The sequence below is a fragment of the Amycolatopsis sp. PS_44_ISF1 genome (genome assembly GCF_032335455.1).
Classification (GTDB): domain Bacteria; phylum Actinomycetota; class Actinomycetes; order Mycobacteriales; family Pseudonocardiaceae; genus Amycolatopsis.
Genome location: NZ_JANUXO010000004.1, coordinates 580,654 through 637,523, shown reverse-complemented (window position 1 = coordinate 637,523; position 56,870 = coordinate 580,654). Strand labels below are relative to the sequence as shown.

Genomic DNA, 56,870 nt, shown 5'->3' with positions numbered 1-56,870 from the left:
GCTGGTGCGCCAGTTCGATGAACCGGCGGGCGGTGGCGGAGGCGGAGTGGCCGCGCGCGGTGAGCATCGAGACGGTGAACACCGGGTGCGGTGCCACGGTGATCAGTGCCGAACGCACCGGCTGAGGGGCGGAGGTCGGGGCGATCAGCGCCATTCCGAGACCGGCGCGCACGAGCTCGACGACCGTGGCGACGTCGCCGACTTCGACGGCGACATCGCGGTGCAGACCGTGGGCGGCGAAATGCCGATCCACGCTCATCCGGCTGCCCCAAGCGGCCGGGACGTCGATGAAGCGCTCGCCGGCGAGCTCGGCCAGGCGCACCCGGGCCCGGCCGGCCAGGGGGTGGCCGGGCGGGCAGGCCAGCCGGATCGGCTCGCTGGTCAGGTCGAGCACGTCGAGACCGGGGTGCTCGCCGCTGCGGGCGGCCCCGCCGATCGCGGCGAAGGCGAGGTCGAGGTGGTGGTCGGCGACGGACCGGGCCAGACCGGTCGAGCCGTCCGGGTGGGTGACCGGGGCGAGGCGCACGTTCGGGCGTTCGCGGTGGAACGCGGTGATCAGTCCGGCGAGGTCGAAGCCGGGCAGGGAGTGCATGATCCCGAATCGCAGGGTGCCGGCCGTGCCGTCGGCCAGTCCGGAGGCGGTGTGGCGCACGGTGTCCGCGGCCCGCAGCGCGGCCTGGGCCGGGATCAGCAGTTCGCGGCCGGCGGCGGTGAGTTCGACCCGCCGGGTGGTGCGCTCGAACAGCGTGACCCCCAGTTCGTGCTCCAGAGCGCGCACGGCCACGGACAGCGTGGACTGCACCAGGTGCAGCCGCGCGGCCGCGCCGGTGAAGCTCCCGGTCTCGGCCACGGCGGTGAAGTACTCCAGTGCCCGCAGGTCCACCCGCTGCTCCACTCATGAAATTTAAGCATCAATTCTATTCATTTTCATCGTTCGACAGCATGAGTGTACGGCGGCAGGATGGTCTCCGGGACGAAAGGAGACCTGATGATCAACGTGGCCGCCCGAGCCGGGGTGAACCTGATTCGCACGGGTCCGCGCGGGGGCCCACCGGTGGTGCTGCTGCACTCGGGCGGGCTGGATCTGACCTACTGGGAGCACCAGATCGGTGCGCTGCGCGACGACCGCGACGTCATCGCGTTCGACCTGCCCGGGCACGGCGCCACCCCGGGAGTTGCCGGGGACTGGACCGAGGAAGCGGCCACCGACGTCGTGCTCGGCGTGCTGCGCGGTCTGGGCCGGCCGGTGCACCTGGTCGGGCTGTCGCTGGGCGGGATGCTCGCCCAGACCGCCGCGGTTGCCGCACCCGAATCGGTCAGCTCACTGACCCTGATCGACACCGCCGCGCAGTTCTCCGAAGCAGGCCGGGCCTCGATGCGAGCCCGCGCCGCGGTCGCCCGCTCCGAAGGGATGCCCGGGGTGCTCGACGGCCTGCTGGAGCACTGGTTCACCGCCGAGACCCGCAGGCGACGACCCGACCTGGTCGACCGGGCGGTGAAGACCCTGCTGGCCGACGACCCGCTCGTGCACGCGGCGATGTGGGAGATGATCGCCGGGTTCGACCGCGCGGCCGACCTGCCCTCGATCACCTGCCCGGCCCTGGTGGTGGTCGGTGAGCACGACTCCAGTTCGCCCCTCGCCGCCGCCCGGCAACTCCGCGACGGCATCCCCGGCGCCCGGCTGCGGGTGGTACCCAGCGCCGCGCACCTTTCACCGCTGGAAAAGCCGGCCGTCGTCCACGGTCACCTCACCGGCTTCCTCGCCACGCTGGCGGACGCGTGATGGCCCGTATCCCGCTGCCGGAGGCCGAGGATTTGCGGGGCTGGCAACGCGACCAGTACGGCCGATTCCCGTCCCACCTCACCCGGACGCTGGTGCTGCTGGACGAACGCCTCGCCCGTGCCCTGCCCGACACCGCCAACGCCCTGCGCGCCGCACCGCTGGACGCCCGCCAGCGAGAAGGGATCATCCTGCGCGTCGCCGCTCTCACCGGCAGTGCCTACGAGCGCGCCCAGCACCTCGATCAGGCTCGTGCCCTCGGTTGGACCACTGACCAGATCCGCATCATCGAAACCACCGGCACCGGCGTCGGCACCGGCGTCGGCCGGGCGGTGGCGCGAGAGCCCGACACCCCCATGCGGGTGGCCTCGGCGACGCCACCGGCCAGCCTGCCCGACGGTTTCGCCGACGTCTTGGAGTTCGTCGACGCCTGCGTCGCCGGGCACGCCGTGACCGACGACCTGTTCGTGCGCGTGCGCGACGTTCTCTCCGACCGGGACCTGATCACCGTCATCGTCCTGGTCGGCCACTACCTCACCGTCGCCCGCCTCAGCAGCCTTCTGAACCTGCAACCCGACCCGGTCCCCGGCCCCTGGGACCACGAGCACTGACCACGAACGCGGAATCCCGGCCGCCGGTGCGGGCGTCGTCCGGGAATCAGCGAGCCGGGGCGCGCGGGCGCGTGCCGGGGCAAGCAACCGACTGCGCGGCACGAGATCGACATGTCACGGGCCGGGAGAACCTACAGCGGGCGCGCGGTGGCGGCCGGGTTGCCGTTGATCGGCGAAGGCGCTTAGTCGGGTTGCCGTTGACCGGTGAGGGGCGTTTTAGTTGGGCTACCGTTGACCGGTGAGGGGCGTTTAGTCGGGTCGTCGTTGATCGGCGAGGGGTATTTAGCCAGGGTCGCCGTTGGTAGGCGAAGGGTGTCCAGTCGGGTCGCCGTTGATCGGTAATAGCGACGCGTTCCGTAGTCGGTGGGCGACGGCAGTCGCTTCCGATCTCCGTCGCCACCGATCGGCGACGGACCGTGAGCAGGCTTTCCACCAGGTGTTTTCCGTGATGGACTGCCGTTCGCCGGCAGTCGCCGCCCATTGGCGACGTCTGGTCGTGTTCCGGACGGTGGGGGCGCAGTCAGACGTTCAGCGCGGCGATCAGCTCCGGCAACCGGCCCGAGGCCGCGGCCAGGGCCAGGTGGTCGCTGTAGTCGCGGGACTCGACGATCCGGCCGTCGCGCACTCGCAGCACGAGGATGTCGTTGACGCGGAACGGCCGGCTCTCGAATTCACCTTCATAGGCGAACTCGCCGATGATCACCTCCGGATCGGCCGACTGGTAGGTCACGAGATCGGTCGCCTGTAGCCGGAGGCCCAGCTCGCCGACCCGCGCGAAGTGGGTTCGGAGCTCGTCGCGGGTGTTCAGGGTCGGCGCGTTCGGCAGGAACGGGTGGCTGACGTCGGTCCGCTCGGCGTAGAGGTCGGGGAGTTCGCTCCAGCGGTCGTCCGAGACGCCGAAGCAGAGCCGCTGGAACACGCCCAGCGGGCTCTTGCGGTCGGCCAGCGCTTCGGGGCGCGGCGTGACCGGGCCGGGCACGTGCGCCGGGGCCTGTTCGTAAGCGTCCGCGAGCAGTTCGGCGCCGCCGCGGACGGCGGCCAGCTTCAGGTAGTCGTGGTAATCGCGGGTGTGGACGAGCAATCCGTCACGGGCGCGGATCACCAGGATGTTGGCGGCCTCGGTACTCCGCCCGGTATCGGGTGACTCCACCGTGCTCTGGTATTCGGCGACGATCACCTCGGGATCCGTCGTCTCGTGGACAACTGCGTCGTGCGCTTTGAGGCGAATCGCCGCTCCGAGGCCACCGGTGAACCGGTCGTGGACAGCCTGGCGCCCCGCCAACCGCCCGGGCCGCGGCACTGCCGTCGGATGTTCGACCAGGGTGTCCTCGGCGTACAGGGACGAAAGCTCCTCGTACCGCCCTTCGGACAAGCCCTCGGAGAGGTGAGCGAACACGTCGGTGGGATCGGTCATGGCAGGGCCCTCCAGTGAACAAGCGGAGTAAATAGTCCGCATGATTGGAAGAATATACGGACTGTCTACTCCGCTTGTCTACCGAACTGCCGCTGATCAGGGTGTGGCCGCCGGACGGCTACGGCTCGGGAACGTGCTCCGGGCTGGTGAGGCGCTGCAGCAAGGCCCGGGCTTCCGGCTCGCCGCACGCCTCGGCCCAGCCCTCGGGGGTGCTGTTCCACCGGCCGTCACGGGCGGTGAGGTCGGCACCGGCCTCGACCAGGGTGGTGATGACGTCCAGATCGCCGCGTTGCGCGGCGAGGTGCAGCGCCGTGATGCCCATACCGTGCTCCGGACCGCCGAACGTGCCGACCCGGTTCACCTCGGCGCCCAGTGCGAGCAGGGTCCGCACGGCGGCGAGCCGGCCCCGGGCAACGGCCCAGGTCAGGGCGGTGCCGCGGTAGACGTCGGCATCCAGGTCCGTGCCGCGGGTGGCGAGGACCCGGAGGGCGTCCACGCGGTTGTTGCGCGCGGCCCAGCTCAGGGCTTCGTCGCGGATCTCGGCCGGGTCGTCCGTGGGACGCCAGAACGGGAATCCGCTGTGCGGGCGGTAGAACTCGCGGTGTCCGCCGGCGGCCGGCGCGAGTGTCCCGTTCGGACGGATGAGTTCGTCCAGCAGCGCCGGGTCGCCGAGGCCGGCGGCGACCCGGAGGTTGCGCGGGGACCGCTCGCGCGCCGCCAGTTTCTCGGCCACCACCCGGTTTCCCCAGAACAGCGCGATGATCAACGGGGTCCCCCCGTCGCCGCGAGCGGAAACGTCCAGCGGGGCCCCGGCGTCCAGCAGCATGTCGACGAGCTGCGGCTTCTTGCTGTAGGCGGCTTGGTGCAGCGCCGTCCAGCCGTGCGCGTTGGCCCGCGACGGGTCGGCGCCGCGGTCGAGCAGCAGACGCGTCAGCCGCTCGTCGCCGGTGGCGCCGGCCATGCCCAGCAGGTCGTTGCCGTTGGTGCCACGGGCGTCGACCAGCGTGGGGAACGCATCGATCACAGCCGAGAGCCCGTCCAGGTCACGAGCCTCGACCAGCCGATACGCGCGGGCGAAGGGTTCGCCGTTTTCCGGCAGCGCCGCGACGTGCTCGCGCAACGTCCGCCACGAGCCGAAACCATGCTCCCGAGCGACGACCGCCCGGGCGCCGTCACGCGTGAGGTCTTGCCCGTGACGTTCGAACGCCGCCCGCGCGCTGGGCGTGCCGTCCTCGGCGGATGAGAGCAGCCCGAACGCACGATCGGCGTAGTAGCCGACGTCGGTGTGATAGGCGTGCTGGAGATTCGGCCCGTTTTCGGCGACGCGGCGGACGTACGCCTGCAACTTGGGCCAACTGGGGAACCCGTGCTCGCGTGCGACGCGAAACTGCGCTTCGGACAGCTTCACGGCTTCGTTGCGTGCGCGTTCCTTCGCGCGTTTGCGCAACTGCTCCAGACTGGGATTTGCGGGCAACGTGCCCATGGTGCCTCCTTCCCTCGTCGCCCGTGGTCCGCCGGCACCGGGCAGGAAAGAAGGTGCGGAACTGGTGGTGCGGTGCTGCGGGGGTGGGCTCGGCCCTTTCCGCGGACGGGACGCGGCCCTCACCGCGTGCCTGCACCTTACCTCCCGGCAGACGTCCGTCGCCCGGGTCGGCGAGCACGACCCAGACGAGGGTTTCGTCTCTTGAGGACAGGCGGGGCCGAAACCGTGGGGGCGAGGGCCAGGGGCAGTAGGACATCGGCCGCCGACGCCTTCGATGACGACTTCACCCGCACCCTGTCGCACGATGCGAGAGGCTGGTTCCCAGCAGGTGGAACTTACAAATCGATGACCGGACTCGCGCCGACGTCACGGCGGAGGAGGGGTTGCGTTGGCGCGCGCGGTATCCGGGGCGGGCACGGGCAGCCCGGCGGCCGGGGGTCGACATCGCCTGTCGGCCCTGGTTTTCGCGGGATTGCGGGCGAGTTAACACCGTGAGAAGCCAGTGGACGGCCCAGCGGGTTAAACTCCGCCCTGACCGGGGCACAACGACGTGCTGAGACCGTTTGTCGACCCAGAGCATCCGGGAAGTTGACCAGATAGTGGGAGCTGCAACGTGACCAAGCCCAGCAAGCCCGTCGTCCTCATCGCGGAGAAGCTCGCGCCTTCCGTGGTGAGCGTGTTCGGTGACGAGGTAGAGGTCCGGCATGTGGACGGCACGGACCGCCCCGCGCTGTTCGAGGCGGTGAAGACCGCCGACGCGCTCCTGGTCCGTTCCGCCACGAAGGTCGACGCCGAGGTGCTCGGCCACACCACGCAGCTGAAGGTCGTCGCCCGCGCGGGCGTGGGCCTGGACAACGTCGAAGTCCCCGCCGCCACCGAGCGCGGGGTGCTCGTGGTCAACGCGCCGACGTCGAACATCGTCTCCGCCGCCGAGCACGCGGTCGCGCTGCTGCTCTCGGTCGCCCGGCGCGTGCCGGCCGCCGACCAGAGCCTGCGCGCGGGCGAGTGGAAGCGCAGCTCGTTCTCCGGGGTGGAGCTGCAGGGCAAGACCGTCGGCGTGGTCGGCCTCGGCAAGATCGGCCAGCTCTTCGCGCAGCGCCTGGCCGCCTTCGACACGAAGCTGATCGCGTACGACCCGTACGTCTCGGCCGCGCGCGCCGCGCAGCTGGGCATCGAGCTCGTTCCCCTCGACGAGCTGCTGGAGCGCGCCGACGCCATCTCCATCCACCTGCCGAAGACGCCGGAGACCAAGGGGCTGATCGACGCCGAGGCGCTCAAGAAGACCAAGCCCGGCGTGATCATCGTGAACGCCGCGCGCGGTGGCCTGATCGTAGAGGAGGCGCTGGCCGACGCGATCCGCAGCGGCCACGTCGGCGGGGCGGGCATCGACGTGTTCGTCACCGAGCCGACCACGTCCAGCCCGCTGTTCGAGCTGCCGAACGTCGTGGTCACGCCGCACCTGGGCGCGTCCACCGCCGAGGCCCAGGACCGCGCGGGCACCGACGTCGCCCGCTCCGTGCTGCTGGCGCTGCGCGGTGACTTCGTGCCGGACGCGGTGAACGTCTCCGGTGGCGGCACCGTCGGCGAGCACGTGCGCCCGTACCTTTCGCTGACGCAGAAGCTGGGCACCGTGCTCACCGCGCTCAGCCCGAAGGCGCCGACGTCGGTGACCGTGGTGGTCAAGGGCGAGCTGGGCAGCGAGGACACCTCCGTGCTCCAGCTCGCCGCGCTGCGCGGTGTGTTCGGCGGCGTGGTCGAGGACCAGGTCACCTTCGTCAACGCACCGCGGCTGGCCGAGGAGCTGGGCGTGCAGGTCGACCTCGTCACCGAGACCGAGAGCGCCAAGTTCCGCAGCCTGGTCACCGTCCGCGCGGTGCACGCCGACGGCGCGACCCTGACCGTGTCCGGTTCGGTCACCGGCAAGGACGAGACCGAGAAGATCGTCGAGGTCAACGGCCGCCACTTCGACCTGCGCGCCGAGGGCCACGTGCTGCTGCTGGAGTACCCGGACGGTCCCGGCATCATGGGCCGCGTCGGCACGCTGCTCGGCGAGGCCGGCATCAACATCGAGGCCGCGCAGATCAGCCAGACCACCGACGGCTCCGACGCCGTGATGCTGCTGCGCGTCGACCGGCACGTGGACGACAACGTGCTCCAGCCGATCGGCGCCGCCGTGGGCGCGCACACGATCCGCTCGGTCGACTTCTCCTAGCCGGCCACCGGCCGAAGGCCCCTTTCCCGCTGGTCGCGGGGGAGGGGCCTTCGTCGTGCCCGGGTCCGGGCAGACCGGCAACATTCGCGTAACGGAGCACATTCCGCACGAAAGTAGGTGTTTCGGGCGGATAGGTTCTGTGCCGCGAGGCCGAACCACGCGCCGTGAGAGCACGGCGCGGCGCCTGGCGCTCACCTGTCGGGGGTGATCGGGAGCGACGGGCAGGTTCGTGATCCAGGGCCTCGGGTTAAGGGGTTGGGTGTTCATGAGTAGATCCCGCTTACCTGGCTGGACCGCCCGGTCCACGGCCGTGGTGTCCGCCTTGGTGCTCGCGGCTGCCGTTGCCGGGGTGCCGGTCGCGTCGGCGCAGGGGGCGCCGCTCGCGGAGCCGGTCGCGCCCGCGAAGGTCGACGCCGCCGGGTTGCAGGGCAAGCTCTCGCCGCGGTTGGGCGCCGCGCAGGGCAAGGTCACCGCGTTCGTGGAGCTGGCCAAGAAGCCGGCCGTCGACGCGTTCACCACCGAGCAGAAGAAGGGCGCCAGCAAGGAAAAGGCGAAGCAGGCCGCGCGCGCCGCGAAGGCCGACACCGCAGCGGCGGTCACCTCCGTGGTCGGAGAGCTCAAAGCTTCCGACACGGCAGCGAAGCTCGTCACGCAGACGTCGAACGCCGTCGCGGGTGCTGTCGTCACGGCGGACGCGGCGAAGATTCGTGATCTCGCGAAGCGCGCGGACGTCGTCTCGGTGCGCACCGTCGTGCCGAAGTCGCGTACGAACGCCAGCGCGGAGCAGTTGACGAACACGCTCGCGTCGTGGCAGCAGACCGGGAAGTACGGCGACAACATCCGCGTCGGCGTGATCGACGACGGCATCGACTACACCCACACCGACTTCGGCGGACCGGGTACGCCCGAGGCGTACAAGGCGGTGGACCCGGTGAAGGCGTCGCCGCTGTTCCCGAGCGCCAAGGTGGTCGGTGGCACCGACCTCGTCGGCGACGGCTACGACTCCGAGGGCAAGACCGGCTCCCCGACTCCGAAGCCGGACCCCAACCCGCTGGCCTGCGGTGAGCACGGCACGCACGTGGCCGGCACCGTCGCCGGCTTCGGCGTGAACGCCGACGGCAGCACCTTCACCGGTGACTACAAGAAGCTGAACAAGAAGAAGCTCGATGCGCTGAAGATCGGCCCGGGCACCGCGCCCAAGGCTCTGCTGTACGCGATCAAGGTGTTCGGCTGCAAGGGTTCCACGAACGTCACCTCGCAGGCCCTCGACTGGGCCCTCGACCCGGACGGCGACGGCGACTTCACCGACCACCTCGACATCGTGAACCTCTCGCTGGGCAGCGACTTCGGCGCGCCGGACGACCCGGACTCGCTGTTCGTCCGCAAGCTCGCGCAGAACAACGTGCTCCCGGTGTTCTCGGCGGGCAACGGCGGCGACATCAACGACATCGCGGGCTCGCCGGGCTCGACCCCGGAGGCGCTCACCGTGGCCAGCAGCCGCGACGCGGGCGAACTGCGTGACGCCGTCGAGGTCACTGCCCCGGTCAAGGGGCAGCAGCCGGGCCAGTACAGCCAGGACTACGCGGGTTACGACACGCTCGACCTGACCGCCCCGGTCGTCGCGCTCTCCTCGGCGAACAACGCGGGCTGCCAGCCTTACTCGGCCGAGGACAAGGCCAAGGCCGCGGGCAAGATCGTCTGGCTCGAATGGGACGACAACGATTCCAGCCGCGCCTGCGGTTCCGCCGCGCGCGCCAACAACGCGCAGGCGGCCGGGGCGAAGGCGGCTCTGCTGTCGTCGACGCTGGAGCACTTCGCCGCCGGGATCGCCGGCAACGCGGCCGTGCCGATGTTCCAGCTCACCGGCAAGGCCACCGCGGCGCAGCGGCCCGCCCTGGCGGCGGGCACGCTCACCGTGCGCTTCTTCGGCGACGGCCGGACGACGCTGCAGACCTACGACCAGTCCATCGTGGACAGTCCGAGCTCGTTCACCTCGCGCGGTGGCCGCGGCCCGGCGCTCAAGCCGGACCTCTCGGCCCCCGGTGACACGATCACCTCGGCGTTCCGCGGCAGTGGCAACGGCCGGGCCGTCCTCTCCGGGACGTCCATGGCCGCTCCGCACACCTCGGGCATCACGGCGCTGATCCGCCAGGCGCACCCGGACTGGTCGGTCGAGGAGGTCAAGGCCGCGGTGGTCGACACCGCCGGGCACGACCTGCGCGACGGGGCCGGTCACACCTACGCGCCGCAGCGCGTCGGCGTGGGCCGGATCGACACGCTGGCCGCGCTGGACAACCAGGTGCTCGCCTACGTCCAGGACGACCCGGGCGCGGTGAGCGTCAACTTCGGCACCGTCGAGGCGCCGGGCCCGGTCACCCTGACCAAGACGGTCAAGGTGGTCAACAAGGGTGTCACGCCGGCCGAGTATTCGGTGGCGTACCAGGCGATCAACAGCTTGCCGGGCGTCGAGTACACGGTGGACAAGAGCTCGGTGAAGCTGAGCCCGCGCGGCGTCGCGACGGTGAAGGTGACGTTCAAGGTCACCGATCCCAAGCTGCTGCGCAAGGTGATCGACCCGACCATGCAGACCGTGCAGGCCGGGCTCGCCCGCCAGTTCGTCGCCGACGCCTCGGGCCGCGTCGCCTTCACCCCGAAGAACGGGGCGACGGTGCCGTTGCGCTTGGCCGTCTACGCCGCGCCGAAGCCGGTCTCGGCCATCACGACGCCGGCTGGTGTGCGGTTCGGCGCCGGGCAGAACCAGTCCGTGCTGAACCTCGGCGGCAAGGGCGTGGACCAGGGCAGCGGCGCGCAGCGGTACCGCTCGCTGATCAGCGTCCTGGAGTTGCAGGCCGAGTCCCCGCAGCTACCGGAGTGCGGGGCGGGCGTGACCGCCGACTGCACGCTCAACCGCACGGCCAAGGGCGGCGACCTGCGTTACGTCGGCGCGACCTCAACCGCCCCGCTGGCCAAGCTGCAGGGTGAGCCGGAGAAGGCCGTGCTCGCGTTCGGCCTGACCACCTGGAGCGACTGGGCGAACCTGGGCAGCAACACGGTGCCGTTCGTCGACATCGACACCACCGGCGACGGCAAGCCGGACTTCGAGACCTTCGTCACCAAGGCGACGGCCACCGACGTCCTGCTGGTGAACACCGTCTCGCTGACCAAGCCCGGATTCCCGAGCGTCGACATGCAGGCGATCAACGGCCAGCTCGGCGACGTCGACACGAACGTCTTCGATTCGAACGTGATGGTGCTGCCGGTGAGCATCGCCGCGCTGGGCATCGACCCGAACGAGGCCTCGCACCGGATCAGCTACACCGTGGGCACCAGCGGGTACTACGTCGCGCCGGGCACCACCAACGGGCTGATCGACTACGTCGGCACGCCGATCTCGTTCGACGCGCTCGCCCCGGCGTACTCGGTCCAGGGCGGCGGCGACGCGGCGCTGGGCTACGTCGCCAAGCCGGGAACCGCGCTCGTGGTGAACCGCAACGCGGCGGCCATCGCCGGGGACAAGGCGAAGGGCCTGCTGGCGATCGAGCACCACAACGCGGTGGGCTCGCGCGCCTCCGTGGTGCGGATCGAGACCGGGGGGCCGCGGGCGTAACCCCTTCGGCGTCACCCGGCCAGAACCACCTCGACCATCACCCGATCGGGTAGTAATCGAGGGAACGGTCACCGGTGGCCTTCGGCGGGAAAAGGGGGCTTTCCGGGTCTGAGCGGCCCGGGAGGCCCCCTTGGCCGTTCCCCCGTTCAGGTGTCTCACCCTGCGGGAGGATGCGGCAATAGGGTGGTGCGGCTACGGCCTGATGTCTACGGCCGGTAACCTTCCGCTGCTGGCGTTTTCTTGCGGATGGGCCATCGGAGCGTTCGGGTGGCCTGGTCTACGGAGGTGTGTGGATGCGGCTCGCGGTGATCCCAGGTGACGGGATCGGGCCCGAGGTGGTCTCCGAGGCGCTCAAGGTGCTCGGTGAAGTGGCACCGGCGGCGGAGATCACGAACTACGACCTCGGCGCCGCCCGGTGGCACTCGACCGGGGAGCTGCTCCCGGAGTCGGTGCTGGGCGAGTTGCGCCAGCACGACGCGATCCTGCTCGGCGCGGTCGGCGACCCGTCGGTGCCGAGCGGAATCCTCGAGCGCGGGCTGCTGCTGCGGCTGCGCTTCGAGCTCGACCACCACGTGAACCTGCGCCCGGCGCGGCTCTACCCCGGCGTCCGCGGCCCGCTGGCCGACGCCGGCGAGGTGGACATGATCATGGTGCGCGAAGGGACCGAAGGCCCGTACGCGGGCACCGGCGGTCTGCTCCGCAAGGACACCGAGCACGAGATCGCCACCGAGGTCAGCATCAACACGGCCTACGGGGTGCGGCGCGTGGTGGCCGACGCGTTCAACCGCGCCGAAGACCGGCCGCGCAAGCACCTCACCCTGGTGCACAAGACCAACGTGCTGGAGCACGCCGGCTCGCTGTGGTCGCGGATCGTCGAAGAGGTTTCGCTGGAGCACCCGGACGTGACGGTGGCCTACTCCCACGTGGACGCGGCGACCATCCACATGGTCACCGACCCGTCCCGGTTCGACGTGATCGTCACCGACAACCTGTTCGGCGACATCCTCACGGACCTGGCGGCCGCGGTGACCGGCGGCATCGGCCTCGCGGCCAGCGGCAACCTGGACATCACCCGCCGCAACCCGAGCATGTTCGAGCCGGTGCACGGCAGCGCCCCGGACATCGCGGGCCAGGGCCTGGCCGACCCGACGGCCGCGGTGCTGTCGGTCTCCCTGCTGCTGGACCACCTCGGCCAGAAGGAGGCGGCACGGCGCATCGAAGCTTCGGTCGCCTTCGACCTGGCCACCCGCGACCAGGCCTCACCCGGCGCCACCCAGGCGATCGGCGACCGTCTGGCCGCGCTGGTCTCGTCGAACGTGCGCACGGGCTGAAGTTCCGGCCAGGGCTTGCGGCGCCCGTTGGCGTCCGGCCGGCTCGGCGGTGCTGAGCGGTTGCTGAGCTGAGCGGTTGCTGTCTGGTGCCTGGTGCCTGGTGCGCTGGTGCGTTGCCGGGCGGCGGCCTCCGGCTCTGCTTCGTTACGCACCACGCGCTGCCGGGCCACGTGTGCCGGCCGGCTCGAGCAGGCGCAGTCAGTCGCTCCACCAGGAACCCCGCCGCGGAAGACCGGTCGAAATCCGGCGCTGACCCGCAACGGTAGGTCTGAGGTCCCCACCGGACCGCGGACGAGCCCGACACCGGCGGTGGTTCGCCCCACCCGTCCCCTCCCGTCGCGGTCTGCGGGAGACGGCACCCTTCCCCGCCGCCGGCCGGTCACCACCCCCTGCTGCGTGGACGGCTGTTGTCTTCGTCGCGCGGACCCGGAACCGATTGGGTCCCGCCGATGCCTTCCCGCGCCCACGATTCACCCGACAGCGCCCCACCCGACGACTGCCCGCGGAACGACGGTCCACGTGGCGACGGTTCGCCGGGCCGCGCCTCGCTCGGGCGCGCCTTGTCGGGCAGTTCCTCACCGGACGACGTCACCGATGGCCGCGCGTCGCCGGACAGTGCTTCGCCAGACGGCGCTTTACCGGACAGTGGTTCGCCGGTCAGCGACTTGCCGGACAGTGCTTCGCCCGACGGTGACTTACCCGACGTCGACCTGTCTGGCATCGACATGTCCGACGGCACCTTGTCTGGCAGCAGCACTCTGTCTGGCAGTGCTCAGTCTGGCCGCGACTTGTCCGGCCGCGCTTCGCCTGATGGTGACTCGCCCGGCACCGCATCGTCTGGCAGCGACTTGCCTGGCAGCGGCTTGCCTGGCAGCGCATCGCCCGGCCGCACATCGCCTGACAGCGGCCTGCCTGACTGCACCTCACCGGACCGGCTTTCGCCGACTGGCGGCATCCCAGCCACCACCGTTGCACCCGGCTCCAGCGGGACGGGCACCGGTACTCCTCCCGGCCCGTCAGCCACCGATCTCGCCGGTCGCCGGTTTGCCACCCCGCAACCCACCAGCGCCGAGTGCCTCGACCCCCCATCCACCCGACGACCCATCGCTCCGCAATCCGAAAACTCTCAGCGCCCCCACTCTCGGCGCGCCACCTTTCGGCGACCCGACTCTCAGCACCCCAGCTCTCGACGCCCCAGCTTTCACCGCTCCAACTCTCAGATCCCTAACTCTCAGGGCACCAGCTTTCGGCGCGCCAACTCCCAGGCCACCGGCCCCCGACCCACCCGCCGCCTGCTGCCGATCCTCCTGGGTCTCCTCGGGGTCCTCCTGGTGTCCGTCGTGGTGGCCGTCGGGATCGGGACCGTTGCCGTGCCTGTCACTCACACGTGGGCATTCCTCCGGGCCGGCCTCGTCGGTGGCACCATAGGCGCGGGCGACGTCGGCTCGTACCGGATCATCTGGGACATCCGGTTGCCGCGGGTGCTGCTGGCGGTGGTCGTCGGCGCGGGGCTGGCGACGGTGGGCGTCGCGATCCAGGCCATGGTGCGCAACGCGCTGGCGGAACCGTTCGTGCTCGGCATCTCGTCCGGGGCGTCGGTGGGTGCGACGGCGGTGGCGCTTTTCGGCGTTTTCGCGGCGATGGGCATTTACGCCCTGTCCGTCGGCGCTTTCCTGGCGGCGCTCGGCGCGACCGTGATCGTCTACCTCGTCGCGAAGACCCGCGAAGGCCTTACGCCGCTGCGTCTGGTGTTGACCGGCACCGCGATGTCGTACGGGTTCTTCGCCGTCACCACGGTCCTCGTCTTCCAGGCGCCAAACGGCGAAGCTGCACGTTCAGCCCTTTTCTGGCTACTGGGCAGCCTCGCCGGGGCGAACTGGGGGTCACTGCCGGTGGCAGCGGTGGTCGTGGCGGCCGGGTCGCTGGTGCTGTTCGTGCTGTCCGGTCGGCTGAACGCGTTGGCTATGGGCGACGAAGCGGCCACGACGCTCGGCGTGAACGTGCCCCGACTGCGCGTGCTGCTGTTCGTCGTCTGCTCGGCCATGACCGGCGTGCTGGTGGCGGTCAGCGGTGCGATCGGGTTCGTCGGCTTGATCCTGCCGCACCTGGTGCGGCTGGTGGTCGGCGCCGACCACCAGCGGGTGCTGGCCGTCGCGCCCCTGGCGGGGGCGGTGTTCCTCGTGTGGGTGGACGTGGCCGCGCGGGTGCTCGCCGCGCCCGAGGAGTTGCCGATCGGGGTGCTGACGGCGGCCGTCGGCGTGCCCGCGTTCCTGGTGTTGATGCGGCGCCGGGCCTACGTGTTCGGGGGTGCGTGAATGGACCTCTCGCTCCACGGCGTGACGGTCACCGCCGCCGGCCGCGCGCTGGTCGAGGACGTGACGCTCGACGCGCGAGCCGGCCGCTTCGTCGGTCTGCTCGGGCCGAACGGCAGTGGAAAGTCCACCACGCTGCGCGCCGTTTACCACGTGCTGAAGCCCTCGGCGGGCGCCGTGCTGCTCGACGGCCGCCCGCTCGACGGGCTCGCGCCGCGGCAACGGGCGCGCGCGATCGCCGCCGTCGCGCAGGAGTCGCACACGGAGTTCGACTTCACCGTCGCTGAAGTCGTGGCGATGGGACGGCTCCCGCACCACGGGCTGCTCGACCGGGCGACCGCCGCCGACCGGGAGATCTGCGCGGCGGCCCTGCGCCAGGTCGGGCTGGCGGACCTGGCCGGGCGCGGGGTGCTGACCCTGTCGGGCGGTGAACGGCAACGGGTGCTCATCGCGCGGGCGCTGGCCCAGCAGCCGGAGATCCTCGTGCTGGACGAGCCCACGAACCACCTCGACATCCGGCACCAGCTCGAGGTCCTCGCCTTGGTGCGGCGAAGCGGGCCGACGGTGCTCGCCGCCCTGCACGACCTCAATCTCGCCGCCTCGATGTGCGACACCGTCCACGTGCTCGACGGTGGACGGCTCGTCGCGAGCGGGACCCCCGCGGACGTCCTCACGCCCCCGCTGCTGGCCGAGGTTTTCGGCGTGCGTGCGCACGTGGTGGCGCACCCGGCGTCCGGGCGGCCGCAGTTGTTGTTCGACCGGCTCGAGTCCCAGGAGGACGATCATGCGTAGGACGGTCGCGATGGTCCTGGTGGCCACGCTGGCGGTGACGGGCTGTGGAGCCCAGGTGTCCGAAGGGGACCGCGGCGCCGTGCCCCCGGGGTATCCGGTCACGGTGACGAACTGCGGCTTTCCGCTGACGGTCCAGCGCCCGCCGGCGCGGGTGGTCACCAACGACATCGGCATCACGGAGCTGATGTTCGCCCTCGGCTTGGACGACCGGATGGCTGGTTACGTGGTCGACCGTGGGCAATCCGGCGGCGTCGCCTCGTCGCCGTGGAAAGGCGACTTCGCCAAAGTGTCCAAGCTGGCGGAGAAGATCAACCGCGAGGTGGTGCAGGGGGCGGGCGCGGACCTGGTGTTCGCCGGCTGGAACTACGGCTTCTCCGAGAGCACCGGATTCACCCCGGACACGCTCCGCCAGCTCGGCATCGCCAGCTACCAGCTGACGGAAGCGTGCCGAAACGGCGTCGGCAAGCAGCGCGGGGTCATGCCGCCGCTCGACGCCCTGTACACCGACCTGCGCAACCTCGGGAAGATCTTCGGCGTGAGCGAACGGGCCGAACAACTGGTCCAGCAGTACAGCGCGCAGGTCGCGGCGGTCGAGGGAGCCGTCGCCACCGGGCGGCAACGGCCGAAGATCTTCCTCTACGACGACGGCCGGGACCAGCCCTTCACCGCCGCGCGTTATGCGGGCCCGGACGAAATCATCACCAAGGCCGGCGGGAGCAACATCTTCGCCGACGTCGACGACACCTGGACGACGGTGAGCTGGGAGGCCGTGGTCCAGCGCGCGCCCGACGTCATCCTGATCAACGACTACGGCGGCGAGGTCGGCACCGTCGCCGACAAGGAGAACTTCCTCCGCTCGCGGCCGGATCTGCGCGATGTCCCGGCGGTCAAACAGGGCCGGTTCTTCGCGCTCCCGTACGCGGCGTTGGTGGAGGGCCCGCGCAACGCGTCGGCCGTCCAGTCGTTCGGCGCCTATCTCGCCGGGCTCCCGCGCTGACGTACTCCCACAGAATGGGAAGCTCCGCCCGGTGATTGGAAGCCGGGCGGAGTCTGTGGCACGATGCAACCGTGACCGCGATCTCGATCATTATCGCCGAGCGCGCCGGATAGACGCTCCACAAGAGCCCCCGGCGCGCAGCCTCCCGCACCCATGCGGGAGGTTTTTTTGTTGCCAGAAACAGGTCCTGCCCCGCCACAAGGAGATACCGTGACCCGCACGGAGCCCGCCGGAACCCCGCTCGGCGACGCTTTCCACCTCTACGACACCACCTTGCGCGACGGTGCCCAGCGTGAGGGGATCACTTACTCCGTCACGGACAAGCTGGCCGTCGCGCGGCTACTGGACGATCTGGGGGTCGGCTTCATCGAGGGCGGCTGGCCCGGCGCGCTGCCGAAGGACACGGAGTTCTTCGCCCGCGCCGCCCAGGGTGAGCTGGACCTGAAGCACGCAGCGCTGGTCGCGTTCGGCTCCACTCGCAAGGCCGGCACCACCGCGGACCGGGACCCGCAGGTCAGAGCGTTGCTTGATGCCGCGACACCGGTCATCACGCTCGTCGCCAAGGCGGACCTGCGGCACATCGAGCGCGCCCTGCGTGTCGACGTCGACGAAGCCTGCGCGATGGTCAGCGACACCGTCAGGTTCCTGACCGGCGAAGGGCGCCGTGTCTTCCTCGACGCCGAACACTTCTTCGACGGTTACGCCCACTCCCCGGAAACTTCGCTGCGCGTGCTCGACGCCGCGGCGACCGCGGGCGCCGACGTCCTCGTGCTCTGCGACACCAATGGCGGGCAACTGCCGCTGGGCCTCGCCGAGATCGTCCGCGAGGTGAAGGAGAAAACCGGATTCCGACTCGGGATCCATTGCCAGGACGACACTTCCTGCGCCGTGGCGAATTCCCTCGCCGCGGTGCAGGCGGGCGCGACGCACGTGCAGTGCACCGCGAACGGTTACGGGGAGCGGGCCGGCAACGCCGACCTGTTCGCCGTGACGGGGAACCTCGTGACCAAGCTCGGAATGGAGGTCCTCCCGACCGGAGGCGCCGCCGAGCTCACCCGCGTCTCCCATGCGCTGGCCGAAATCGCGAACATCGCCCCCGACACCCACCAGGCCTATGTCGGGTCGTCGGCCTTCGCTCACAAGGCGGGGCTGCACGCGAGCGCGATCAAGGTGGATCCGTTGCTGTACAACCACATCGATCCCTCTTCGGTCGGAAACGGCATGCGGGTGCTGGTCACGGAGATGGCCGGCCGGGCCAGCCTCGAGCTCAAGGGACGTGAGCTCGGGGTCGACCTCGCCGGCCGGCCCGAAGCCCTGACGAACGCGGTGCGGAAGGTCAAGCGGCTCGAATCCGAAGGCTGGTCGTTCGAGGCGGCCGATGCCTCACTCGAACTCCTGCTGCGACGCGAAGTCGCGGTCACGGATGAGGAAGAGCCGGCTGCGCCGCCGTTCGAGCTGGAGTCCTACCGCGTGGTGCTCGACCACCGCCCGGACGGTGAGGTGGTGTCCGAAGCCACCGTCAAGGTGCACGTGTCCGGGCACCGCGTGATCGCCACCGCGGAGGGCAACGGCCCGGTGCACGCGCTCGACGCCGCGCTGCGCCAGGCGCTCAGCCCGCACCTGTCCTGGCTGGACACGGTCGAGCTTGCCGATTACAAGGTCCGGATCCTTCCCTCCCATCCCGGCACCGACGCCGTGACGCGGGTGCTGCTGGAAACGACCGATGGCTTGCACGAATGGACCACGGTGGGCGTCCACGGGAACATCGTGGAAGCCAGTTGGCTGGCTATGTGTGATGCGCTGATGCACAAGAGCCTGGCTCTCCGGGGGTGATCCGCGCAAGCTTTTCCGGTCGCGACCGGCCCGTTCACGACCTTCGCGGTGCGAACGGGCCACTCGCGCCAGGGTGTGGAGTCGGCTCGATTCTCGGAAACAGCGATATCGCCCACAGCGGGGACTCGACGACGTGGACCTGAGGCTGCTCGGCCTCGATTCGCGCGCTTCTTAGTCGTGAAGCGATTCGGTGGTCGATTCGGGCTCCGCCGAATCTGCCGGATGCGTCGGAGCCGACGCGGTTCGACTGGGTCAGCTCGCGCAGGTGCTCTCACGAGGACCGAGGTGGTGCAGGTCACGAAAGGACCGTTCGTGCCGCGTGGGAACGAGCGGTCCCTTCACCCACCGGAACGGGGTGTTTTCCGAGGTTGGCGATGGCGCGAACGGCCCGTTCGCACCGGGGGCGCCGCGAATGGGCCGTTCGCGACGCGCGGGGTGCGCGCCCGGAGGCGGTCGTACGTAGACTGGCTGGGTGCGTCTAGCTCGTATTGCTCATCCCAGTGGTGTCGCGTTCGCTTCGATCGAGGGCGACGGTGACGATGCCCAGGTGCTGGAGATCGCCGAGCACCCGTTCGGCCAGCCGAACTTCACCGGCAAGCGGTGGCCGCTCGCCGACGTCCGGCTGCTCGCGCCGATCCTGCCGTCCAAGGTGATCGCCGTCGGCCGGAACTACGCCAAGCACGCGGCCGAGTTCGGCCACGAGGTGCCGTCCACGCCGATGCTGTTCATCAAGCCGTCCACCACGGTCGTCGGTCCCCATGCGCCGATCCGCCGCCCGGCGAACGTCGGCCGTGTCGACTTCGAGGGCGAGCTGGCTGTGGTCATCGGCCAGCCGGTCAAGAATGTTTCCGCCGCGCGCGCGGCGAGTGCGATCCTCGGCTACACGGTGGCCAACGACGTCAGCGCGCGTGACCTCCAGAAGGCCGACGGCCAGTGGGGCCGCGCGAAGGGCTTCGACACGTTCTGCCCGCTCGGCCCGTGGATCGAGACTTCGCTCGACCCGTCCGACCTCGCGTTGCGCAGCGAGGTGGACGGCGAACTCAAGCAGGACGGCCGTACGTCGGACCTGGTGCACAAGGTGCCCGAGCTGGTGGAGTTCGTGTCGAGCGTGATGACGCTCCTGCCCGGCGACATCATCCTCACCGGCACCCCGGAGGGGGTCGGCCCGATCGACGACGGCCAGCAGGTCTCGATCACGATCGAGGGCATCGGCACGCTGACCAACCCGGTCCAGAACCTCTGACCGTGCGTGGTCGAGGCGGCCCGGGGTGCTCGACGGTCTCCGGCTGGCGCCGTGGACGGTCTCGGCCAGCCGCGGGATAGCCAGTCCTCGGGCTGCTCGGCTCATTGTGGGTGGGTCGGCGGGGCGGCTTCGGGGCCTGTGCGGCTCGGTCGTGGTTGGCGAGTCGCCGGTGAACGGCTATGGCTGCGGGGCTGGTCGTCGCCGTTCGGTGACCAAAGTTTCGGGTTGACGATCATTGCCGTCTTCGGGTGATCGGCCTGATGGATGGGGTGGTCGAAGGTTTCGCCGCCCGGTGGCGACGGTCCCGTTTCGGGTGGGGAACCACTATCGCCGCCGATCGGCCGGCTTCGCGGACTAGGTGATCGAGGGCTTCGCCGCTGTGTGGCGAGGACTGGTGAGACGCCGGAGCGGCGGCCTTGCCAGTGCCGGGTGGCCCGGCTCGGTGGCTCGGTGGGTCAGTGGCCGGCCGGCTCCTGGGCTCGGCGGGCGAACGCGGGCGCGTGCTCGGGTCGGAAGCCGAGGCCCAGCAGGAGCGCTGGGAAGTACGAGAGCTTGGGGAAGCGCGCGAAGAGCTTCACCAGGGGCTGCGGCGGCCCGTCGCGGCGGCCGGCCATGACCGGGCGCATCACGAAGCGGTGAAGCAGCCGTTGGAGCGTTTGGACGGCGATCGTCGGTAAGAGGCGACGGGTGCGGACGGCCTTCAGTTCCGCATCGGTCGGACGGCCGCGGCGCAGGGGGTCCGCCAGCAGGCCCGCCGCGGCGACGGCGTCCTGCACCGCGAGGTTGATCCCCACGCCACCCACGGGCGACATGGCGTGGGCCGCGTCGCCGATGCAGAGGAGGCCGTCGGTGTGCCAGCGGGCCAGACGGTTGAGTCGGACGTCGAGGAACTTCACGTCGTCCATCGACTCGAGCTGGTCGACGCGGTCGGCGAATTCCGGGCAGACCTGGGTGACGTTGTGCCGGAAGCTCTCGATGCCCGACGCGCGCAGGTCGTCGCCCTTCGGTGCGAGATAGGCGATCTGGTAGTAGCCGTCGCGGGGGAGCGGGATCGCGAGGCGGCGGTGGCGCATCCTCGGCATCAGCGTCGTGCTGGTCTCGTGGTCGTGCCGTGGCAGGCGGAACCACCAGGCATCGAACGGAGTGTCGTACTCCTTCGGCTCCAAACCGGCGCAGCGGCGGGCGAGAGACCATCGCCCGTCGGCGGCGATGACCAGGTCAGCGCGCAATTCACCCTCGACGCCGTCAGCGGTCCGGTACCGCACGCCGTCGACGCGGGGGTCTGAGCGGAGCAGCCCGGTCATCTCCGTTTCGAGCCGCAGGGTGAAGGTCGGCTCCTTGCGCGCGGCGTCCGAAAGGAGGTTCAGGAAATCCCACTGCGGGACCATCGCGATGTAGGGGCGCGGCACCTTCAGCAGGGTCAGGTCGGCCAGCTTCATGGTGCCGCCGTCTTCGGTCGGGAAGCCGGCCGAGGTCATCTCGCTCTGCGGCACCGCGTCGAACTTTTCGCCGAGGCCGAGCTCGTCCAGCAGGGTCAGCGTGGACGGGTGCACCGTGTCGCCGCGGAAGTCGCGCAGGAAGTCCGGGTGCTTTTCCAGCACCGTGACTTCGACACCGGCCCTCGCCAGGATCAGGCCGGCGACCATCCCGGCCGGGCCGCCGCCGACGACCAGGCACCCCGTGCGCTCACCCATCGTTCTCAGCTCCTCTTATTCATCATTTGTTGAATAACAGGAGCATGCACCCGATAGCGGTGGTGCGTCAAGGCTGGCGCTCGCGGTCGATCCGATCGGACTACCGCGCTGGCCACTGTCCTCATGGGACTGATAGCCGAAGCCTTCGCCCGAGGTGGCTCGTCCCGGCCCGTTCAATTTTCCTGTGGCGGGATGCGTTTCACTGTCTGCGACGAAAGCGGGAAATCGGAGCCACTGGCTGTGATCATCGAGCGAGAGGTCGGAACGCGGGTCGCGGGTATCGCCGGGGACCAGGATTTCCGCGCTGGTAAGGGTTATCCGGTGATCCGGATGGCTTCGAGCGGCGGGGTGGCGGGGCATCGGCTTTCCCCCGGTCGGCCGTGCGACGGTGTGACCGGACAAACGCGTGGCCACTTTCCGTCCACCGGGAGTAGAGTCGTTGCGCCGGAACAGTCCAGCCGCTGTCACCTTTTTGGCCGCGTTGCGAACGCGGCGAGTGCCCTAGCCTCACTGGGTGGATTTCGCCGTGGCATCAGGGACCGCTTCTCGTATCGCCCCGCCGGCGCCCGCCGGCCCCGAACCGTGGGCGTCCCCCGAGCTGCGGCTCGTCTGCCTCGACATCGATGACACCCTGATCGACTGCACGGCCGCGATCCGCCGCACCCTGCACGCTCTCACCGGCCGCGGGGACCTCTGGCCGCTGTGGGACCTGATCACCGAGGAGCACGTGGCGATGGTCGTCGCCGGACAGCTCGGCTACGGCGTGATGCACCACCGCCGCACCGAGTGCTTCCTGGCCGAGTTGGGCATTCTCGCGGACAGCGCGCAGGTGGCCTCGTTCGAGCAGCGGCGCCGGGACATCCTTTCGCGGTCTTGGCAGCTGTTCGACGATGTCCTGCCGTGCCTTGAATGGCTACGCGCGGCCGGTCTGCTGCTCGCCGCTGTGACGAATGCCTCCGGGGTGCACCAGCGGCGGAAAATCGCGGACCTGGGGCTCTCGCCGTTTTTCGACCACATCGCCATCGCGGGGGAGCTGGGCGTGGCGAAGCCGGACCCCTTGATGTTCCACTCGGCCTGCCTCGGACTCGGCTGCGACCCGGCTCAGACGGTTCACGTCGGCGACAAACTCGACACCGACGCCATCGGTGCGCGGAGTGCGGGGCTCGGCGCCGTTTGGCTCGATCGCGACGGCACCCGCCGCACCGGTGAGCGGGCGCCCGCGGGTGTACACACGGTGACCAGTCTCGACGAGCTGCCTGAGCTGCTGGTTTCCGAGTACGCGACGGTGGGCGTCCCGGCCCAGCGTGTGGCGGGGACCCCCGCTGCGCGGCTGCGTGACAGCGTGCTCTAGTATTTCTCCTCGTGCGGTGCTGAACCGGCTCGAACCGGGAAAGCGCTACACTGGGGTATGGTGTAATTGGCAGCACGACTGGTTCTGGTCCAGTTAGTCTAGGTTCGAGTCCTGGTACCCCAGCTGCGGAGGGGGACCCCCTTGCTGAGCGGGAAAGCGGCTCTGGTAAGTTCTCTCTCGCAAGAAAACAGAAAAAAGCCCCGGAAACGGGGAAAGTTCCTAAGCCCCCGTCGTCTAGCGGCCTAGGACGCCGGCCTCTCACGCCGGTAGCGTGGGTTCGAATCCCATCGGGGGTACAGCGCAAACCCTGGCTCAGCTTGATTGCTGAGCCAGGGTTTTTTGCGTTTGGCCTGGCGATTGTCGGGGTTGGCGGGGTGTCGGCAGCCGACGCCGAAGGTGGGGGCCGGGGCCGGAATCCAAGGCGGGGTTGGAGTCCGAGCGGGGTTGGAGTTTGGACTGGAGTCGGTGTCCGGACTGCGGTTGGAGTTCGAGCTGGGCAGTGCGGCCGGTCGTGGTCGATCGTGATGGCCGGGTGGGGGCGCTGGTTGTCGCGATCGGGGTTGGGGAATGGGCCGGTCGTGGGGCGCCGGATGGAGGCGCTGGCCGGCTTGCGCGGGCGGATCTTCGGGCGTTCGGCCTCTTCGCGTGTGCTGGCCCAGGTGGTCTTTCGGCGGACGGTCGTCCTGGGTGGTTCGGGTTCTCCGCTGCGACTGTGGTCGGTGGTGGCGTGGACTGATGGTCCTGTGGGTGACGGTCTTCGGCGGCGGGGCTGGGGCGTCACCTGACGTGCTGCGGTGGCCGGAGCGGGTGGGGCCGGTAGCCGGAAGATTGGCCTGATGGGAGGCCGGGCTGTGGACGTGGGGCTGGTAGTTCACGGGCGAGCAGTGGTGCGCGTGGAGTGGCGCTGGTGAGGATGTTGGGGGCGGGAAGGATTTGTGGTCCGCCGGGGTCGGGTCTCGGGACTTCGCGTGGGTGGATTCGTTGGAGGTGGCGAATTCGAGGTGAGGAGCGGTGGGGGATCGTGTTTGGCTGAGGGCGCTGATCTGGTGGGGCGATCGTTCGGGGTACGGCTCGGGTTTGATTGCCGCCGGTGGGCGAATGAGGAATCTGCTGGGCGAAGAGAAGTGGGCATCGCGTCCGCGGATGGTCGAGTAGCGGTCGGGTGTGGGCGTGACTGGGTGCCGGGTATCAGAAGCCGAAGGGAATTAGTGGGCTTTGCCCTACCGGTCAACCGGTAGGCGCGGAGCGGGGATGAGTGGAGAACCGGGTGGCGGACCGGCGAAGAGGACAGTGGCCGGTTCTGCCTGGGGCGCCGGGTAATGGTCGGGGGCTGGGCCGGTGGTGGCGCATCTGATCCGCCTGGGACGGGGTTAGCTAGCGAGCGGGCGACGACCGTGCTGGGCCTGTGGAGGTTGTTCTAGCCGAAACCCGCCGGATTGGGTTTGTTGCGGTTGGCCTAGTTGGAGACCGCCGGGCTGGGCCTGTAGCAGTTGGTCTAGCCGGGGACCGCCGGGCTGGGGTTGGGGAGGGCTGGGCGAGCGGGCCGCAGCCCGTTCGAGTTCCGAAGCCGTGTCCTGGCAAGAGACGGTCTGACTGGTGACAGCGTGAGGACGAAGCAGGCAGGGCCCCGGCCGCTGGTGCGGATGGGGCCCTGTCTGGTGAAGATCCTCGCCGGTGGAAGAGTTACTTCTTTTTGGCGGGGGAGGTGCGTTTGGCTGGGGTTTTGGTGGTGGTGGCTTTTTTGGTGGTGGTGGCTTTGGCCGGGGTGGCCTTGGCGGTGGTGGTTTTGGTGGTGGTGGCCTTGGTGGTGGCCGGTTTCGCGGTGGTGGCGCGGGTCCGCGTGGTGGTGGCTTTGGCCGCGGTGGTCTTGGCGGCGGTGGCCTTGGCGGTGGTGGCGCGGGCGGGTTTGGCCGCGGTCTTGGTGGCGGTGGCCTTGGTGGCGGGCTTGGCCGTGGTGGCGCGGGTGCGGGTGGTGGCGGCGGTGCGGGTCGCCGTCGCCCGGGCCGGGGTGGTGCGGGTGGAGCCGCCCGCGGTCCGCGGCGCGGTCGCCCGCGCGGCGGTGGTGCCGGTGACCCGCTTGACCGCGGTGGCCTTGGGCAGCTTCTTCGTGCCCGAGATGACGTCCTTGAACGTGGTGCCGGCCCGGAAGGCGGGCACGTTGGTCTTCTTGACCTTCACCGTCTCACCGGTACGCGGGTTACGCGCGGTCCGGGCGGCGCGGGCACGCTTCTCGAACACACCGAACCCGGTGATGTTCACCTTCTCGCCCTTGTTGACCGTCCGGATGATGATGTCGACGAGACCGTCGACGGCCTCCGAAGCAACCTTTTTGTCGCCCAGACGCTCCGACAGCGCCTCGATCAGCTGGGCCTTGTTGGCCATTCCAGTCCTCCAAGAAGAACTCTTCGTCCACGGCCACGTCGGCCGAACCTCAATACAGTATTACCCACGCCGTTGCCAAGTCCAAACCGGACCCTTCCGGTTTCCTTGTACCCAAGGCAATGCGGGGGCTCGGAAGAGCCTTTCCAGCGCCCCGGGAAATTCGATCGCTTGTTCGATCGGCGATGGCGGAAGGGCTTCTAGCAGCGGTTTCGCCGGAACCCTTGTGGCCGTTGTGAAACCCCCGTGGTCCACAAAAGACTGCTCGGGCGGGGACCAGGTAGCCGGGTGAAGGACGGGATCGACCAGCGCCGAGACGCCCGGTGGGGGCTTCGGGCGGGTCGTCCACTGAGGACGATCGGCGCGTTCCGGTGGGGCGGGAGGACGCGTCGGGTGGTCCGTCCTCCGGTGGCCGGTCCCGGTGGGTGCGGGGCGTTCGGGATCGTCGCGTTCACCCGCTCGGCGCAGCGACCGGGTTGCCGGTGCCCCGCCGCGCTGGTGGGATGCGCGCATGACCGAGAAGCTGACCGACCCCGCTGTGCTCGCCTTCGTGACCGCGCTGAACGCCGGGGACCGAGCGGCGTTCCGCGCCGCGCTCACCGAAGACGCGGTGATGTCCGACGACGGCACCGAACGGGACCTCGGTGACTGGACCGAGCGGGAGATCTTCAGCTCCCAGGGCCACCTCGACCCGGACTCGCTCGAGTCGGTGGCCGACGGTGGGCGTTCGTTCGTGGCGACCTACTCCAACGCCACCTGGGGCGGCATGCGCACCCGCTGGCACTTCGTGGTGCGGGACGGGAAGATCGCGGGCTTCGAGACCGGGCAGGCCTGAGCGGCGGGCCCCTCCGCGAAAAGGCCGCCTCCCCGAATCTCGGGGAGGCGGCCGGCTGAGGTCGTGGTGGGAGGCGGCGGGTTCAGAGGCGTTCCTGCAGGGCGTCGGCGGCCGCGAGGAGGTCGGCGGCCCAGCGGGCACCCGGTTTGCGGCCGATCCGTTCGACCGGGCCGGAAACCGACACCGCGGCCACCACGGTCCCGGAGGAATCGCGGACCGGGGCCGAAACGCTGGCCACGCCCGGTTCCCGTTCGGCGACGCTCTGCGCCCAGCCGCGGCGGCGGACCTCCAGCAGCGTGCGCTCGCCGTAGACCGCGTCGGCCAGGATCGTGCGCTGGGTGTGCGGATCCGACCACGCGGCAAGGACCTTCGCGCCCGAGCCGGCCGTCATCGGCAGCCGAGAGCCGATCGGGACGGTGTCGCGCAGGCCGCTCGGCGGCTCGGCGGTCGAGACGCACACCCGCTGGACGCCGTCGCGCCGGTACAGCTGCACGCTTTCGCCGGTGATGTCCCGCAGCTTGGGCAGCACCGAGCCCGCCGCGTCGAGCAGGGGGTCGGTCGAGCCGCCCGCCAGCTCCGAGAGCGCGGTGCCCGGCCGCCAGCGTCCGTCCGGCCCCCTTCGCAGCAGGCGATGCACCTCGAGCCCCACCGCGAGGCGGTGTGCCGTGGCTCTCGGCAACCCGGTCCGGGTGCAGAGTTCCGCGAGCCCACAGGGGTCTTCGGCCACGGCCTGCAACACCGCCACGGCTTTGTCCAGTACTCCGATACCGCTATGCTGTCCCACGACTCGATACTAACTTCCCGCACTTTGGGAAGTCCAGAATCTGGGAAAAACGAACTCGAGCTGCGCGCGTGACGCGGCTCGCCACGTCTTCGCCGCGTCGCCCGAGTTCCTTGCTCCCGCCGACCCATTGGAAGGAGCCGGAGATGACCAGCCCGACCGGCAAGCCCCGCACGCTGGCGGAGAAGGTGTGGGAAAGCCACCTCGTGCGCCGAGGTGAAGGCGCTGAGCCGGACCTGCTCTACATCGACCTCCACCTGGTGCACGAAGTGACCAGCCCGCAGGCCTTCGACGGCCTGCGCCTGGCCGGGCGCCCGGTGCGCCGCCCCGACCTGACCATCGCGACCGAGGACCACAACGTCCCGACCGTCGACATCGAGCTCCCGATCGCCGATCCGGTCTCGCGGACCCAGGTCGACACCCTTCGCCGCAACTGCAAGGAGTTCGGTGTCCGGTTGCATCCGATGGGTGACGCCGAGCAGGGCATCGTGCACGTCATCGGCCCGCAGCTGGGCCTGACCCAGCCCGGCACCACGGTGGTCTGCGGCGACAGCCACACCTCCACCCACGGCGCGTTCGGCGCGATGGCCTTCGGCATCGGCACCTCGGAGGTAGAGCACGTGCTGGCCACCCAGACGCTGCCGCTCCGTCCATTCAAGACGATGTCGATCACCGTCGACGGCGCGCTGCGGCCCGGCGTGACGGCCAAGGACGTGATCCTCGCCGTGATCGCCAAGATCGGCACCGGCGGCGGCCAGGGCTACGTGCTCGAGTACCGCGGCAAGGCCATCGAGGCGCTCTCCATGGAGGCCCGGATGACCGTCTGCAACATGTCGATCGAGGCGGGCGCGCGGGCCGGCATGATCGCCCCGGACGAGACCACGTTCGCCTACCTCGAGGGCCGCGCGCACGCCCCGCGGGGCGCGGACTGGGACGCGGCCGTGGCCAACTGGCGCGAGCTGCGCACCGACGACGGCGCCGAGTTCGACGCCGAGGTGCACCTCGACGCCGACGAGCTGACCCCGTTCGTGACCTGGGGCACCAACCCCGGCCAGGGCCTGCCGCTGGGCGCGAACGTGCCCGACCCGGCCGCCATCGCCGACGAGAACGAGCGCTTCGCCGCTGAGCAGGCCCTGTCCTATATGGACCTGCAGCCCGGGATGCCGCTGCGGGAGGTGACCGTCGACACGGTCTTCCTCGGCTCGTGCACCAACGGCCGGATCGAGGACCTGCGGGCCGCCGCGGAGGTGCTGCGCGGGCGCAAGGTGGCCGGCTCGGTCCGGATGCTCGTGGTGCCCGGCTCGATGCGCGTGCGCCGGGCCGCCGAGGAGGAGGGCCTGGACGAGGTCTTCACCGCGGCCGGCGCCGAGTGGCGGCAGGCGGGCTGCTCGATGTGCCTGGGCATGAACCCCGACCAGCTGGCCCCCGGCGAGCGCAGCGCCTCGACCTCCAACCGCAACTTCGAGGGCCGGCAGGGCAAGGGCGGGCGCACGCACCTGGTCTCGCCGCTCGTGGCCGCGGCCACGGCCGTCCGGGGGACGCTCTCCTCCCCGGAGGACCTGGTCCCCGCCACCGTCTGAGGCCCCCGACGCCCGAGACTCCGACATCCGAGACAGGGAGCTCCCACCATGGAACCGTTCACCCAGCACACCGGCATCGGGGTCCCGCTGCGCCGGTCCAACGTGGACACTGACCAGATCATCCCGGCCGTGTACCTCAAGCGCGTGACCCGCACCGGCTTCGAAGACGGGCTGTTCGCCGCCTGGCGCGGCCAGGAGGACTTCATCCTCAACCAGGAGCCGTTCGACCGGGGCAGCGTCCTGGTCGCCGGGCCCGACTTCGGCACCGGCTCCTCGCGTGAGCACGCGGTGTGGGCGCTGATGGACTACGGCTTCCGGGTCGTGATCTCCGCGCGCTTCGCCGACATCTTCCGGGGCAACTCCGGCAAGGGCGGCCTGGTGGCCGCGCAGTGCGGGCAGTCGGACGTCGAGCTGCTCTGGAAGCTGCTCGAGAACGAGCCCGGCACGGAGGTCACGGTGGACCTGACGGCCAAGACCGTGCGGGCCAAGGACTTCACCGCGCCCTTCGAGATCGACGACTACGTCCGCTGGCGGCTGCTCGAAGGGCTGGATGACATCGCTCTCACCCTCCGCCACGCCGAAGAGATCGACGAGTTCGAGTCCGCCCGCCCATCCTGGAAGCCCGTGACCACCCCGATCGCGGCCTCCTAGCCCTGGTCAGGGGCCCGGATTCCGTTGCCGAGCTCGGAATCCGGGCCCCCGCACCAGGTCCGCCGAAACCTTCGAAACCACGCCGAACGGCACCTCCCACGGGCCCCGAACGGGTCCTGTGAGAGGCGGAACCACTCCCGAGTCAAGGGAAATTTCCGCGCGCCGTTTGGAATTTGTGCTGCGTTGGTAATACCGTGTGCGCTAGTCGGCCGACGTGGCCGTGGACGAAGAGTTCTTCTTGGAGGACTGGAATGGCCAACAAGGCCCAGCTGATCGAGGCGCTGTCGGAGCGTCTGGGCGACAAAAAGGTTGCTTCGGAGGCCGTCGACGGTCTCGTCGACATCATCATCCGGACGGTCAACAAGGGCGAGAAGGTGAACATCACCGGGTTCGGTGTGTTCGAGAAGCGTGCCCGCGCCGCCCGGACCGCGCGTAACCCGCGTACCGGTGAGACGGTGAAGGTCAAGAAGACCAACGTGCCCGCCTTCCGGGCCGGCACCACGTTCAAGGACGTCATCTCGGGCACGAAGAAGCTGCCCAAGGCCACCGCGGTCAAGCGGGTCACCGGCACCACCGCCGCGCGGGCGACCGCGCCGCGGACCGCGGGCGGCTCCACCCGCACCACCCCGGCCCGGGCGACGGCGACCCGCACCGCCGCCACCACCCGCACCCGCGCCACCACGGCCAAGCCCGCCACCAAGGCCACCGCCACCAAGACCGCGGCCAAACCCGCCCGCGCCACCACCGCCAAGGCCACCGCCGCCAAGACCACCGCGGCCAAAGCCACCACCACGCGGACCCGCGCCACCACCGCGAAACCGGCCACCACCAAGGCCACCACCACCAAAACCACCACCGCCAAGGCCACCCCGGCCAAAGCCACCACCACCAAAAAAGCCACCACCACCAAAACCCCAGCCAAACGCACCTCCCCCGCCAAGAAGAAGTAGACAGCTTGTAGCCACCTTTCGAGGCGAGCAACGGCAGGGCCCCACCCGATCCACGGGTGGGGCCCTGCCGCATGTCCAGGGGCGCTCCGGTGAACCCGCTGTGCGGTAAGGCATCCGGCCGAGCCGGGTGGCCGACGCGGTGGAATGTGGCGTGGAGCTGGGGTTTTCGGGAACGGCGGGGCGGGGCGGTGGAACGACCGGCGGTCGGTCGGTCGGACGGACGGACGGGGGCTCGGCTTCGGTGCGCGGCCGGAGTCGCGATGCGGGGGGCCGCCGTTCCCCACGGGTCGTCCGGGAGGGGCCGGGTTTCGCCGAACGGCCGGAACGTGGTGCGGGCCGGGGGCCGGCTTCGCGAAGGGCAAGGCAAAACGGGTCTTCTCGACGGGTCAGGCGGAGGCGTTCGCGCTGGGCGCCGAGGTGCCCGGTGGCGGCGAGCCCGGTGACCGGGCGGCCCAGTGGTACCGGTCCGGAGTCGCACTCGCTGTGGCCTGAGCGGGAAAATCCCCTCCGGCGGTGAGGTCGTCGCCACCCGGTCGGACGAGCGGGGTCACCGTCCGGTGTCCGTGCGCGGGCTTTTCGGGCCGGTCGTGGGGGATGCCTCCTATCCGAGAGGGGGCGTTGTGCAGGCTGAAAGCCTCCAGGCCGCGGCAGTCGCCAGGGGGCGGAAAGGAAGGGGCGAGCCGGGTGGTCGCGGTGCTCAGCGACCGTTGGGGGCGGGACCTCGACCGGGTGAGGCCCCGACCCCGAGTGGTGCGACGATCGCCAGATGGTGCTCAGGACGCGCACCGGCAAAGCCCGCTCTCCGCAGAATTCGCGGGAGGAATTCGCCCGCCGCTCCCAGTGGTCCGCCTGACCTTTATCGCCGATCTTCGCCGGGACCCGAGCGCAGGGCTTCCACAATGGAGGAACGTACGTTTCCGGTCACTGCGAATGCGACGGCGCCGGGGTCGGCAGGGGGCTCGGGTAGTAGTCGGCGCTCATCAGTTCCGGGCCGGTGCGCCCGGACGGCGGGCGGAACGTCAGCACCCACAGCGAACCCTTCTTGCTGGGCACCACGCCGCCGCGGGAGGCCGTCAGCTCGATGCCGTCGCGGTCGGCCAGCGTGCTCACCAGGTCCGGGATCACCCCGCCCTGGCTGCTCACCACCGGGGTGCCGCCGTCGCCCGCGATCGCCAGCAGGCGGGCGAGGCCGAGGACCGGGTCGGCCCAGTAGCCCTCCTCCGACAGCAGGCTCTCGTGCCGCACGTCGGCGCCGAGGTCTTCGGCGACGCCGCCCACCGTCTGCACGCACCGCAGGCGCGGCGCGGACAGCACGCGGTCGGCGCCGAACAACGGGAGCAGCGCGCGCAGGGCGTCCGCCTGCCGCTGACCGGCGTCCGACAGCGGGCGCAGATCGTCGTCACCGGTCCAGTCCTCGCGCTTGCCCGCCTTCGCGTGGCGAACCAGTAGCAGGGTGGTGGCCGATGGCGGCAGCGCGCAGAACTCCCGAAGCACGCGTACGTCGGTCTCGCGCGTCAGCATCTGCTCGGCCGCCACGGGGCTGAGCCAGCGCAGCTCGTCGACCTCGTCGTTGGCCTCGAAAGCGCCGGACACGGCTTCGCCGCTGAAGTAGTCGACCGTCTTGTTCATGGTGCCCGCGTCGCCGTGGCGGGCGGCCACGTCGTAACTGGTCTGTGCGACGTAGCGGCCGAGCACCGCGTGAAAGCCGGTCTCTTCACGGACCTCGCGGACCGCGGTGGCGGCGATCGTCTCGCCGGAGTCGACCTTGCCCTTGGGCAGCGACCAGTCGTCGTAGCGCGGGCGGTGGACCAGCGCCACCTCGAACGCGTCACCGGCGGTGCGCCACAGCACCGCGCCGGCCGCGCGGACGTCCGGGCTCATCCGGCCGCTCCGTGCAGCTTCGCCAGCTCGGTCTGGTGGTCGCGCACCTGCGAGCCCGCGGCGGGGAACGGCTGCCATTCGCCGGTGGCCGACAGCACCCAGCACCGCGTGGCCGGGTCGAGCGCCGAGTCGAGCACCGCGTCCAGCTGCTGCGTCAGCTTCGGGTCCTTGACCCGCACCAGTGCTTCGATGCGGCGGTCGAGGTTGCGGTGCATCATGTCCGCGCTGCCGATCCAGTGCGTGCCGCCGGCCCGGAAGTGGAACACCCGCGAGTGCTCCAGGAACCGGCCGAGGATGGACCGGACGCGGATGTTCTCGCTCAGCCCCTCCACGCCCGGCTTGAGCGAGCAGATCCCGCGCACCACCACGTCGACCGGCACCCCGGCCTGCGAAGCGTGGTACAGCGCGTCGATCACCTGCTCGTCGACCAGCGAGTTGCACTTGATCCGGATCCCGGCCCGCTGCCCGGCCCGGGCCAGCTCGATCTCCTCGCCGATCGCCCGCACGATGCCGCGGCGGATGCCGTGCGGCGAGGTGAGCAGCGTCCGGTAGGTGTCCTGGCGCGAGTAGCCGGTGAGGACGTTGAACAGGTCGGTGATGTCCGCGCCCACGCTCGGGTCGGCCGTGAGCAGGCCGAGGTCTTCGTACAGGCGCGCGGTCTTCGGGTTGTAGTTGCCGGTGCCGATGTGGCAGTAGCGGCGGATGGTGGCGCCTTCCTGCCGCACCACCATCGAGACCTTGCAGTGCGTCTTCAGGCCCACCAGCCCGTACACCACGTGCACGCCCGCGCGCTCCAGCGTGCGCGCCCAGGCGATGTTGGCCTGCTCGTCGAAGCGCGCCTTGATCTCGACCAGCGCCACGACCTGCTTGCCGGCCTCGGCCGCATCGATCAGCGCGTCGACGATCGGGGAGTCGCCCGAGGTGCGGTAGAGCGTCTGCTTGATCGCCAGCACCTTCGAGTCGGCTGCCGCCTGCTCGATGAAGCGCTGCACGCTCGTGGAGAACGAGTCGTACGGGTGGTGCACCAGCACGTCGCCCTCGCGCAGCGTCGCGAACACGCTCTTGGGCGTCTCGCGCTCGCCGAACGCCGGGTGCGTGGCCGGCACGAACGGCCGGTCCTTGAGCTCCTTGCGGTCCACCCCGGAAAGCTGGAACAGGCAGGTCAGATCGAGCAGTCCGGGCACCTCGACCACGTCGGCCGGGTCCACCTCCAGCTCGCGCAGCAGCAGTTCGAGCATGTGCTCGCTCATGTCCTGCGCGACCTCGAGCCGCACCGGCGGGCCGAACCGGCGCTGGGCCAGCTCCCGCTCCAGCGCCTGCAGGAGGTCCTCGTCGCGGTCCTCCTCGACCTCGAAGTCGGCGTTGCGGGTGACCCGGAAGATGTGGTGCTCGATCACCTCCATGCCGGAGAACAGCTCGCCCAGGTGCGCGGCGATGAGCTCTTCCAGCGGCAGGAAGGTCGCCGTGCGGCTGGTCCGCTCCTGCTCCACCCGCATCAGCCGGGGCACGTTGCTGGGCACCTTCACCCGGGCGAAGCGCTCGGTGCCGCCCTGCGGGTCGCGCACCGTCACCGCGAGGTTCAGCGACAGACCGGAGATGTAGGGGAACGGGTGCGCCGGGTCGACCGCCAGCGGGGTGAGCACCGGGAAGATCTGCTCGGAGAAGTAGCTGGACAGCCGCAGCTGGTCGGCCCCGGCGAGGTCGGCCCAGCCGACGATCCGGATGTCCTGCTCCGCCAGCTGCGGGCGCAGGTGCTCCTCGAACGCGGCCGTGTGCCGCTCGACCAGGTCCTGGTTGCGCTTGGCGATGTAGTCGAGCTGTTCGCGCGGGGTGAGCCCGTCCGCGCTGCGCACCGGCAGGCCCGTCTCGTCGCGGCGCTTGAGACCGGCCACCCGGACCATGTAGAACTCGTCCAAATTGGACGCGAAGATGGCCAGGAACTTCGCCCGTTCGAGCAATGCCTGCGACTCGTCCTCGGCCAGCGCGAGCACCCGAGCGTTGAAGTCCTGCCAGGAGAGCTCCCGGTTGAAGTACCGGTCGTCGGGCAGGGTCTCCACCGCGGTCGGCGCGGTCGAGGTGACGGCCGGCGGCGCGGACGGCACGGCGCGGAACTCTTCGCCGGCGGCCTCCTTCGCGGACGCGGCGGCGCTGGCCCGGGCGGTGATCTTCGCCAGGGCGGTCTTGCCCGAGGCGCTCTTCGCGTTCTTGGACTCGCGGCTCTTCGGCGTCGCGGGCTTGGAGGCCGAGGACCGCAGTGCGGCGGACTTCGACTGCGCCGGCTGGGGCGACCTCGATGGGGCGTTCTTCGACGGCTCGCTCTTGGCCGCTGGGCTGACCGCTTTGCGGGCCGTGGGGGCGCCGGACCGGGCGGTGGTGGCGCGCCGGGCCGCCGCCCGGGCCGAAGCCGAGGACTTCGGGACCGCTTCGCCGGTGCCGGTCTTCCGGGCGGCCGAGGTCCGGCGGGGCGCGGTGTCCTTGGCGGCCGGCTTCGCCGCGTTGTTCCCGCGCCGCCCGCCGCGGGCCGGAGTGCTGCCGTCGTCTGTGCTCACGGAGCCCATTGTTCACTACAAAGCCGCCGATTGCGCAGACCACGGTGAAGGTCGAATGAACAGCTCAACCCAGTGGCACGCAGGCGGTCCCGAGCACCGCCGCGGTGTGTTCCCCGACACCGAGCGAACGGGCGTGCGCCAGGTCCCCGGGGGTGTCCACATCGCTGCGCAGGGAGATCAGCCCACCGGCCAGCGGCGCGGCGCCGGACTGGGTGTGCCGGCCCGCGGAGCCGGCGCCGAACCGGGGGTCGAGCGCGGCGCCGGGCGCCGACAGCAGCAGCGTGGTGCCCGTGCCCTGGCGGTCGGCGACGAACGCGCGCCGCCCCGCCGCCTCGGCCAGCGCCGTCGACAGGTCGTCCGGGCGCAGGGCGGGCAGGTCGGCTTGCAGCGCGCCGACGACGCCGCCGGGCGAGCCCGCCCTCAGCAGCGCCTCGCCGTGGCGGAGCGCGTCGTTCAGCCCGCGCGCCTGCGGCTCCGGCACGATCTCCGCGCCGAGCCGGGCCAGCTCGGACACCGCCGCCGGGTCCGCCGCGACCACCAGCACCCGCCGGACGTGCGCGGCCGAGGCCACCGCCGCCAGCGTGTCGTAGGCCAGCGCCAGCACCAGGTCGGGGTGCCGTGCTTCGGCGAGGGCGCCGCGCAGCCGCGACTTGCCGTCTCGGGGGTGCTTCAACGGCACGATCAGGTCCACGTCCACCCGTCCATCTTTACCCGAAACCGCCGCCGCCCGGGGTGAGCGCACCCTCCCTGGACTGCGTGAACCGGCGCGCGGCAGGATCAACGGCAGTGCGAGCTCGAGGAGGAGACATTGACCGGGCGTGAGAAGGGCGGCTTCTGGGTGGGGCTGGCCGCCGCTGTGTTCTACCCGCTGACGGCGATCGGCAAGCGGGTCCAGACCGGTACGGAGAAGGTGCCGAGACAGGGGCCGGCGGTGCTGGTGATGAACCACATCTCGCACCTCGACCCGGTGGTCGACGCGGTATTCGTGCACCGGCAGAAGCGGGTCCCGCGGTTCTTCCTCAAGGAGAGCCTGCGCCACGTCCCGGTGTTCGGGAAGATCGTGGACGGCTCGGGGCAGATCCCGGTCTCGCGCGGTTCGAGCGCGGCCGGTGACAGCCTCAAGGCCGCCCACCAGGCGCTGGCCCAGGGCAAGGTCATCGTCATCTACCCCGAGGGCACCATCACCAAAGACCCCGAGGGCTGGCCGAAGGACGCGTTCACCGGCGCCGCGCGGCTGGCGCTGCAGAACGACGTCCCGGTGATCCCGATCGCGCGCTGGGGCACGAACCACATCTTCGACGGCTACACGAAGAAGTTCACTCCGCTGCCGCGCAAGACCGTGACCCACCTGGTCGGCGACCCGATCGACCTGTCGGCCTACCAGGGCGCGAACCCGCGCAGCGCCTCGACGCTGCGCGAGGTCACCACGCTGATGATGGACGAGGTCACGCGGCTGCTGGCGGAGATCCGCCAGGAAGAGCCGCCGTCGAAGAAGCCGGACGCCTGATGGCCGCCTTCGCCACCGAGGTCCAGCGGGTCACCGTGCTGGGCGCCGGCTCGTGGGGCACCGCGTTCGCGAAGGTGCTCGGCGACGCCGGCCGGGACGTGACGATGTGGGCGCGCCGGGAGGCGGTGGCCGAGGAGATCCGCTCGGCGCACACGAACTCCTCGTACCTGCCCGGCGTCCGGCTGCCCGGGCGCATCACGGCGACGGCGGACGCCGCGGCGGCGCTGGACGGCGCGCAGGCCGTGGTGCTGGGCGTGCCGAGCCAGAGCCTGCGCGCGAACCTGACGGCCTGGCAGCCGCTGCTGCCGCGCGAGGCGATCCTGGTCAGCCTGGCCAAGGGCGTCGAACTGGGCACCCTCAAGCGGATGAGCGAGGTGATCGCCGAGCTGGCGCGGGTGCCCGCCGGGGAGATCGTGGTGGTGTCCGGGCCGAACCTGGCGCGCGAGATCGGCGCGGCCCAGCCGGCCGCGGCGGTGCTCGCGTGCGCCGACCACGAGCGCGCGGTGGCGGTGCAGCGGGCCAGCTCCAACCAGTACTTCCGGCCCTACACCAACACCGACGTGGTCGGCTGCGAACTGGGCGGCGCGTGCAAGAACGTGATCGCGCTGAGCTGCGGCATGGCCGCGGGCATGGGCCTGGGCGCGAACACCATGGCGACGCTGATCACCCGCGGACTGGCGGAGATGGCGCGCCTCGGCGCGAAACTCGGCGCGGACCCGCTGACCTTCGCGGGTCTGGCCGGTCTGGGCGACCTGGTGGCGACCTGCTCGTCACCGCTGTCGCGCAACCGCACCTTCGGTGAGCGGCTGGGCCACGGCGAGACGCTGGAGCAGGCCCAGGCCGCGGCCGGGGGTCAGGTGGCCGAGGGGGTGGCTTCCTGCTCGTCGATCCGGGCGCTGGCGCAGGGGGTGGGCGTGGACATGCCGATCACCGACGCCATGCACCGGGTCTGTCACGAGGGCGTGGACCCCCGGCAGGCGGGGGCGGAGCTGCTGGGGCGGTCCCAGAAGCCCGAGTGGAGCTGAGCCGGGGGTTTCCGGGGGACGCGCGGAGTGGGCCGCCCGATCGGGGGATTCCGGGTCCACGGGATGGGACGAATTGACCGGGGACGGCGGTGCTGGTTCGCTGTGCGGCATGCCGACGTGCCGGATGACCGAGTGGCCGGGGTCCTGTGACCTCCGCCCCGTCATGTGCGCGTCGTGTCGCTCCTGTCGGTGAACCCCGCCCCGGCCCTGCACTTCTCGCTCTTCTTCCTGTTTGTGAGGACAGTTCCATGTTCGCCGTTCCGGACAACACCCTGCTGCGTCCCGAGAACCCCGCCCTGCGCCACCCGGTCCGCGTCGCCATCGAGGTGGCCGCCGACCGGGACCGCTGGGGCAGCCTGCTGCGTTACGACCCCGACGAGCGGTTCTCGGCCCTCGTCTCCCGCGAGGACGGCCAGGAGGTCTGGCTGCTGGGCTGGCTTCCCGGCCAGCACACGGACCTGCACGACCACGTGTTCGCCACCGGCGCGTTCACCGTGGTCTCGGGCCGCCTGAGCGAGACGGTCGCCCGCCGCGCCCCCGGCGGCCGCGCGGTGACCGAGGTGCACGCCCTGATGGCGGGCCAGTCCCGCGTCTTCGGCCCCGGCTACGTCCACGAGGTCCGCAACGACGGACCCGACCCGGCGATCAGCATCCACGTCTACCGCGACGGCCCCCGCGACATGCGCCCGTACCACCTGGACCCCCTCGGCGGCCCGATCCGGGACTGAGCCGGCGGCCGGCGGCTGGTGCGGTGTCGGCAGCGAAAGCGGCGGGGCGCAAAGTCCCTGTCGCACCCCGGTACTCGAACCCGTTCAGCGGTCCAGGTCACCGCGGAGCCGGAACTCCGCCTCGATCCGGGCGCGGGACGCGCCGCCGGCCAGCAGGAGGTGCAGGAGGACCCGGGACTTGCGCGGGTCGAGCCAGCCCGCCATCGTCGCGCCCAGGCGGATCAGGCTGGATTCCGAGCCGTGGAAGCCGTAGGTGGCGCGGAAAGTCGGGCCGGCTCCGGTGCGGGTCGCGATCACGATGGGGACGTCCGCGGTGGCGATCACGTCCGCGGTGCCCGTGGAGACGTGGCCGACCCCGCCGGCCGCGATGACCACGCCGCGCGCCCCGCCCGCCAGCACCAGCGAAAGCAGCTCACCCGAGTCTTCGAGGCCCGCCTCCAGCAGCGGCACCAGTCCGGAAACCGCCGCCGGCGGCAGCGCCGGTGGACGCGGGGCGGGCGGGTGGAAGTAGTGCACCGAACCTTCCGCGACCAGGCCCAGCGGCCCCGCCGGCGTCGACGAGAACGCTTCCAGGTGGCTCGAGTGGGACTTTCGCACCCAGCGCGCCGCGTGGACGTCGTCGTCGAACACCACCAGGGCGCCGCGGCTGCGCGGGTCGGCCGCGGTGGTGAGGGACGCCAGCAGGTTCGCCGGGCCGTCCGCGCTCGGCAGGCTCGGGTTGCGCATCGCGCCGGTGATCACGACCGGTACGTCGTCGTGGGGCCAGGCCAGCTCGAAGAAGTACGCCGTCTCCTCGAGGGTGTCCGTGCCCTGCACCACGACGAGCCCGGTCGCGCCGTCCGCCACCTGCTCGGACCCCCAGGCCAGGCACCGCGCGAGGGTGGCGTAGTCCATCGAGGCGCTGGAGACGCCCGCGAGCGTGGCCGCGCGCACGTCCGTCGGCAGGTCGGTGCTCAGCTCGCCGAGCAGGTCGGCGGCGGTCAACCGCGGCACGACCCCGTCTTCGATCCGCCCGCCGGGGGTCATCGAGATGGTGCCGCCCAGCGCGGCGACGGCGATCAGGGGACGAGTCATGCCGCCACTCTAGGGAAACCGGGCCGAACTCCGAGACGGCGCCGTAGACCTCCTGGCCGTTGTCCGGCAACGTCGTGGTGATCTCGCCCAGCGAGTGGTTCCACTCGTGCGAGGTGCGGTTGCGCGGTTCGTGTTCGGCTCTCGTGCACGAGCAGCCGTCCGCCGGGCAGCCGCCGGTACAGCGTGGCGCTGCCGCCGAGCCGCGGCCGGTCGAACCGCACACGGGGCTGTGCGACTGCGGGTCGCCGGGCGACTCCGGTTCGGTCCGTTTCAGCCGGCGGCCAGGCCGGGGGAGCGGTGCACCCGGCGGTCCGCGTCGACGATCAGCACCTCGCAGCCGGGTTGCGCGGCGGCCCAGCCGATGCCCTCTTCGCCCAGCGCGAACGCGGCGGTGGCCAAGGCGTCGGCGTTCGCCAGGTCTTCGGCGACGATCGTCACGCTCAGCAGGCCCGTGGCTGGCTGCCCGGTGCGGCCGTCGAGGATGTGCTGTCCGCGCTCGTAGGCCGCGGACGTCGCCACCGCGCCGCCCCGTGAGGCGATCACCGCGCACACCTCCAGCGGCTGCTCGGGATGCCGGACGCCGACGCGCCACGGCCGCCCGGGCTCGGGTTCACCGGCGGTGACGACGTCGCCGCCCGCGTTCAGGCAGAACCGCCGCGCCCCGGCGGCGTGCAGCCGGTCGGCCGCGCGCTGCACCGCCCAGCCCTTGACCACGGCGCACGGGTCGAGGGCGCGTCCGGGCAGGCGCGCCGAGAACGCGCCGCCGGAAAGGCGCTCGTAGTGCGCGCACAGGCCGAGCACCTCGTCCAGATCACCGCTGAGGTCACCGGCGGGCAGCTCGCCCCGGCCGTACCGGGAGACCTCACTGTCCATTCTGTACGGGCTGAAGCGGGCGTCCACTTCGTGCAGCCAGCCGAAAGCTTCCGCGACGGCCGCCGAGAACTCGCCCTCGTCGCGCAGGTCGAGGGAGACCGGCAGGCCCATCACCGGCTCGACGTGGACGGCCATCACGAGCCCTTCGCGTCGAGCGCCGCCTGCAACGACCGGATGTAGGACTCGCTGGTCTGCGTTGCCCCGGAGACGGTGTCGATGTTCGCGCTCTGGGCCTGCAGCGCTTCTTCACGAAGCCGTGGCAACGCGCCGACGCCGCGCCCGCTCTGGGGCTGCTGCAGGAGCTGGACATCGGTGATGCGACTACCGGAGAAGCTCACCTGGACCTGCACGGTGCCGAACTCGCTGCCCTCCGCCGAACCCGGCACGGTCACCGAAGTGCCGACGCGGCCGGCCGAAGTGGACGGTGACGAAGGCGCGGAGGCGGCCGGTGGCCCGGTCGTGGTGGTCCCCATCGCGGTGGGCTCGAACCGCCAGACGGCGATGAACCCGGCGACCGACAGCGCTACGACGAAGATCGTCTTTTTCATCTCCCGCTCCTCACGCGGCCAGGCTGAAGCGTTCGGCGTGCACCTGCGCGGACGGCACACGCAGCTCCCGCAGGCCGCGCAGCACCGCCGCCGTCATCCCGGGCGGCCCGCAGACGAACACGTCGCGGTCGCCGACGTCCGGCACCAGCGCGTGCAGGCTTTCCGGGCCGAGCAGCGGCCCGTGCGGCCCGAGCTGGTCCGAGGGTCCGCTCAGGACGTGCAGGATCGCACCGCGCGCCTTGGCCAGTCCGTTCAGTTCGGGCAGCAGCACCGCGTCCTGCGGCGTGCGCACGCGGTAGAGGAGGACGACGTGGCCGCCGATGTCCTCCAGCAGCGCGCGGATCGGCGTGATACCCACCCCGCCGGCCACCAGCAGCGCGTTCGGCCGCTGCTGGTGGATCGTGGTGAAGGCGCCGTACGGCCCTTCGGCGAAGACACGCGTGCCGACGCGAAGCGAGCGAAGGTTCGCGCTGGACCCACCGACGGCCTTCGCGGTCAGCCGCAGCGTACGGCCGTCGGGCGCGGCCGAGAGCGAGTACGGATTGGCCTGCCACCAGCGGTCCTTGGTCAGGAACCGCCACAGGAAGAACTGCCCGGCGCGGGCGGGCAGCCGGTCGAGGTCCTGGCCCGTCACGTAGACCGAGACGGTGTCGGGCGATTCCGGGACCACGGCGGTCACCCGAAGCCGGTGGCGCAGATTCCGCCCGAGCGGCAGCACCACGCGCCCGGCCAGCACGGCCGCCCCGACGCCCAGCCACAGCGTCCACCAGTAGGCGCGCGCGAAGGCGTGGCTGGTGAACGACTGTCCCACCGCGACCTGGTGGGTGAACGCGAGCACCACCGCCGCGTAGGTGTAGAGGTGCACGAAGTGCCAGGTCTCGTAGGCCATCCGCTTGCGCGCGAACCGGGCGGAGGCGGCGCCGACCACGAGGATCAGCACGAACGCGACGATGGCGCGCAGCACCCCTTCGAGCGTGTCGGCCAGCTGGACCAGCTCCCCGGCCGGGCCGCGGTCCTCCACGCTCGCGTAGCCGAAGACGATCAGCACGACGTGCGCGAGGAGCGTCCACAAGAGAGTGAAGCCGGTCCAGCGGTGCCACGCCGTGAGCCGGTCCATGCCGAGCCGGCGGTCGAGCCACGGCAGGCGCGCCACCAGGAGGAGCTGGAAGGCCATGGCCTGCGCGGCGTACAGCCCGGCGAGGCGCCCGGCGGTGATCAGCGCGTTGTCGGACCGGCCGCCGCGGGCGAAGAGCACGGTCACCAGGAGGACGTTCGCCCCCAGGAACGCGAAGAGCCAGGCTTTCGCGATGACGCGCGGGGACGCCGCCGGTCTGGGCGGCGCGGCGCTCGGTGTCAGGACAGTCACGCGGGGTTCCCTTCGGTTCGGGCTCACGACCAGCGTCATCGCGGAACCTGTGGCGGATCTGGGTGGAACCTGTCGACTGGCTGTCGAGCGGGGCCTCGGCTCGCGTGCCCGGCCGCGGCTCACGGAGGATGGGGGAGTGGACACCCCGAACCCGGTGCGGCTGCTCGTCGTCGACGACGAACCGCACATCGCCGACCTGGTGGCGACCGTCGCCCGGTACGAGGGCTGGCTGGCCGTCACCGCGGGCTCCGGCGCGGCGGCGCTGAGCCGGGCGGCGGAGTTCGGGCCCGACATCGTGGTGCTCGACCTGATGCTGCCCGACTTCGGCGGCTTCACCGTGCTGGACCGCCTGCGCGCCGACGGCAACGCTGTGCCCGTGGTCTTCCTGACCGCGAAGGACGCGACCGCCGACCGGATCGCCGGTCTCACCCGCGGGGGTGACGACTACCTGGTCAAGCCGTTCTCGGTGGAGGAGCTGATGGCGCGGCTGCGCGCGGTCCTGCGGCGCAGCACCGCCGCCGCGGTCCCGGCGGCCGTCCGCGGCGCGGTGCTGACCGTGGGCGACCTCACGCTGGACGAGGACACGCGCGAAGTCCGCCGCGGCGGACGCGGGGCCGAATTGACGCCCACGGAGTACGAACTGCTGCGTTACCTCATGCGCCGCTCGCCCACGGTGCTGACCAAGTCGCAGATCCTCGACCACGTCTGGGAGTACGACTTCGGGGGCCGTTCCAACGTGGTCGAACTGGTCATCTCGCACCTGCGCCGGAAGCTGGACGACGGCGCCGAGCCGCTGATCCACACCGTGCGCGGGGTCGGGTACGTCGTGCGCCGGACGGGCCGGTGAGCCGCCTCGGCCGGTGGGCGCGGCGCTGGTACGGCGCGTGGCGCGCGTCGCGGCTCGGTACGCGGCTGGCCTTCGGCCTGGGCGCGCTGGCGCTGGTGGTCTTCGCGATCGTCGGCACGGTCACCGTGGGCTTCATGCACGGCTACCTCGGCCGCCGGCTCGACGAGCAGCTCAAGACCAGCCAGGTCGCGCAGGTGCCCGGGCTGCGCTCCTCGCACGGCAGCCCGCAGCCGCTGTACTCCTGGTACTCGGCGGTGTTCGAGGTGGACAAGGGGGTGGCGAAGGCGCAGCCCGGCGGGACGCTGCCCGCGGACGTGGGGCCGCTCGCGCAGGTTGCGGTCGACGCGACGCGCGGCGACGTGTTCCGCGACGTGTACCTCCACGGCACCGGTCCGTACCGCGTGCGCGCCTGCCCGGTCTCGACCGACCGGGTCGACACCGGCACCGTGCTGCTGAGCGCGGCGCCGCAGGCGGACCTCGACAACACGGTGCGGCAGCTGGTGCTGGTCGAGGTGATCGCGTTCCTGATCGCGCTGGCCATCCTCGTCGTCGCGGGGCGAATGGTGCTGCGGCGCGGGCTGCGGCCATTGTCGGACATGGCGGGCACGGCGCACGACATCGCTTCGCACGACCTCACGGCGACAGCCGCGTTGCCCGTGCGCGCCTCCGGGGAAGGCGGCGGCGCCGAAGTGCAGGAGCTGCGGACGGCGTTCAACCTGATGCTGACCCACATCGAGTCCTCGCTGGCCGCGCGGACGGCGGCGAATGAACGCCTTCGCCGTTTCGTGGCCGACGCCTCGCACGAGCTGCGTACACCGCTGACGTCGATCCGCGGCTACGCCGACCTATTCCGCTACGCCGCCGCGAACGAGCCCGAGGAACGCGAAGCGCACCTGGCGAAGATCCGCGAAGAGACCGCGCGGATGAGCGTGCTGGTCGATGACCTGCTGCTGCTGGCGCGCCTCGACGCCCACGACGCCGAACCGCCGGTGCGGCCCGAGCGGATCGACCTGGCCGAGCCGGTGCGCGCGGCCGCCGATGCGTTCCGGGCCGGACGCCCGGGACACCCGCTGCAGGTCGCCGTGCCCCCCGGCCCGCTCGAACTCGACGCGGACCCCGCCCGGCTTCGCCAGGTCTTGGACAACCTGCTGGCGAACGCCGCGGTCCACACCCCACCGGGCACGCCGGTTTCCCTGGCGCTGACGGCTGAGGAGGGTCAGGCCGTCGTGCGCGTGAGCGACGCTGGTCCGGGCATTTCGGGTGAGGACCAGCGAAGGATTTTCGACCGCTTCTTCCGCGTCGACAACTCCCGTACGCGCTCGGCGGGCGGGACCGGACTCGGGTTGTCGGTGGTGCAATCGCTGGTGCTGGAACACGGCGGGACCGTCGGCGTGGCCAGCGAGCCGGGACGCACGACGTTCACCGTGCGGTTGCCCCGGCCTTCGTGACCCGCTGGGCGACGTGCTCGGGCGTCGTCCACCTCGCGGGCAGGTCGGCCGAAGGCTCGGGCTCGCCGAACACCGTCCGCACCGGGAGGACACCGGCCCACGCGGCGTCCGCCTCGACGTCGCCGGCCTCGTCGTCCGGGTCCTGCGCGCGGAGCTTGACCGAGGCCTCGGCCAGGTCCAGCGCGAGCACGCTGACCGCGGCGAACTCCTTCGCGTTGACCGCGCGCGCGTGGTTCCACGAGCCGGGGGAGAGGTGGTCGGTGAGCACGTGCAGGGCGTGCAGCTTGGCGTCCGGTTCGGTGACCGCCGTGGCGCGGCCGAAGATGACGGCGCTGCGGTAGTTCATCGAGTGGTTGTTGATCGAGCGGGCGTAGACGATGCCGTCCAGCAGCGTGACGGTGACGCAGACGTCCACGCCGCCGGTCGCGGTGCGCAGGCTGGCCGCACCCGTGGAACCATGGAGGTAGAGGGTGTCGCCGTCGCGGCCGTAGCCGGTGGGCAGCACCAGCGGGGCGCCGTCGCGGACGACGCCGAGGTGGCAGACCAGCGCCTCGTCCAGCACGGCGTGGAGGGTGGCGCGGTCGGTGGCCGCGCGGTTCTTCAGGCGGCCGAGGGCGGTTCTGGGGGTCGGCGAGAGGCTGGTCATGGGTTCAGTGTGAAAGAAGAAAGTGGACTCGTGGAACGTCCACTTCTCGTACACTTGAGAAGTCCACTTTCGCCGTACGGGAGGTTTCCGTGTCGTACGCCGACACCGCGCTGCCGGTCAACCTCGACCGTGAGGCGGGCACACCGCTGGCCGTCCAGCTGGCCGACGCCCTGCGCGTGGCCGCCGCGAGCGGCCACCTGCGCGGCGGCGACCGGCTGCCGTCCACCCGGGCGCTGGCCGAGCGGCTCGGCGTCTCGCGCACCGTGACGTCGGCGGCCTACGAGCAGCTGCACGCCGAGGGCTGGATCGCCGGACGGCACGGTTCGGGCACGTACGTGACCACCCCGCCGACGCGCGCGGCCGCGTCGGTGTCGCCGTCCGGACCGCCGCTGGCCGACGCCGAGACCGCATCGTCGCTGGACCTCAGCCCGGGCACGCCCTGGGCCGAGGGGCTCGACCGCGCGGCCTGGCGCCGCGCGTGGCGGGCGGCGGCGGACCCGGATCCGCTGATCCGGGCCCACCGCGCGGGCCTGCCCGAGTACCGCGCGACCGTGTCCGAGCACTTGCTGCGCCACCGCGGCCTGGCCGTCGGCTCGGTGCTCGCCACGGGCGGCACGACGGCCGCGGTGGTCGAACTGGCCGCCGCGGTGCTGCGGCGCGGCGCGGTCGTCGCGTTCGAGGAGCCCGGCTACCAGCGGGCCGTGCAGGCGTTCCGGCAGGCCGGGCTCACGGTGGTGGGCGTGCCGGTCGACGGTCAGGGACTGCGCCCGGACGCCATCCCGGCCGGCGCGCGGGCGGTCTACTGCTCGCCGGCCCACCAGTACCCGATGGGCAGCCGGATGAGCGCGGCCCGGCGCGTGGAGCTGGTCGAACGGGCCCGCGCGGACGGCCTGCTGATCATCGAGGACGACTACGACGGCGAGCTGCGCTTCGACGTCGCCCCGCTGCCCCTGCTGGCCGCCCTCGCCCCCGACGTCGTCGTCCACCTGGGCACCACGAGCAAGATCCTCACCCCGACGCTCGGCGCGGGCTGGCTGGTGGGCCCGTCGGAGGTCGTGCGGGCGGTGCTGGCCTACCGGGACCTGACGGGCACGCGCCCCTCCCCGGCCGGCCAGCGGGTCCTGGTGGAACTCGCCCGCCACGGCGACCTGGGCCGTCACCTCCGCAAGCTCCGCCGCGAACTGGCCGAACGCCGGACCCTCCTGTCGGACGCCCTGTCGTCCGCCGGAGTCCCGGTCCTCGGCGACGACGCGGGCGCGCACCTGGTGGTCCTCTTCGAGTCCGCCGAGGAGGAAGCCGACCGCATCCTCGCCGCCGAACGGCACGGCATCCGCCTCGACGGCCTGGCCCGCCATTTCGCCGGAACTCCCACGGCACACGGGGTGGCGCTGGGCTACGCGGGCTGCTCCCGGGAGGCATTGGTCACGGCGCTGCCCACGCTGGTCTCCCTGCTTCGGTGAGCGGGCCTCTGGCTTTCGCCGCGGAACGGCGACGAGGGGTTTCGGCTGGTGGCGGCGGTTTTTTGCTTTCGCCGCCGGGTGGCGAACGGGCCGTCGCCGTGGGTTGGCGACTGCCCTTCTCGCCGGGTGGTGACGAGCCGGTGGCTGTGAGAACCGTGGTCGCCGGGTGGCGAGAGAGCGGTGGCCGTCGGGTGCCGTGAAAGAGCTGTGGCCGCCAAGTGGCGAGAGAGCGGTGGCCGTTGGGTGCCGCGAGAGAGCTATGGCCGCCAGGTGGCGAGAGAGCGGTGGCTGCCTGGGTGGCGAGAAAGCGGTGGCCGTCGGGTGCTGCGTGAGAGCCGTGGCCGCCGGGTAGTGACGAGCCGGGGCTGCGAAAGCTGTGGTCGCTGGGTGGCGACGAGCCGGGGGCTGGCAGGGCTGTGGTCGCCGGGTGGCGACGAGCCGAGGGCTGGCAGGGCTGTGGTCGCCGGGTGGTGAGGGAGCGGTGGTCGTCGGGTGGCGCGTGAGAGCCGTGGCCGTCGGGTGGCGAGAGAACGGTGGCCGTCGGGTGGCGCGTGAGATCTGCGGCCGCCTGGGTGACGAGAAGCGGTGGCCGCCGGGTGGCAAGAGTGCTGCGATCCGGCGGGTAGCGAGCTGTGGTCGCTGAGCGGCGACAGGGTCGTGGCCGCTGAGTGGTGAGCGCGCCGTAGCCGGTCGGCGGCAGCCGCAGCCGTTGCCGTCGGGTGGCGAGAAGCCGTGCGCCTCGGCGGGGCGAAAGAAGCTGCCGGCCGGGAGGTCGGGGGCGGGCGGGAGGCGGAGCCAGGCAGCCCGGATTGCCGGGTCCGGCCGGGAGCCTCGGCGAGGTGGGAGTGATGTCCGGCGCGCTCGGCCCACGGGGCCGCGCTGTTCGCCGTGGTCAACCGGTACGGTGACCGGCTATGAGTGCGGAAAAGATCCGGGTGGCGGTCGTGTTCGGCGGGCGCAGCAGCGAGCACACGATCTCTTGCCTGTCGGCCGGCAGTGTCATCGCCAACCTGGATCCGGAGCGCTTCGAGGTCCTCCCGGTCGGCATCACGCCGCAGGGCGGCTGGGTGCTCGGCACCGGCGATCCGCAGGAGCTGAGCATCCAGGGACGCGAGCTGCCGTCCGTCTCCTCCGGCCGCGCGCTCGTGCTGGCGGGCGACCCGACCAGCCGCGAGCTGCGCACGATCGACCCCGGTCAGGCGACCGAGGTGCTCGGCGGCGTCGACGTCGTCTTCCCGGTGCTGCACGGTGCCTTCGGTGAGGACGGCACCATCCAGGGCCTGCTCGAGCTCGCCGAGATCCCGTACGTCGGCCCGGGCGTGTTCGCCAGCGCGGCGGCCATGGACAAGGAGTACGCCAAGAAGCTCCTCGCCGCGGAAGGTCTTGCAGTGGGCTCGTACGCGTCACTCCGCCGTGGACAGTCCACATTGGAGAAGGCGGACCGCGACCGGCTGGGGCTGCCGGTGTTCGTCAAGCCGGCGCGGGCGGGGTCCTCGGTGGGCATCTCGCGGGTCACCGACTGGGCCGGGCTGGACGACGCCATCGAGCTGGCCCGGCGCACCGACCCCAAGGTCCTCATCGAGGCGGCGGTGACCGGGCGCGAGGTGGAGTGCGGCGTGCTGGAGTTCCCGGACGGCCGCGTCGAGGCCTCCCTCCCGGCCGAGATCCGCGTCCTCGCCGAGGACGACGACTCCTGGTACGACTTCGACACCAAGTACCTCGGCGACGACGCCGAGCTGGACATCCCGGCCAAGCTCGACGACACCCTCACCGAACGCGTGCGCGCGATGGCGGTCGAGGCCTTCCGCGCCCTCGACTGCCAGGGCTTGGCCCGCGTGGACTTCTTCGTCGCCGAGAACGGCGAGCCGGTGATCAACGAGGTCAACACCATGCCGGGCTTCACCACGAAGTCCGCCTACCCGAAGATGTGGGAGGTGACCGGAGTGGACTACGCGACCCTCCTGACCACCCTCATCGACACCGCCATCAGCCGCGGCACCGGTCTTCGCTGACGACGGGCCGAGGGCTTTCCGCCCCCGCCCGCCCGCCCACCGGCCGGCGGCACGGCGGAAAGAACCAGGATTCACCCGCTGGGCCCGTAGCCCCCGGACGGCGAACCCCGCACCGGCGGCACTGACGGGCCCATGATCACTCACTAGAGTGATCCCCCGAAACTCCCACCGCGGCGTCGGCACGGTTCCACCACCGCACGCGGGAGCCCCGGCACGTCGATGCCCCGTGCCGTCGACGCCGGGAGCACAGGAACACCGGAGCGCAGGAGTACCGGAGTACAAGGAAGTACAAGGAAGTACAAGGAGGCAACGCGTGCAGATCGCGTCCCGGCTCGACCGGCTGCCGGTCACCAGGCGGCACCGGTACTTCGTCGCCGTGGTGGGGGTGGCGACGTTCTTCGACCTCTACGACCTGTTCCTCGCCGCCACGATCAGCACCGTGCTGACCAAGGAGTTCGGGGTCACGGCCGACCTGCTGAAGCCGCTGATCGCCTCGGCGTTCGTCGGGGCGTTCGTGGGGGCGGTGTTCCTCGGGCGGCTGGCGGACCGGCTCGGCCGGCGGCGCGCGTTCCTGCTCACCCTCGGGATCTACTCGGTCTTCACACTGCTCGGCGCGTTCAGCACGGACGTCTGGATGCTGGTGGCCTGCCGGTTCGTCGCGGGCATCGGCATCGGCGCGGAGCTGCCGGTGGCCGACGCCTACCTCGCCGACCTGCTGCCCGCCCGCGCCCGCGGCCGGGCGACCGCGTGGGCCTACACGATCGGGTTCTGCGGCGTCCCCGCCGCCGGGTTTCTGGCCCGCGCGCTGGTCGGCCACTCGCCGCTGGGCGTCGACGGCTGGCGCTGGCTGTTCGTGATCGGCGCGCTGGGGGCGGCCATCGTCTGGGGGCTGCGGTTCACGCTGCCCGAATCGCCGCGCTGGCTCGCCGCTCGCGGGCGAGAGCGGGAGGCGGACGAAATCGTCCGGCGGCTGGAGGCGTCCGCGCCGCAGCCGCTGGCCGAGCCGGAACCGGAGGCGCCCGCGCCGGAGCCCGTCCGGGCGTCCGCGCTGCTGCGCCCGCCGTGGTTTCGCCGCACGGCGATGCTCTACGGGTTCCAGCTGCTCCAGTCGTTCGGCTACTACGGCTTCGGCTCGCTGGTCCCCATCGTGCTCGCGGCCAAGGGCTTCTCCCTGGTCGGCTCCCTGACCTTCAGCGCGCTGACCTTCCTCGGCTACCCGATCGGCTCGGCCCTGTCGATCCCGGTCATCGAGCGGATCGAGCGCAAGTGGCTGATCGTCGCCAGCGCGGCGGCGATGGCGGCCTTCGGGCTCGCCTTCGGCTACTCGACGGCCGGCGCGCTGATCGCCGTCTTCGGCTTCTGCTACACGGCCGCCAGCAACGTCTTCTCGAACGCCTTCCACACCTACCAGGGCGAGCTGTTCCCGACGTCGTTGCGCGGGACCGCCTCCGGCTCGGCGTACGCGCTCTCACGGCTGGCCACCGCGGCCATGCCGTTCATCCTGCTGCCGGTGCTTCAGGGGGCGGGCGCCACCGCGATGTACGCCGTGGTGGCGGGCGCGATGGTGCTGCTGATGATCGACGTCGCCGTTCTGGGGCCACGCACCACCGGCGAATCGCTGGAGGCCATCGCCGCCGGAACTGCCGCTAGAACTTCAGGGGCTTGACCGGCAGCTTCGCCGCGACGGTGTCGGAGATCGCCTGCAGCGGGCCGGTGCCCGCGGTGTCCGGGATGGTCAGGGCGAGGTAGACGTCGCGGTCCACGACGTACCAGGTGGCCGAGCCGTCTTCGCTGAGCTGCAGCCACTGCACGCCGTTGACGACGCGAAGCTGCGCGGTCTGCGTCAGCTCCGGCGGCCGGTCGAGCCCGCAGCGCAGGACGACGGCGTCACCCCCGCCCCACGCGACGGTGGCTTTCGGCGACGGCGCGGCCAGCGCGCGCCGCGCGAGCTGCTCGCCGTTGGACGTCAGGCTCGCGGGGAGCGCGGAGACGAGCGTGGTGCACGGCTGCTCGTCCGCGTGCGGGGCCGGGACGGCGACGAGCGCGAGGGGGCCGTTCGCGTCCGGGGGAGCGGCGTCGGACGTCGCCTTCCCCCGGACCAGTGCGAAGACCGCGACGGCCACGGCCAGCGCGACCACGAGCCCGGCCGCCGTGATGAGCAGCACCTTCGGCGGTGCGCCGGTGTCGGAATCAGCCACCGGACCAGTGCACCACGGCTCAGAGGTGGACCACCGGGCAGGTCAGGGTCCGGGTGATGCCCTCGACGTTCTGCACCTTGGCGACGACGAGCTGGCCCAGCTGGTCCACGGTGTCCGCGGTCGCCCGCACGATCACGTCGTACGGTCCGGTGACATCCTCCGAGCTGGTCACGCCGGGGACGCCGGCGATCTCCGCCGCCACCGCGGCCGCCTTGCCGACCTCGGTCTGGATGAGGATGTATGCGTGGACCACGGCGTGCCCTTTCGTCGGTGGCGATGGTGTCGAGGTAGGAACGGTGTAGGCAACGTATCGCCAGCCCCGGGAAAAACCTAGGGGATCCGACTGTCGGTGGTCGAGGCTTTCGAGCCCGGAGAGAAACTGGAGGTGACCGGTGTCACCGAATGACGGCACGGTGGCCGCGATCGGCGAATTCGCGCTGATCCAGGCGGTCACCGAAGGACGTCGCCAGCCGGCGTCCACTCTGCTCGGCCCCGGCGACGACGCCGCGGTCGTCGCGGCGCCGGACGGGCGCGTAGTGGCGAGCACGGACGTGCTGGTGCAGGGCGTGCACTTCCGGCTGGACTGGTCGAGCCCCGGGCAGGTCGGGCGCAAGGCCGCGGCCGTGAACCTGGCCGACATCGCGGCCATGGGCGCGAAACCGACCACGGTGCTCGTCGGGTTCGCCTGCCCGCCGGACCTGCCGGCCCAGGTCGTGACCGAGATCATGGACGGCATCTGGGCCGAGGCGGTCCGCGCCGGGGCCGGTGTCTCCGGCGGCGACATGGTGGGCGCCGACCAGCTCGTGATCAGCATCACGGCGCTCGGCGACCTCGAAGACCGGGAGCCGGTGACGCGCTCGGGCGCGCGTCCCGGCGACCTGCTGGCCGTCAGCGGACGGCTCGGCTGGGCCGCGGCCGGGCTGGCCGTGCTGCGCCGCGGGTTCCGTTCGCCCGTGGGCGTCGTCAACGCGCAACGCTGGCCGGAGCCGCCCTACGAAGCCGGCCCGCGGGCGGCGACCGCCGGGGCGACGGCGATGATCGACATCTCCGACGGCCTGCTCGCCGACCTCGGCCACATCGCGGCGGCGTCGGGGGTCGGCCTCGACGTGCGGACCACCGACCTGGAGCTGTCCACGCGGCTGCGGGAGGTGGGCACCGCGCTCGGCGCCGACCCGCTGCAGTGGGTGCTCACCGGTGGCGAGGACCACGCGCTGGCGGCCACCTTCCCGCCGTTCGGCGACCTGCCCGAAGGCTGGCGCCGCATCGGCACCGTGACCATGCCGGACTCCGGGGTCACCGTGGACGGCAGGGAGTACGGCCACGAGGGCGGCTGGGAGCACTGGCGCTAGCTGCCTAGAGTGGTCGGCGTGGAGATCCGTGCGGTCGCGTTCGACCACCCCGATGCGGCGAAGCTGATGGCCGAGGTCCAGCTCGAGTACGTGAAGCGGTACGGCAGCGAGGACGCCACGCCGATGGACGCGGCGCAGTTCGCGTCCCCGCTCGGGTTGTTCCTGGTCGGCTACGTCGACGGGACCCCGGTCGCGACGGGGGCTTGGCGGGCACACGACGGGCCGGCGCCGGCGTTCCGGCCCGGCGACGTCGAGCTGAAGCGCATGTACGTGGTCGAAGCCGCCCGCGGTCGTGGGTACGCCCGCGTGATGCTGGCCGAGCTGGAGCGCACGGCGGCCGCCGCCGGACGGCTGCGCGTGGTGCTCGAGACCGGCACCGAGCAGCCCGAGGCGATCGCCCTCTACGGTTCCTCCGGTTACGCCGAGATCCCGGGTTTCGGCCTGTACAAGGACGAAATCGAGAGCCGGTACTTCGGCAAGGACCTCGGCCGTTCCAGCGCCGACGCTTCCAGCTTGGACGAAAACCGACGAAACCGGAGACGGCATGGCGATCTACGCACTCGGTGACCTCGTTCCCTCGATCCACCCGGACGCCTACGTCCATCCCGACGCGACCGTGATCGGCGACGTCCGGATCGGCGCGCACGCCTCGGTCTGGCCACAGACGGTGCTGCGCGGCGACCACGGCTACATCGAGATCGGCGAGCGGTCCAACGTCCAGGACGGCTGCGTGGTGCACTGCACCGGACGGCACCCGACGATCCTCGGCCCGTCTTCGGCGATAGGCCACGCCGTGCACGTCGAGGGGGCCGAGATCGGCAGCGGCTGCCTCATCGCGTCCGGCTCGGTGGTGCTGAACGGGACGGTGATCGAAGACGGCGGCATGGTCGGCGCGGGCGCGGTGCTCTCGTACGGCTCCCGCGTCGGCAGCGGCGAGATCGCCCTCGGCGTGCCGGCGAAGACGCGGCCGAACCAGTCGTTCTCCCCGGAGCAGATCGCCGCCGTGGTCGACTCCTACGTCCGCCGGGGCGCCCGGTTCCGCCAGGAGCTCCGCCGCCTCGACCCGCCCCGCTGACCCCGCCCGAGTCCCGCTAGGATCGCGGGCCGTGACCGTACGACCGCTGAACGAGATCGTCGAAGAAGGCTGGGCCCAGGCCCTCGAACCGGTGGCCCCGCAGGTGGCCGCGATGGGGGAGTTCCTCCGCGCGGAGATCGCCGCCGGCCGCACCTACCTGCCGGCGGGCGAGCACGTGCTGCGCGCGTTCAAGCAGCCCTTCCGCGACGTGCGCGTGCTGATCGTCGGCCAGGACCCGTACCCGACGCCGGGGCACGCGGTCGGGCTGAGCTTCTCGGTGGCGCCCGACGTGCGGCCGATCCCGAAGAGCCTGATCAACATCTACAAGGAGTACGCCGACGACCTCGGCTACCCGTCGCCGGCCAACGGCGACCTGACGCCCTGGGCCGAGCAGGGCATCCTGCTGCTCAACCGGGCGCTGACGGTCCAGCCCGGCAAGTCGAACTCCCACCAGGGCAAGGGCTGGGAGCAGGTGACCGAGCAGGCGATCAAGGCGCTCGCCGCCCGCGACGAGCCGATGGTCGCGATCCTCTGGGGCCGCAACGCCCGCAACCTGCGGCCGATGCTGGGCGACGTGCCGTGCATCGAGTCGGCGCACCCGAGCCCGCTTTCGGCGCACAACGGCTTCTTCGGCTCGCGCCCGTTCAGCCGCACGAACCAGCTGCTGGCCGAGCAGGGCGCGTCGCCGGTGGAGTGGAAGCTCCCCTGAACCCCGGCGGCGGCCCGGCGGTGCCCGTCCGGTCCGGTTGCCCGGTCGTCCGGTTCCGGTCAGGTCGTGATGAACTGCTCCGAAACCAGGAGGACTGCCATGACCGCCACCGTCACTTCCGCCGACGGCACCCGGATCGCCTTCGACAGCACCGGTGAGGGCACGCCCGTGATCCTCGTCGGCGGCGCCATGAACGACCGGACGTCGGTCGCCGGCCTCGCCGCCGTGCTGGCCGACGCGGGTTTCCGGGCCGTCGCCCCCGACCGGCGAGGCCGTGGTGACAGCGGCGACGCGGCGGCTTACGAGGTGGCCCGCGAGGTCGAGGACCTGGCCGCGCTGATCTCGCACGTGGGCGGCTCGGCGGCGGTGTTCGGGCACTCCTCGGGCGCGATCCTGGCGCTGGAAGCGGCCTCGCGGGGCCTGCCGATCATCAAGGTCGCCGCTTACGAGCCGCCGTTCGTCGTCGTCGATTCGCGGCGACGTCCAGGTGAGGACCTGGTCGCGCGGGTGCGGGCGCGGCTTTCCGCCGACGACCGCGACGGCGCCGTCGAGCTGTTCCTGACCGAGGGCGTCGGTGCCCCGGAGCAGCAGGTGGCGGGCATGAAGGCGTCGCCCGCCTGGAGCTGGTGCACGGCGCTGGCGCCCACACTGGCCTACGACCTCGAAATCTGCGGCCCGGGCAACCACCTGCCCGCCGACCACCTAGCGAAGATCGGCGTACCGGTCCTGGCCATCGGCGGCGGCACCGGCGAGGAGTGGCTGCGGGCCGGTGCGCGGGCCGTCGCCTCCGCGGTCCCCGGCGGCCGCTACGAGACGCTGGAGGGGCAGGACCACAGCGTGCTGAACCAGCCGGAGTCCCTTCGCGCTCTGCTCAGCGGGTTCTTGGCCTGATCCCGGACAGAAAAATGGCGGGTGCCCCTGGGGGCACCCGCCAATTTTCGGCCTTCACGTCAGCCGCGGACAACCTTGCCGGCCTTGATGCACGAGGTGCACACGTTGAGACGCTTGCGCTGGGACACGCCGATCTTGGCGTGCACAGTCTGGATGTTCGGGTTCCACCGGCGGTTGGTACGCCGGTGGGAGTGCGAGACCGACTTACCGAAGCCCGGTCCCTTGCCACAGACGTCGCACACGGCAGCCACGTCGAACTCCTCTGATATGGGACTAAGAATGCGCGCCCGAACCAGCCGGGCAACTCGACCATAGTAACGAGTGGTCTCAGGCGGGTCGTCACGGGGTCGATACCCTCGCGGGAACCAGCGAGGAGGTTACGGGTGCGGGTGCTGGACGTGGCAGCGGTGACCGCCTGGTCGGCGGCGTGCGTGCGCAGCCTGGACCGGCTGCGCCCGGCGATCAACGGCATCAACGTGTACCCCGTCGCGGACTCCGACACGGGGTCCAACCTCCTCCACACGCTGACCGGCGCGCGCGACGCTCTCGCCGCCGCGCTCCGTGACCCAGCCGCAGAGGACGGCCCGTCGCCGTCGACAGGCGACGCTGGTTCGCCGCAGGAGGGCGACGCCAGTCGGAGCGCCGGTTCGCCGGTTACGAGTGCCTCCAGCGACGGAGGCGTCTCGCCGTTCGCGGGCGACACCGCTGGTGAGAGTGTTTTGCCGTTGGCGGGCGAGACGGCTGGTGAGAGTGTCTCGCCGTTGGCGGGCGACACCGCTGGTGAGAGTGCTTCGCCGTTGGCGGCCGAGACGGTCGTGGATCGTGTCTCGCCGGTGGGCGGCAAGTCCGGCCCGGCGAGCGTGTCGCCCTCGTCAGGCGAAGCCGCCCTAAGCAGCGGCCCGCAGGCCGACGCCCCATCAGGGCCCGACGAGGAGCCGTCGCCATCCAGTGGCGACGCCGCCATCCTGTCCGCCCTCACCCCGTCTGCCCCCACCCAAGCGCCCCCCAAGCCCTCGGCCGCCGTCGAGGTTGCCGCCGCTCTCGCCGTTCTCGCCCGGGGTGCCGTGGCCGCGGCCCGGGGGAACTCCGGCGTGATCATCTCCCAGGTCGTCCGGGGGATCGCCGAATGGGCGGCCACCGGGGACGAGCTGGACGGCGTCGGGCTGGCCGCCGCGCTCGGGCACGCCGACAAGGTCGCCACGGGTGCGGTCAGCCGGCCCGTCGCGGGGACGATGCTCACCGTCCTGCACTCGGTGGCCGCGGCCGTCCGCGGGGACACGCGGTCGCTCGCCGAGGTCGCTGAGACCGCCGCCGCCACCCCCGCCGCTGCGCTCGAACAGACTCCCCGACAGCTGCCCGCCCTCGCGAAGGCCGGGGTCGTGGACGCGGGTGGCCGCGGGCTGGTCGCCGTGCTCGACGCGCTCGCCGGCGTGATCTCCGGCAAGACCACCGCGCCCGAGCACGAGCTGGAGGCGGCCGTCGCCGCGCCGGTGGCCGAGTCCGCGCCATACGCGTGGGAGGTCATGTACCTGCTCGACGGCGTCGACGAGGCTCAGCTCCCGGTGCTGCGCAAGGAGCTGAGCGGCTTCGGCGACAGCGTGACGGTCGCGGGGGACGGCTCGGGTAGCCACGCCGTCCACGTGCACTGCGCCGACATCGGCGCCGCCATCGAGGCCGGGCTGGACCTCGGCCGCCCGCGCCGCATCCGCGTCGAACCGCTGCTCACGCCGACGCCGATCGAACCCGGTGGCGGGCTGGACCGGTCCGTGGTGGCGGTCGTCCGCGGCGGTGGGCTGGCCGAGCTGCTGCGGGCGGAGGGCGTCGCCGTGCTGGCGGTGCCGGACGGCGAGACGCCGGGCGTCGAGGACATGATCGGGCTGTTCAACGAGGCCGCGGGCCGGCACGTCACGGTGCTGCCCGGCGGCACGGCCCTGTCCGCCGCGGCGGACACCGCCGCCGGGCACCCGATGTCCGGTGACCGTGACGTCGTGGTAATCCCGTGCGCGTCGCCGGTGCAGGTGCTGGCCGCGCTCGCGGTGCACGACGGGGACCGCCGCGTCAACGACGACGTCGTCGCCATGGCCGAGGCCGCCGCCGCCACCAGGCGTGGCGAGCTGCGGATCGCCGGTGAGGAGTCGCTAACCTGGGTGGGCCGGGCCCAGTCCGGTGACGTGATCGGACTGGTCGACGACGAGGTGGTGCTGATCGAACCGGCGCCCGCCTCGGCGACGAACCTGGTCGCGGCCGCGATGGGCGTGCTGAACCGGATGCTGACCCTCGGCGGCGAGCTGGTCACCGTCCTGGCCGGCGCGGACGCCCCGCCCGGGGTGGCCGCCGAGCTCGCCGAGCAGGTCCGGCTGGAACACCCCGAGGTGGAGTTGACGAGTTATGCCAGTGGCCAGGCCGAGGCCGTGCTGCTGATGGGGGTCGAATAGAGATGGCCGGGCTACGCGACAAGCTTCCGCTGCTGCTGGGCGCGAAGACGGCGAAGGCGCTTTCCGGGGCGCTGGACATCGAGACCGTTTCGGACCTGCTTCGCCACTACCCGCGCCGGTACGCCGAGCGCGGCGAACTCACCGACATCGCCGGGCTGGAGCTGGGCGAGCACGCGACCGTGCTGGCGCGCATCGAGAAGATCAGCAAGCGCCGCATGAAGTCGCGCAGCGGCACCATCCTGGACATGGTCATCACCGACGGCAAGCGCCGGCTGGCCTGCGCGTTCTTCAACCAGGCGTGGCGCGAGAAGGAGCTGGCACCCGGCAAGACGGGCCTGTTCGCGGGCAAGGTGACCGCGTTCCGCGACACCTTGCAGCTGGCGAACCCGGAGTACGAGCTGCTCGACGCCGAG

Annotated in this window: 48 protein-coding genes, 2 tRNA genes, 1 pseudogene and 1 riboswitch (2 of these 52 only partly in view); of the genes and pseudogenes, 32 read left to right on the top strand and 19 right to left on the bottom strand. The window is 71.4% G+C overall.

What is annotated here, in order from left to right:
* A protein-coding gene (locus NYF13_RS32795) for a LysR family transcriptional regulator (protein WP_315661803.1) crosses the window boundary here: on the bottom strand, positions 1 to 895 show its 5' portion. The gene continues 29 nt to the left of window position 1, outside the view; 895 of the gene's 924 nt are visible here — the first part of the coding sequence; the start codon lies at positions 893 to 895; its stop codon lies off the left edge, out of view.
* A gap of 93 nt (positions 896 to 988) precedes the next feature.
* On the opposite strand from NYF13_RS32795, the gene NYF13_RS32790 reads away from it, so the two are divergent.
* A complete protein-coding gene (locus tag NYF13_RS32790) occupies positions 989 to 1,783 on the top strand; it encodes an alpha/beta hydrolase (RefSeq protein ID WP_315661802.1) in 795 nt (264 codons plus the stop codon).
* Positions 1,783 to 2,391, top strand: coding sequence for a carboxymuconolactone decarboxylase family protein (locus NYF13_RS32785; RefSeq protein WP_315661801.1), 609 nt, complete (start codon positions 1,783 to 1,785; stop codon positions 2,389 to 2,391). Before NYF13_RS32790 ends, NYF13_RS32785 begins: the two co-directional genes overlap by 1 nt.
* A 520-nt stretch (positions 2,392 to 2,911) precedes the next feature.
* Here the strand turns inward: NYF13_RS32785 and NYF13_RS32780 are convergent.
* Positions 2,912 to 3,805 carry a nuclear transport factor 2 family protein gene (locus tag NYF13_RS32780; protein WP_315661800.1) on the bottom strand — a complete coding sequence of 298 codons (894 nt, stop codon included), beginning with the start codon at positions 3,803 to 3,805 and terminating at the stop codon, positions 2,912 to 2,914.
* 118 nt (positions 3,806 to 3,923) lie between these two features.
* Positions 3,924 to 5,288, bottom strand: coding sequence for an ankyrin repeat domain-containing protein (locus tag NYF13_RS32775; protein ID WP_315661799.1), 1,365 nt, complete (start codon positions 5,286 to 5,288; stop codon positions 3,924 to 3,926).
* A 613-nt stretch (positions 5,289 to 5,901) separates the two neighbouring features.
* Between NYF13_RS32775 and serA the strand changes: the two genes are divergently transcribed.
* From serA to NYF13_RS32760, 3 genes are all read left to right on the top strand, one after another.
* Complete coding sequence (serA, locus tag NYF13_RS32770) at positions 5,902 to 7,500, top strand: phosphoglycerate dehydrogenase (protein ID WP_315661798.1); 1,599 nt, start codon at positions 5,902 to 5,904, stop codon at positions 7,498 to 7,500.
* Positions 7,501 to 7,765: 265 nt separating this feature from the next.
* Positions 7,766 to 11,107, top strand: coding sequence for a S8 family serine peptidase (locus NYF13_RS32765; RefSeq protein ID WP_315661797.1), 3,342 nt, complete (start codon positions 7,766 to 7,768; stop codon positions 11,105 to 11,107).
* A gap of 293 nt (positions 11,108 to 11,400) precedes the next feature.
* A complete protein-coding gene (locus NYF13_RS32760) occupies positions 11,401 to 12,438 on the top strand; it encodes a 3-isopropylmalate dehydrogenase (RefSeq protein ID WP_091629065.1) in 1,038 nt (345 codons plus the stop codon).
* Positions 12,439 to 12,664: 226 nt separating this feature from the next.
* Positions 12,665 to 12,742, top strand: a riboswitch (cobalamin riboswitch).
* A gap of 75 nt (positions 12,743 to 12,817) precedes the next feature.
* On the opposite strand, the gene NYF13_RS32755 is transcribed toward NYF13_RS32760, so the two are convergent.
* Together NYF13_RS32755 and NYF13_RS32750 are read right to left on the bottom strand one after the other, a co-directional pair.
* Positions 12,818 to 13,165, bottom strand: coding sequence for a hypothetical protein (locus NYF13_RS32755; protein ID WP_315661796.1), 348 nt, complete (start codon positions 13,163 to 13,165; stop codon positions 12,818 to 12,820).
* 45 nt (positions 13,166 to 13,210) lie between these two features.
* On the bottom strand, positions 13,211 to 13,435 hold the full coding sequence (locus NYF13_RS32750; RefSeq protein WP_315661795.1) for a hypothetical protein: 225 nt from the start codon (positions 13,433 to 13,435) through the stop codon (positions 13,211 to 13,213).
* A gap of 331 nt (positions 13,436 to 13,766) precedes the next feature.
* On the opposite strand from NYF13_RS32750, the gene NYF13_RS32745 reads away from it, so the two are divergent.
* From NYF13_RS32745 to NYF13_RS32725, 5 genes are all read left to right on the top strand, one after another.
* On the top strand, positions 13,767 to 14,753 hold the full coding sequence (locus tag NYF13_RS32745) for a FecCD family ABC transporter permease (RefSeq protein WP_396287812.1): 987 nt from the start codon (positions 13,767 to 13,769) through the stop codon (positions 14,751 to 14,753).
* The gene (locus tag NYF13_RS32740; protein ID WP_315661793.1) at positions 14,754 to 15,542 is read left to right on the top strand and encodes an ABC transporter ATP-binding protein; all 789 of its coding nucleotides are present in this window, start codon (positions 14,754 to 14,756) and stop codon (positions 15,540 to 15,542) included.
* On the top strand, positions 15,535 to 16,539 hold the full coding sequence (locus NYF13_RS32735) for an ABC transporter substrate-binding protein (RefSeq protein ID WP_315661792.1): 1,005 nt from the start codon (positions 15,535 to 15,537) through the stop codon (positions 16,537 to 16,539). The genes NYF13_RS32740 and NYF13_RS32735 overlap by 8 nt, the downstream gene beginning before the upstream one ends.
* 210 nt (positions 16,540 to 16,749) lie before the next feature.
* The gene (gene cimA / locus NYF13_RS32730; protein WP_315661791.1) at positions 16,750 to 18,372 is read left to right on the top strand and encodes a citramalate synthase; all 1,623 of its coding nucleotides are present in this window, start codon (positions 16,750 to 16,752) and stop codon (positions 18,370 to 18,372) included.
* A gap of 472 nt (positions 18,373 to 18,844) precedes the next feature.
* Positions 18,845 to 19,615, top strand: coding sequence for a fumarylacetoacetate hydrolase family protein (locus NYF13_RS32725; RefSeq protein ID WP_315661790.1), 771 nt, complete (start codon positions 18,845 to 18,847; stop codon positions 19,613 to 19,615).
* A gap of 455 nt (positions 19,616 to 20,070) precedes the next feature.
* Here NYF13_RS32725 and NYF13_RS32720 read toward each other — a convergent pair whose 3' ends face one another.
* Positions 20,071 to 21,309 (bottom strand): FAD-dependent oxidoreductase, encoded by a 1,239-nt coding sequence (locus tag NYF13_RS32720; RefSeq protein ID WP_315661789.1) that lies wholly within the window; start codon positions 21,307 to 21,309, stop codon positions 20,071 to 20,073.
* A gap of 514 nt (positions 21,310 to 21,823) precedes the next feature.
* Here NYF13_RS32720 and NYF13_RS32715 point away from each other — a divergent pair.
* The 3 genes from NYF13_RS32715 (at position 21,824) to NYF13_RS32705 (ending at position 22,956) form a co-directional block, all read left to right on the top strand.
* Positions 21,824 to 22,660, top strand: a complete 837-nt coding sequence (locus NYF13_RS32715; protein ID WP_315661788.1) for an HAD family hydrolase — start codon at positions 21,824 to 21,826, stop codon at positions 22,658 to 22,660.
* Between the two features lie 51 nt (positions 22,661 to 22,711).
* Positions 22,712 to 22,783, top strand: a tRNA-Gln gene (locus NYF13_RS32710).
* A gap of 100 nt (positions 22,784 to 22,883) precedes the next feature.
* Positions 22,884 to 22,956: transfer RNA gene (locus tag NYF13_RS32705), tRNA-Glu, on the top strand.
* 1,387 nt (positions 22,957 to 24,343) lie between these two features.
* On the opposite strand, the gene NYF13_RS32700 is transcribed toward NYF13_RS32705, so the two are convergent.
* Positions 24,344 to 25,042 carry an HU family DNA-binding protein gene (locus tag NYF13_RS32700; protein ID WP_315661783.1) on the bottom strand — a complete coding sequence of 233 codons (699 nt, stop codon included), beginning with the start codon at positions 25,040 to 25,042 and terminating at the stop codon, positions 24,344 to 24,346.
* A 508-nt stretch (positions 25,043 to 25,550) separates the two neighbouring features.
* Here NYF13_RS32700 and NYF13_RS32695 point away from each other — a divergent pair.
* Positions 25,551 to 25,874, top strand: a complete 324-nt coding sequence (locus NYF13_RS32695; protein ID WP_315661787.1) for a nuclear transport factor 2 family protein — start codon at positions 25,551 to 25,553, stop codon at positions 25,872 to 25,874.
* Between the two features lie 82 nt (positions 25,875 to 25,956).
* On the opposite strand, the gene NYF13_RS32690 is transcribed toward NYF13_RS32695, so the two are convergent.
* Positions 25,957 to 26,658, bottom strand: coding sequence for an IclR family transcriptional regulator (locus tag NYF13_RS32690; RefSeq protein WP_315661786.1), 702 nt, complete (start codon positions 26,656 to 26,658; stop codon positions 25,957 to 25,959).
* 143 nt (positions 26,659 to 26,801) lie between these two features.
* On the opposite strand from NYF13_RS32690, the gene leuC reads away from it, so the two are divergent.
* From leuC to NYF13_RS32675, 3 genes are all read left to right on the top strand, one after another.
* A complete protein-coding gene (gene leuC / locus NYF13_RS32685; protein WP_315661785.1) occupies positions 26,802 to 28,235 on the top strand; it encodes a 3-isopropylmalate dehydratase large subunit in 1,434 nt (477 codons plus the stop codon).
* Positions 28,236 to 28,283: 48 nt separating this feature from the next.
* A complete protein-coding gene (leuD, locus tag NYF13_RS32680; protein ID WP_315661784.1) occupies positions 28,284 to 28,886 on the top strand; it encodes a 3-isopropylmalate dehydratase small subunit in 603 nt (200 codons plus the stop codon).
* Positions 28,887 to 29,137: 251 nt separating this feature from the next.
* On the top strand, positions 29,138 to 29,836 hold the full coding sequence (locus tag NYF13_RS32675; protein WP_315661783.1) for an HU family DNA-binding protein: 699 nt from the start codon (positions 29,138 to 29,140) through the stop codon (positions 29,834 to 29,836).
* A gap of 921 nt (positions 29,837 to 30,757) precedes the next feature.
* On the opposite strand, the gene NYF13_RS32670 is transcribed toward NYF13_RS32675, so the two are convergent.
* From NYF13_RS32670 to cofC, 3 genes are read right to left on the bottom strand one after another with little or no spacing between them, the layout of a single operon-like run.
* Positions 30,758 to 31,717: an NUDIX hydrolase gene (locus NYF13_RS32670; protein WP_315661782.1), complete on the bottom strand. Its 960-nt coding sequence runs from the start codon at positions 31,715 to 31,717 to the stop codon at positions 30,758 to 30,760.
* Positions 31,714 to 34,275 carry an RNA degradosome polyphosphate kinase gene (locus NYF13_RS32665; protein ID WP_315661781.1) on the bottom strand — a complete coding sequence of 854 codons (2,562 nt, stop codon included), beginning with the start codon at positions 34,273 to 34,275 and terminating at the stop codon, positions 31,714 to 31,716. Before NYF13_RS32665 ends, NYF13_RS32670 begins: the two co-directional genes overlap by 4 nt.
* A 55-nt stretch (positions 34,276 to 34,330) precedes the next feature.
* Positions 34,331 to 34,963: a 2-phospho-L-lactate guanylyltransferase gene (gene cofC, locus NYF13_RS32660; protein WP_315661780.1), complete on the bottom strand. Its 633-nt coding sequence runs from the start codon at positions 34,961 to 34,963 to the stop codon at positions 34,331 to 34,333.
* A 111-nt stretch (positions 34,964 to 35,074) separates the two neighbouring features.
* Between cofC and NYF13_RS32655 the strand changes: the two genes are divergently transcribed.
* From NYF13_RS32655 to NYF13_RS32645, 3 genes are all read left to right on the top strand, one after another.
* On the top strand, positions 35,075 to 35,773 hold the full coding sequence (locus NYF13_RS32655; RefSeq protein ID WP_315661779.1) for a lysophospholipid acyltransferase family protein: 699 nt from the start codon (positions 35,075 to 35,077) through the stop codon (positions 35,771 to 35,773).
* Entirely contained in the window at positions 35,773 to 36,798 is a 1,026-nt protein-coding gene (locus NYF13_RS32650) for an NAD(P)H-dependent glycerol-3-phosphate dehydrogenase (RefSeq protein ID WP_315661778.1), read from the top strand. Before NYF13_RS32655 ends, NYF13_RS32650 begins: the two co-directional genes overlap by 1 nt.
* Before the next feature lie 248 nt (positions 36,799 to 37,046).
* A complete protein-coding gene (locus NYF13_RS32645) occupies positions 37,047 to 37,526 on the top strand; it encodes a cysteine dioxygenase family protein (RefSeq protein WP_315661777.1) in 480 nt (159 codons plus the stop codon).
* Positions 37,527 to 37,610: 84 nt separating this feature from the next.
* On the opposite strand, the gene NYF13_RS32640 is transcribed toward NYF13_RS32645, so the two are convergent.
* The 4 genes from NYF13_RS32640 to NYF13_RS32625 form a co-directional block, all read right to left on the bottom strand.
* Positions 37,611 to 38,600: an asparaginase gene (locus tag NYF13_RS32640; RefSeq protein WP_315661776.1), complete on the bottom strand. Its 990-nt coding sequence runs from the start codon at positions 38,598 to 38,600 to the stop codon at positions 37,611 to 37,613.
* A 270-nt stretch (positions 38,601 to 38,870) separates the two neighbouring features.
* Positions 38,871 to 39,608, bottom strand: coding sequence for an FAD:protein FMN transferase (locus tag NYF13_RS32635; RefSeq protein ID WP_315661775.1), 738 nt, complete (start codon positions 39,606 to 39,608; stop codon positions 38,871 to 38,873).
* Positions 39,608 to 40,021: an FMN-binding protein gene (locus NYF13_RS32630; RefSeq protein ID WP_315661774.1), complete on the bottom strand. Its 414-nt coding sequence runs from the start codon at positions 40,019 to 40,021 to the stop codon at positions 39,608 to 39,610. The genes NYF13_RS32635 and NYF13_RS32630 overlap by 1 nt, the downstream gene beginning before the upstream one ends.
* A gap of 10 nt (positions 40,022 to 40,031) precedes the next feature.
* Positions 40,032 to 41,387 carry a ferredoxin reductase family protein gene (locus NYF13_RS32625; RefSeq protein WP_315661773.1) on the bottom strand — a complete coding sequence of 452 codons (1,356 nt, stop codon included), beginning with the start codon at positions 41,385 to 41,387 and terminating at the stop codon, positions 40,032 to 40,034.
* A gap of 136 nt (positions 41,388 to 41,523) precedes the next feature.
* Between NYF13_RS32625 and NYF13_RS32620 the strand changes: the two genes are divergently transcribed.
* Entirely contained in the window at positions 41,524 to 42,234 is a 711-nt protein-coding gene (locus tag NYF13_RS32620; RefSeq protein WP_315661772.1) for a response regulator transcription factor, read from the top strand.
* Entirely contained in the window at positions 42,231 to 43,682 is a 1,452-nt protein-coding gene (locus NYF13_RS32615; protein ID WP_315661771.1) for a HAMP domain-containing sensor histidine kinase, read from the top strand. The genes NYF13_RS32620 and NYF13_RS32615 overlap by 4 nt, the downstream gene beginning before the upstream one ends.
* Here the strand turns inward: NYF13_RS32615 and NYF13_RS32610 are convergent.
* Entirely contained in the window at positions 43,654 to 44,328 is a 675-nt protein-coding gene (locus NYF13_RS32610; protein ID WP_315661770.1) for a pyridoxamine 5'-phosphate oxidase family protein, read from the bottom strand. The genes NYF13_RS32615 and NYF13_RS32610 overlap by 29 nt on opposite strands.
* 89 nt (positions 44,329 to 44,417) lie before the next feature.
* Between NYF13_RS32610 and NYF13_RS32605 the strand changes: the two genes are divergently transcribed.
* The 3 genes from NYF13_RS32605 (at position 44,418) to NYF13_RS32595 (ending at position 49,466) form a co-directional block, all read left to right on the top strand.
* Entirely contained in the window at positions 44,418 to 45,788 is a 1,371-nt protein-coding gene (locus NYF13_RS32605; RefSeq protein WP_315661769.1) for a PLP-dependent aminotransferase family protein, read from the top strand.
* Positions 45,789 to 46,702: 914 nt separating this feature from the next.
* Positions 46,703 to 47,800, top strand: coding sequence for a D-alanine--D-alanine ligase family protein (locus NYF13_RS32600; protein ID WP_315661768.1), 1,098 nt, complete (start codon positions 46,703 to 46,705; stop codon positions 47,798 to 47,800).
* 313 nt (positions 47,801 to 48,113) lie between these two features.
* The gene (locus NYF13_RS32595; protein WP_315661767.1) at positions 48,114 to 49,466 is read left to right on the top strand and encodes an MFS transporter; all 1,353 of its coding nucleotides are present in this window, start codon (positions 48,114 to 48,116) and stop codon (positions 49,464 to 49,466) included.
* On the opposite strand, the gene NYF13_RS32590 is transcribed toward NYF13_RS32595, so the two are convergent.
* A complete protein-coding gene (locus NYF13_RS32590) occupies positions 49,447 to 49,998 on the bottom strand; it encodes a DUF3515 domain-containing protein (protein WP_315661766.1) in 552 nt (183 codons plus the stop codon). The two genes, NYF13_RS32595 and NYF13_RS32590, sit on opposite strands and share 20 nt — an antisense overlap.
* 19 nt (positions 49,999 to 50,017) lie before the next feature.
* Entirely contained in the window at positions 50,018 to 50,251 is a 234-nt protein-coding gene (locus NYF13_RS32585; RefSeq protein WP_091623261.1) for an Lrp/AsnC ligand binding domain-containing protein, read from the bottom strand.
* A gap of 139 nt (positions 50,252 to 50,390) precedes the next feature.
* On the opposite strand from NYF13_RS32585, the gene NYF13_RS32580 reads away from it, so the two are divergent.
* The 5 genes and pseudogenes from NYF13_RS32580 to NYF13_RS32560 all read left to right on the top strand — a co-directional run bounded on the left by NYF13_RS32580 (position 50,391) and on the right by NYF13_RS32560 (position 54,022).
* Positions 50,391 to 51,347, top strand: a complete 957-nt coding sequence (locus NYF13_RS32580) for a thiamine-phosphate kinase (RefSeq protein WP_315661765.1) — start codon at positions 50,391 to 50,393, stop codon at positions 51,345 to 51,347.
* Between the two features lie 66 nt (positions 51,348 to 51,413).
* Positions 51,414 to 51,833, top strand: a pseudogene (locus tag NYF13_RS32575) (GNAT family N-acetyltransferase); the annotation flags it as partial.
* Between the two features lie 58 nt (positions 51,834 to 51,891).
* Complete coding sequence (locus NYF13_RS32570; protein WP_315661764.1) at positions 51,892 to 52,422, top strand: gamma carbonic anhydrase family protein; 531 nt, start codon at positions 51,892 to 51,894, stop codon at positions 52,420 to 52,422.
* A gap of 31 nt (positions 52,423 to 52,453) precedes the next feature.
* Complete coding sequence (locus NYF13_RS32565) at positions 52,454 to 53,131, top strand: uracil-DNA glycosylase (protein WP_315661763.1); 678 nt, start codon at positions 52,454 to 52,456, stop codon at positions 53,129 to 53,131.
* Between the two features lie 99 nt (positions 53,132 to 53,230).
* Positions 53,231 to 54,022: an alpha/beta hydrolase gene (locus NYF13_RS32560; protein ID WP_315661762.1), complete on the top strand. Its 792-nt coding sequence runs from the start codon at positions 53,231 to 53,233 to the stop codon at positions 54,020 to 54,022.
* Positions 54,023 to 54,081: 59 nt separating this feature from the next.
* On the opposite strand, the gene rpmB is transcribed toward NYF13_RS32560, so the two are convergent.
* Complete coding sequence (gene rpmB / locus NYF13_RS32555) at positions 54,082 to 54,273, bottom strand: 50S ribosomal protein L28 (RefSeq protein WP_091623274.1); 192 nt, start codon at positions 54,271 to 54,273, stop codon at positions 54,082 to 54,084.
* 609 nt (positions 54,274 to 54,882) lie between these two features.
* Between rpmB and NYF13_RS32550 the strand changes: the two genes are divergently transcribed.
* Entirely contained in the window at positions 54,883 to 56,457 is a 1,575-nt protein-coding gene (locus tag NYF13_RS32550) for a DAK2 domain-containing protein (RefSeq protein ID WP_396287811.1), read from the top strand.
* Positions 56,458 to 56,459: 2 nt separating this feature from the next.
* On the top strand, positions 56,460 to 56,870 hold the beginning of the coding sequence (recG, locus tag NYF13_RS32545; RefSeq protein WP_315661761.1) for an ATP-dependent DNA helicase RecG. It continues 1,743 nt past the right edge of the window; only the first 411 of its 2,154 coding nucleotides appear in the window; its start codon is at positions 56,460 to 56,462; its stop codon lies off the right edge, out of view.

Excerpts from the sequence above, each read along its gene's own strand:
- NYF13_RS32635 (WP_315661775.1), bottom strand. The coding sequence starts at position 39,608 with ATGGCCGTCCACGTCGAGCCGGTGATGGGCCTGCCGGTCTCCCTCGAC.
- NYF13_RS32735 (WP_315661792.1), top strand. The coding sequence starts at position 15,535 with ATGCGTAGGACGGTCGCGATGGTCCTGGTGGCCACGCTGGCGGTGACG.
- NYF13_RS32765 (WP_315661797.1), top strand. The coding sequence starts at position 7,766 with ATGAGTAGATCCCGCTTACCTGGCTGGACCGCCCGGTCCACGGCCGTG.
- NYF13_RS32640 (WP_315661776.1), bottom strand. The coding sequence starts at position 38,600 with ATGACTCGTCCCCTGATCGCCGTCGCCGCGCTGGGCGGCACCATCTCG.
- NYF13_RS32790 (WP_315661802.1), top strand. The coding sequence starts at position 989 with ATGATCAACGTGGCCGCCCGAGCCGGGGTGAACCTGATTCGCACGGGT.
- NYF13_RS32700 (WP_315661783.1), bottom strand. The coding sequence starts at position 25,042 with ATGGCCAACAAGGCCCAGCTGATCGAGGCGCTGTCGGAGCGTCTGGGC.
- NYF13_RS32570 (WP_315661764.1), top strand. The coding sequence starts at position 51,892 with ATGGCGATCTACGCACTCGGTGACCTCGTTCCCTCGATCCACCCGGAC.
- NYF13_RS32675 (WP_315661783.1), top strand. The coding sequence starts at position 29,138 with ATGGCCAACAAGGCCCAGCTGATCGAGGCGCTGTCGGAGCGTCTGGGC.
- NYF13_RS32775 (WP_315661799.1), bottom strand. The coding sequence starts at position 5,288 with ATGGGCACGTTGCCCGCAAATCCCAGTCTGGAGCAGTTGCGCAAACGC.
- NYF13_RS32650 (WP_315661778.1), top strand. The coding sequence starts at position 35,773 with ATGGCCGCCTTCGCCACCGAGGTCCAGCGGGTCACCGTGCTGGGCGCC.
- NYF13_RS32670 (WP_315661782.1), bottom strand. The coding sequence starts at position 31,717 with ATGAGCCCGGACGTCCGCGCGGCCGGCGCGGTGCTGTGGCGCACCGCC.
- NYF13_RS32645 (WP_315661777.1), top strand. The coding sequence starts at position 37,047 with ATGTTCGCCGTTCCGGACAACACCCTGCTGCGTCCCGAGAACCCCGCC.
- NYF13_RS32600 (WP_315661768.1), top strand. The coding sequence starts at position 46,703 with ATGAGTGCGGAAAAGATCCGGGTGGCGGTCGTGTTCGGCGGGCGCAGC.
- NYF13_RS32755 (WP_315661796.1), bottom strand. The coding sequence starts at position 13,165 with ATGTCGATGCCAGACAGGTCGACGTCGGGTAAGTCACCGTCGGGCGAA.
- NYF13_RS32785 (WP_315661801.1), top strand. The coding sequence starts at position 1,783 with ATGGCCCGTATCCCGCTGCCGGAGGCCGAGGATTTGCGGGGCTGGCAA.
- NYF13_RS32780 (WP_315661800.1), bottom strand. The coding sequence starts at position 3,805 with ATGACCGATCCCACCGACGTGTTCGCTCACCTCTCCGAGGGCTTGTCC.
- NYF13_RS32560 (WP_315661762.1), top strand. The coding sequence starts at position 53,231 with ATGACCGCCACCGTCACTTCCGCCGACGGCACCCGGATCGCCTTCGAC.
- NYF13_RS32760 (WP_091629065.1), top strand. The coding sequence starts at position 11,401 with ATGCGGCTCGCGGTGATCCCAGGTGACGGGATCGGGCCCGAGGTGGTC.
- NYF13_RS32665 (WP_315661781.1), bottom strand. The coding sequence starts at position 34,275 with ATGGGCTCCGTGAGCACAGACGACGGCAGCACTCCGGCCCGCGGCGGG.
- NYF13_RS32740 (WP_315661793.1), top strand. The coding sequence starts at position 14,754 with ATGGACCTCTCGCTCCACGGCGTGACGGTCACCGCCGCCGGCCGCGCG.
- NYF13_RS32695 (WP_315661787.1), top strand. The coding sequence starts at position 25,551 with ATGACCGAGAAGCTGACCGACCCCGCTGTGCTCGCCTTCGTGACCGCG.
- NYF13_RS32720 (WP_315661789.1), bottom strand. The coding sequence starts at position 21,309 with ATGGGTGAGCGCACGGGGTGCCTGGTCGTCGGCGGCGGCCCGGCCGGG.
- NYF13_RS32630 (WP_315661774.1), bottom strand. The coding sequence starts at position 40,021 with ATGAAAAAGACGATCTTCGTCGTAGCGCTGTCGGTCGCCGGGTTCATC.
- leuD (WP_315661784.1), top strand. The coding sequence starts at position 28,284 with ATGGAACCGTTCACCCAGCACACCGGCATCGGGGTCCCGCTGCGCCGG.
- NYF13_RS32610 (WP_315661770.1), bottom strand. The coding sequence starts at position 44,328 with ATGACCAGCCTCTCGCCGACCCCCAGAACCGCCCTCGGCCGCCTGAAG.
- leuC (WP_315661785.1), top strand. The coding sequence starts at position 26,802 with ATGACCAGCCCGACCGGCAAGCCCCGCACGCTGGCGGAGAAGGTGTGG.